Consider the following 53,577-nt stretch of genomic DNA (forward strand, 5'->3'; position numbering starts at 1 on the left):
GTGGTCGACCGGCTCGGGCAGCAGCCCGCGCACGCCGTCGGCGGCGCCGTCCTCCCCGGCGGTGAGCAGGCCGCGGCCACCGGCGGAGAGCACCCCGCCCACGACCACCCCCAGCCGCGCCGCCTCGGCCAGCACGTCGGGCACCGGCGCCAGCCGGTCGGCGCGGCGCGGGGTGCGCCAGCGCAGCAGCGCGGTCAGCTCGTCGACCGCCAGCCCGGACCCGGGCGGCTGCTCGGTGAGCACCGCCAGCGCCGACCGGCGGATCGCCGGTGCGGTGTGCCGCACCAGGTCGGGGGAGAGCGGGTTGGCGGCCTTGCCGGCCACGTCGCGCACGCCCACCAGGGAGGGCAGCCGGACCGCCCCCAGCCACCCGGCCGCCAGGACCGCCCAGCGGTCGGCGAGGTCCTGCTCCCGCCACACGTCGTAGGCGCGGGTGGGCAGCCACTCGTCGCGGTGCGGGCCGCCGACGTCGAGCAGCCCGGCGGCGTGCGCGAGCTCCAGCAGCCAGGCGGCGTCCGGCTCGGCCACCTTGAGGGCCTTCGCCAGCCGCTTCTGGTCGCGGACCCCCACCCCGCCGCTGCGCAGCAGACCGGCCGGCTCCTCCTCCAGCAGCGTCAGCAGCTCGCCGACCCGGCCGACCTGCTCCAGCGCCGCACCGGCGGCCTGCCGGTCCACCACCTGCGGGTCGCGGGTCACGACGGCGGGCTCCGGGCGCCGCCGCGGCGGGCCGTAGGGGCGGTCGCCGCGCAGCAGCAGCCCCAGCTCGCGGGGCAGCTCCACGTTCAGCGCGTCGATGCGGGCCAGCAGGCCCCGCTGCAGCAGCCGCCGCGCCGGCGTGGCGCCCCCGTCGGGCGCCTCGGGGAGGTGGCCGACCGGGCGGTCGCCGGCCAGCCGCTCCAGGACGGCGCGCTCCTCGGGGTCCAGCCCGGCCACGGCGGCGGGGAGGTCCGCGGGCAGCTGCAGCCGCAGGTCGACCGCCCGGCGGCCGAGCCCCGCGGGGTGCCGGACGGCGCGGCGCACCGGGTCGGGGGCGTGCAGCACGTCGTCGCCCCACAGCAGCGCCCGCGTGGTCAGCGCCTCGACCGCGGCCTCGACCACCTCGTCGGGCACCTCCGGCAGCGCGGCCACCAGCGCATCCGGCGGCAGCCCGTCGGTCGGGGCCAGCAGGACGACGTCGAGCACCTGCAGCGTGGCGGCGTCGAGCTCGTCGAGGGCGCGGTCGACCGACACCGGGACGGCCAGCCGGCTGGCCAGCGCGACGACGTCGGAGGGGGCGGGGCGGGCGGCGTCGGGCCGGGCCACCAGCAACGCGCGCAGCTGCTCGTCGCTGCGGGTGCGCAACCAGGCGGCGAGCGTCGCAGGGGCTTCCGTGGACATCCGGTCCACGCTACGTCGCCGCCCCGGCCGACGCTCCTGCCAGCATGTGCGCATGCACCCGGCGAGTGACGACCCCGCTACCCGGACCGCCCTGGCCGCCCTCCAGGTGGGGGCGCTGCGCTGGCTGGGCGGCGGCGCCATCGCCGTCGTCCTCGGGGTCCTGCTCGGCGTCGCCACCGTGTCGATGGCCGGCGAGGAGGGCCGGCGGGTGCCCGGTGCGGGGCTCGTCGTCCTCGTGCTCGTGCTGGGCGGGCTGGCCGCCGTCGTCGTCGGCGCCGGGGCGCTGCTGCGCACCAACCGCTGGCGCCGGGCGCTGGCCACCACTACCTGGCGCCCCGGGCGGCTCTACGTCGCCGGGGCCGCGGTGCTCGCCTTCGAGCCCGACGGTGGGGACGACGTCGTGCACCTGCGGCTGCTGAGCACCGCGATCTGGCGCACCCGCGCCGTGCAGGCCCTCGACGGCGCCGCCGTGATCGCCGCACCGGTCGCACCCGGGCAGTGGGTGTTCACCGCGGAGGGAGCGGGCACCCTGTACGGGGCCCGGGCCGCCACCCGCGGACGCTGACCGCGACACCACCGCCACCACGGGGGGCGGTGGCGCGCGGCCGGCGGGGCGGTCAGGGGAAGATGTCTGCAAAAGTGCACCGCGCGGTGCACCCGCACGGCAACACGGAGGCGTCATGGCGAAGCGCAACGAGAAGCACGCCCACCTGGTGGAACCCACCTGGGGCGAGTCCGACGGCGGCGGCCCGCCGATCACCGAGCTCTCCGCCTCGGTCGCCGGTGGCCTGTCGCCCTTCGGCGAGGACCACGGCTTCCCGCTGCCGGCCGACCGGCTCCGCTACGCCCACCCGACGGACAAGCCCAACCGGGCCGGCGTCCAGACCGCAGAGGGCCGGCGGCGGTGACCGCGCCCGCGCTGCCGTCCTACAGCAGCGGGACCTCGCCGGTCCCCCTGCTGGGCGACACGATCGGGGCGAACCTGGATCGGACGGCAGCGCGGGTGGGCGACCACGAGGCGCTCGTCGAGTGCGCCTCGGGTCGCCGCTGGACCTACCCGCAGCTGGTCGACGACGTCGACGCCTGCGCCCTCGGCCTGGACGCCCTCGGCGTCGGCAAGGGCGACCGGGTCGGCATCTGGGCGCCCAACTGCGCGGAGTGGGTCTTCGTCCAGTACGCGACGGCGAAGCTGGGCGCGATCCTGGTCAACATCAACCCGGCCTACCGCACCCACGAGCTGGCCTACGTCCTCCGGCAGGCCGGCATCTCCGTGCTGGTGAGCGCGCCGGAGTTCAGGACCAGCGACTACCGCGCGATGGTCGCCGAGGTCCGCGGGGACTGCCCGGCGCTGCGCGAGGTCGTCTTCCTGGGCTCCCCGGAGTGGGAGCGGCTGATGGGCGACGGCCGCGCCGGCGACCGGGGCCGGCTGGCCGAGCGGGCCGCCGAGCTCTCGGCCGACGACCCGATCAACATCCAGTACACCTCGGGGACGACGGGCTTCCCCAAGGGCGCCACGCTCACCCACCACAACCTGCTCAACAACGGGTTCTTCGTGGGCGAGGGCTGCGGCTACACCGAGGCCGACCGCATCTGCATCCCGGTGCCCTACTACCACTGCTTCGGCATGGGCATGGGCAACCTGGCGGCCACCAGCCACGGCGCGACGATGGTCATCCCCGCGCCCGGCTTCGACCCCGCGCTGACGCTGCGCGCCGTCCAGGACGAGCGGTGCACCTCCCTGTACGGCGTCCCGACGATGTTCATCGCCGAGCTCGCGCTGCCCGACTTCGCGAGCTACGACCTCTCCTCCCTCCGCACCGGCATCATGGCCGGCTCCCCGTGCCCGGTGGAGGTGATGAAGCGGGTGGTCGCCGAGATGGGCATGACCGAGGTGACCATCTGCTACGGCATGACCGAGACCTCCCCGGTCTCCACCCAGACCGGCGCCGACGACGACCTCGACCGGCGCACCTCCACCGTCGGCCGGGTGCACCCGCACCTGGAGGTGAAGGTCGTGGACCCGGCCACCGGGCTCACCGTGCCGCGCGGCACGCCGGGGGAGTTCTGCACCCGCGGCTACTCGGTGATGCTCGGCTACTGGGAGGAGCCGGAGAAGACCGCCGAGGTGATCGACCGCGCCCGGTGGATGCACACCGGCGACCTCGCGGTCATGGACGAGGCCGGCTACCTGAACATCGTCGGCCGGATCAAGGACATGGTCATCCGGGGCGGGGAGAACGTGTACCCGCGGGAGATCGAGGAGTTCCTCTACACCCACCCCGACGTCGTCGACGCCCAGGTCATCGGGGTCCCCGACGAGCGCTACGGCGAGGAGCTCATGGCCTGGGTGCGGCTGCGCGAGGGCGCCGAGCCGCTCACGGCGGAGGCGCTGCGGGAGTTCTGCGCCGGGCGGCTCGCGCACTTCAAGGTGCCGCGGTACGTGAAGGTCGTCGACGAGTTCCCGATGACGGTCACCGGCAAGGTGCGCAAGGTGGAGATGCGCCAGGTCGCCGTCGCCGAGCTCGGGTTGGAGTCCGCCGCCGCGGTGCGGAACGCCTAGACGCCGGCGGTGCGGCCGGGCGCCAGCCTGACGACCAGCTTGGACAGCAGCGAGCCCGCGACCACCCAGATCAGCGCGGCGAGCGCGGCGTTGACCGCCTCGGCGACCTCCGGGTCCGCCGGGGTGAACAGGTCGCGGGTGAACCAGCCGAAGGTCTCGCGCCAGTCGGCGGCGAACTGCACGAGGACGTTGCCCGGGTTGGCCCCGAACAGCACGAAGACGGCGTGGACGACGATCACCGCGGCGATCACGGCGAACACCGTGCGCACGATCGAGGCGACCAGCGTCAGGACGCGACCGGTTGCGGGCATGCGGTCATGATCCACTGCACGGTGTGCCACCGCGACCCCCCGCTCAGGTGGCCGCCACCCGGACGACGAGCGCCCGGTGGTCGGACAGGGGCAACCGCACCGCCTCGGCCGGGCCGTCCGCCCGCAGGCCGCCGCGCACCAGGACGTGGTCCAGCTGCCGCGTCGGCCGCGGCGCCGGGAAGGTGGGCGCCTCCGCGATCGGCGTGAGGCCGCTGTGCCGGGCGGCGGCCCGCGGCTGCATGTTCAGGTCGCCCATGAGCACCAGCGGCTCCGCGGTGCCCTCGAGGGACCGCACCAGGGTGCGCAGCTGGTGGCCGTTCCACCGGGGGATGAACGACAGGTGGGTGTTGCACACGGTGAACCGCCCGTGCGGACCGTCGACGACGGCGGCGACGGCGACCCGCGGCTCGTCACGCGCCAGGAACGGGCGCCGGGACTGCGGCGACCACAGCGGCACGCTCACCGCCAGCGGCGCCATCCGCACCACCCGCCAGGAGACCACCGGGTGGCGGGAGAGCAGCGAGACGCCGTAGCTGGCCGAGCCGGGCTGCTCGTCGCCGGTGGCCGCCATCCAGGTGCCGCCGGGGGTCCCGGAGAGCGCGGAGACGAACTGCGAGTCGACCGCCCCCATCGCCTCGGCGGCGACGGCGGTGAGGTCGGCACCCAGCGAGCGCGGCTGGTCGCGGTCGACCTCCTGCAGGCCGAGCACGTCGGCGTCCAGGCTCTTCACCGCCGCGGCCAGCCGGTCGACGTCCACCCGGCCGTCGTCGAGCGAGCGTCCGTGCAGGATGTTGAAGGTCGCGATGCGCACCCGGTCCCTGTGCCCCGCAGCACGGGGGGTCTACCCCTCCCGTGTGCCGACGGCGCGGGCGGGTAGCAGGCGCTGGGTGCAGACGTCCCCCCGCGAGCAGGTGCGCGACCTGCTCAAGCGCACCGCCGTCGCGCTGAAGCAGGCCGACGTGCCGTTCGCGCTCTGCGGCGGCTACGCCGCGTGGGTGCGCGGCGCCCCCGAGCCCGACCACGACGCCGACTTCCTGGTGCCGGCGGGCGAGGCGGAACGGGCGGCCAAGGCGCTGGCCGACGCCGGGCTGCAGGTCGTGGACCCCGCGGAGGACTGGCTGCTCAAGGTGGAGCGGGACGACGTCTTCGTCGACGTCATCTGGCGCACCTGCGGGCGGCCCGTGGAGACCGACCTCGTCGACCGGGCCGAGGTGCTGCCGGTCCTGTCGGTGCAGATGCCGGTGATGGCGCCGACCGACATCGTCGTCTCCAAGCTCATGGCGCTGGACGAGCACTACTGCGACTTCGCGCGGCTGCTGCCGGTGGCCCGGGCGCTGCGCGAGCAGGTCGGCTGGGAGCGGGTGGCCGAGGAGGTGGCGGAGAACGACTTCGCCGTCGTCTTCCTGCACCTGCTGGACCGGCTCGGCATCGTGCCGGGCGTCAGCCGGGGATGAGTTCGGCGACCGCCGCGGCGAGCGCGGTCCACGCGGGTCGAGCCCCTCCGCCGACCGTCGAGCCGCGCCGTGGTGCGGCTCATCGGTCGGTGGACCGGCTCGACGTCACCTTCGGGCGCACGAGCCGCCCCCGAGGACGTCCTCAGCCGGGGATGAGGACGGCGACCGCCGCGGCGAGCGCGGTGAGGACGACGGTCGCGGTGGCCGCCCGCGCGGCGGCCCGGCTGGCCACGGCCTCGTCGGCGGCGACCCGGCGCTGCACCCGGCTGTAGCGGGCCGGCGCGAGCCCGCCGAGCACGGCCAGGCCGAGCAGCGCGGCGAGCCCCGCGACGACGAGCATCAGGGGCGCCTCCGTGTGCACGGCGCGGTGCCCGACCAGCCCGGCCACGGCCAGCAGCCCCAGGCCGGTGCGCTGCCAGGCGAGCGCCGTGCGCTCGGGCTGGGTCTCCATGGGAGCGCTCACCCGCGCAGCACCTCCACGCCCACGAGGACGCCGACGACGACCACCACCGCGGCCACGGCCGCGACCGCGGCCGGGACGAGGCGGCTGGCCGGCAGCGCGCGCCCGGCCTCGATCGCCGTCTCGTTGGCCCGCCACCGGCGGTAGCCGGCCAGCGCGATGCCCAGCCCGATGAGGACCAGCGCCAGCGCGACCGCGGCGCTGCCCCAGCGCACCCCGAGGTCGGGGGCGTAGGTGGCGACGGCCACCCCGCCGGCGACCAGCGCCAGGCCGGTCCGCAGCCAGGCGAGCAGGGTGCGCTCGTTGGCGAGGGTGAAGCGGTAGTCGGGGTGGTCGGGCACCGGCCCAGCGTAGGGACCCGCCGGGAATCGGCAGGTCGGCGCGGCGCTGCGGCGGCTAACCTGTGCAGCAGCGGCGTCCCGCCGCGTCGACCGTCCGGCCAGCGCGCCGCGCCACAGCGAGGAACTGGGGATCCACCGTGCCCACCGGCAGAGTGAAGTGGTTCAACGCGGAGAAGGGCTTCGGCTTCCTGTCCCGCGAGGACGGTCCCGACGTCTTCGTGCACAAGGACGCGCTCCCGGCCGGCACCGACCTCAAGCCCGGCCAGCGGGTGGAGTTCGGCATCGTCGCCGGCCGCCGCGGCGACCAGGCGCTGCAGGTGCGGCTCCTCGACCCGCTGCCGTCGGTGGCGGCGACCGTCGCCGCGGCCTCGCGGAAGAAGCCCGACGAGCTCGTCCCGATCGTCGAGGACCTGATCAAGCTGCTCGACGACGTCTCCGAGGGGCTGCGGCACGGCCGCTACCCCGACCGGGGCCACGCCCGGAAGGTGGCCGCCGTGCTGCGCGCCGTCGCCACCGACCTGGAGGGGTGAGCGGGCTCAGCCGCCCAGGTCGCCGCCGGCGCGCAGGAACCCGACCGGCCAGGCCGCGGTGAACTCGCCGCAGTCGCCGCCGGCGTCCTCCACGACCACGAGGTAGAAGGCCGGTGGGACGACGTCGGAGGAGTTGATCTCCTCGTAGGTCTCGGTGCCCGCGGGGACGTCGACCTCGCCGATCAGCTCCTCCAGCGACTCGTCGAACACCTGCACCTGCCACCCGCGCTCGGCGATCGCCTCGGGCACGGTCAGCGCGATCGCGGTGTCCGGGGAGACCTCGACGACCGGGGGGCGGGTGCTGTAGCGCTGCCCCTCGCCGTCCAGGCAGTACTGGGTCGGTGCGGCGGTGACGTCCTGGCTGCCGGCCTGCACCCGGACGTCCTGCGGGGTGGCGGGCTCGCCGGCGCAGGCGGTCAGCGTGCCGGCGGTGCAGAGGGCGAGCAGCAGCGCGGCGCGGGGCGTTCTCACGACCATGACGGTCCCACCGGCGTCGTCGGCGCGTCCGGGGCCCCCGCCGTCCCCGGCGCGGGACGGCTGCGGTAGAGGCTCCACAGGATCAGCGCCACCGCCAGCACGAGCAGCGCCGCGGCGACGGTGAACCCGATCCAGCCGGTCGGCGGGAGCACGATGCCCAGCGCGCCGCCGGCGACCCAGGCCAGCTGCAGCACCGTCTCGGAGCGGGCGAACGCCGAGGCGCGCAGGCTCTCGGGCACCTCACGCTGGATGATCGCGTCGAGCGACACCTTGCCCAGGGCGTTGGCGACGGCCGAGACACCGGCGACCAGCACCGCCATGCCGAAGCCGTAGAACACCGCGGCCAGCACCGTCACCACCGCGGCGGCGGACGCGGCGTGCAGCACCAGGCGGTCGGGGGCCGCGGAGTGCATCCGCGACCCGACCGCCGTCCCCGTGAAGCTGCCCAGCCCCGCCGCGACGGCCAGCGCGCCCAGGGCGAGGGTCGCCGACCAGCCGTCGGCGAACGTCGCCTGCACCAGGAAGGCGGCGAAGATCGTGAGGAAACCGCCCAGGCCGCGCAGCGCCGCGTTGGCCCGCAGCGCCAGCACCACGTGCGGGGAGACCCGCCTGCGGCGGCCGGGCAGCGGGATCTCGGCGGTGGTCAGCACGTCGGCCGGCTCCTCGCCGGTGGGGACGTCGACGTGCCGGGGGAGCCGGACGGCGAGCACCGCCCCGGCCACGAAGACAGCCGCCGTCGCCCACAGCTCCCAGTCGAAACCGAGCACCGCTGCCGCCCCCGCGCCCAGCGCCCCGGCGACGCCGGCCGTGGCCAGGCCGAACACCGACAGCCGGGCGTTCGCCGAGGTCAGCGACATCGGCCCGGGCAGCACCCGGGGGACCACCGCTGCCCGCAGCACGTTGTGCGCCTTGGACAGGACCAGCACGCCCAGCGCCGCCGGGTAGAGCCACAGGTCGTCGAAGTGCCGGGCCATGACGAGGGCCAGCGCCGCCCGCCCGCCGAGCGAGGCCGCCAGCGCCCACCGGCGGCCGCGCTGCAGCCGGTCCAGCGCCGGGCCGATGACCGGGGCCAGCAGCGCGAACGGGGCCATGGTCACCAGCAGGTACAGGGCGACGTTGCCGCGCTGCGCGTCGGTGGTGGCGGCGAAGAACAGCGTCCCGGCGAGGGAGACGGCGATCATCGCGTCGCCGGCCATGTGCAGGGCGTTGACCCACAGCAGCTGGGTCAGCCCGCTCTCCCCGGCGCCGTCGGCCCGGCTGGCGCTGCGCACCCGGCGCGCGGCCGCGACGGTCAGCTCGCGGCTGCGGGCGGCGGCGACCCGGGTGACGGTGACCTTCGGCGGCGGCGGGGACCCGGCTCCCGGCTGCGGCGCGGTGCCGGGCGCCGGCAGCGGCCGGGTCTGCGGCCGGGGGACGCCCAGCGGCGTCGTCTCCACCGCCGGCGCCGGCTCGTGCCCGCCCGTCCGCGGCCAGCGGCGAGCACCGGCGGGGCGGTCGGAGGGGCGCACGCCGCCCATGGTGCCGCACCGGCGCGGTGGTGCGGTCGGAGACGCCGGGCCGGCCGTCCGCCACAATGGGGGGCGTGCCCGACTCCTTCTCACCCGCCCGGACCGCCCCGTCCCCGGCCGAGCCGCTGACCGCCGCGGTCGAGCCGGCCCGGGCGGCCGCCGTCGAGACGGCCGGCGCCGCCGACCTGGTGGGCGAGCACCTGGGCGCCACGGCGGAGGCGGTGGGCCCCGCGGAGCTCGGCGAGGTGCTCACCCACACCTTCGCCAGCCAGCTGCCCGGGTACGTGGGCTGGCACTGGGCGGTCACGATCGCCCGGGTGCCCGGTGACGAGCGGATCACCGTGGACGAGGTCGTCCTGCTCCCCGGCGAGCAGGCGCTGCTCGCCCCGGCGTGGGTGCCGTGGCACGAGCGGCTGCGCCCGGGCGACCTCTCGGTGGGCGACGTCCTCCCGGCCACCGAGGACGACCCCCGCCTGGCGCCGGCCTACACGGTCGACGACGACTCCGCCGACGACCCCGAGGGGCGCGTCGTCGCCCGCGAGATCGGCCTGGGCCGGGAGCGGGTCATGTCCCGGGAGGGCCGGGCCGAGGCCGTGGCCCGCTGGTCGGCGGGGGAGTACGGCCCCACCTCGTCGATGGCCCGCCAGGCCCCGGGTCCCTGCGCGACCTGCGGCTTCTGGCTCCCGCTGGCCGGCTCGCTCCGCGGCATGGTCGGCGCCTGCGGCAACGCCTACGCGCCCGGGGACGGCCGGGTCGTCGCCGCCGACTACGGCTGTGGTGCGCACAGCCAGGCGACGCTCCTCGTCGTCCAGGACACCGAGGTGGTCACCTCGGCGCGCTACGACACCTCGGAGTACGACGTCCTGGCCGACTGACCGCGCTCAGCCGCGGTCGCGGGGGCCCAGCTGCCCCTGCAGCTTCATGACGCCGAGGCCCAGCACCGCCAGCCCGATGGCGGCCAGGCAGGTCCAGGTCCACATCCGGTCCACCCGGTCGCCGAGCAGCAGCAGCACCACCAGGGCCACCGCCCACACCCCGATGCCGGCGATCACCACGCGCGCGGTGTCGACCTGCAACGGCGGCGGGGCCTGCTTCGCGGGACGGGGCACGACGGCACCTTAGATCCTGTCCCGGCCACGGGTCGACGGCGCCGCCCCGCGCGTGTGGCACGCTGGCGCCGCTCGATGGCCGCCCGCACCGCCCGGAGAACCCGCATGTCGCAGAAGTCCCGTCCCTCCGGTGGCGCCGCCGCCTCGGCCGCCGACGGCAGCACCCCCGCGGACGTCTCCGCGGGCCGGCCGCCGACCACGCCGCGCCGCAGCGAGGGGCCGCGGGTCCGCCCGAAGAACGGGCTGGACCGGTACTTCGAGATCAGCGCCCGCCGCTCGACGGTCAGCCGCGAGGTGCGGGGTGGCATCACCACCTTCTTCACGATGGCCTACATCGTGGTGCTCAACCCGATCATCCTGACCAGCATCGCCGGCCCCGACGGCACGCCGGGCGCCGACGTCGAGGGCACCGTCCTGCCCTTCGGCTCGATCGCCGCCGTCACCGCGCTGCTCGCCGGCGCGCTCACGGTGCTGATGGGCGTCGTCGGGCGCTACCCGTTCGCGCTCGCCACCGGCCTGGGCATCAACGCGATCGTCGCCGTCTTCGCGGCCACGCAGCTCACCTGGCCCGAGATCATGGGCCTGGTCGTGCTCGAGGGCCTGCTGATCACCGTGCTGGTGCTCACCGGCTTCCGCAAGGCCGTCTTCGAGGCCATCCCGGCGCAGCTCAAGACCGCGATCGCCGTCGGCATCGGCTTCTTCCTGGCGATCATCGGGCTCGCCGACGCCGGCATCATCCGCCCCGGCAACCCGCTGATCAGCTTCGGCGTGGGCGGTCAGCTCGCCGGCTGGCCGATGCTCGTCTTCGTCGTCGGCCTGTTGCTCATGAGCCTGCTGGTGGTCCGCCGGGTCAAGGGCGCGCTGCTCATCGGCATCGTGACGACGACGGTGCTCGCGATCGTCGTCGAGGCGATCGCCGGCGTCGGCCCGCGCTTCGGCGAGGACGGCGAGAACCCCCGCGGGTGGTGGCTGCAGGTACCGGCGCTGCCGGACGACGTCGTCGGCACCCCCGACTTCTCGCTGCTGGGCAACTTCTCGCTGTTCGGCGGGTTCGAGCGCATCGGCGTCGTCGCCGCCCTGCTGATCGTCTTCTCGATCATGATCGCCGACTTCTTCGACACCGTCGGCACGGTGACCGCCGTCGGCGCCGAGGGCGACCTGCTCGACGAGAACCGCAACCTCCCGAAGTCGCAGCCGGTCCTGCTCGTCGACTCGCTGGCCGCCGCCGCGGGTGGCGCGGGCAGCGTCTCGTCGAACACCACCTACATCGAGAGCACGGCCGGGGTCGCCGACGGCGCCCGCACCGGGCTGGCCAGCGTCGTCACCGGCGTGCTGTTCCTCGGCGCGGTCTTCTTCACGCCGCTGGTGGCGGTCGTGCCCGCCGAGGCCGCGGCCCCCGCGCTGGTGATCGTCGGCGCGCTGATGATCAGCCAGATCAAGAACCTGACCTGGGACGACATGTCCCTGGTCATCCCCGCGTTCCTGACGATCGCGCTGATGCCGTTCACCTACTCGATCACCAACGGCATCGGGGCCGGCGTCGTCAGCTTCGTGCTCCTGCGGGTGGCCGTCGGGAAGCGCCGGGAGATCCACCCGCTCATGTGGGTGGTGGCCCTGATGTTCCTCGTCTACTTCGCCCTCGAGCCGCTGCAGCAGCTGTTCTGAGCAGGCGCTGAGTTAGGCTAACGACCGTGAGCCGGACGACGCTGGACACCGCCGCGCTCGCCCACGAGCTGCGGCTGGCGGTCATGCGCTTCTCCCGGCGGCTGCGCAACCAGCGGGTGGACACGTCGGTGACGCTCACCCACCTCGCGGCGCTGTCGACGCTCAAGCGGCATGGCCCGATGAGCCCCGGGGAGCTGGCCGCCCACGAGCGGGTGCAGCCGCCGTCGATGACCCGCGTCGTCGTCGCCCTGGAGAACGCGGGGCTGGTCACCCGCACCCCGCACCCCACCGACGGCCGGCAGGTGATCATCGAGCTGACCCCGGCCGCCGAGGAGATGCTGTCGGCGGAGGCGCAGGCCCGCGAGGCGTGGCTGGCCTCCCGGCTGCAGGAGCTCACCGCCGAGGAGCGGGCGGTGCTGCGCGAGGCGGCCGAGATCATGGACAAGCTCGCCGGTGGGTGACCTGCACGAGCACTGACCCGCGGACGCCGCCCGAGCAGGGGAGCGGCATGTTCCGGGCCCTCCGGGTGCGCAACTTCCGCCGCTACGCCTCGGCCAACCTGCTCAGCCTGACCGGCACCTGGATGCAGCGCATCGGCCAGGACTGGCTGGTGCTGCAGCTCTCCGACGGCAGCGGCGTGGCGCTCGGGCTGATCACGGCGCTCCAGTTCGGCCCCTCGCTGCTGCTGAGCGCCTACGGCGGCGTCCTCGCCGACCGCTACCCCAAGCGCCGGCTGCTGGTCATCGCCCAGGCGCTCATGGGGCTGCTCGCGCTCGTGCTGGGCATCCTGGTCGCCACCGGGGCGGTGGCGCTGTGGCACGTGTTCGTGCTCGCCGGGCTGCTCGGCTCGGTCGCGGCCGTCGACGTCCCGGTGCGCCAGTCGTTCGTGCCGGAGATGGTCGGCCCCGCGCTGATCACCAACGCGGTCAGCCTCAACTCGACGATCTTCAACGGGGCCCGGCTGATCGGCCCGGCGCTGGCCGGGCTGCTCATCGGGGCCGCGTCGGGGAACACCGCACCGGCGTTCTTCCTCAACGCGGCGAGCTTCGCCTTCACCATCGCCGCCATCGCCGGGATGCGCGCCGACGAGCTCACCCCGAGCCCCCCGGTCGCCCGCGGCCGGGGGCAGCTGCGCGAGGGGCTGGCCTACACCAGGGCCCACCCCGACCTGCTGCTGGCGATGGGGCTGGCGTTCGTCCTGGGCACCTTCGGCTTCAACTACCAGGTGACCATCGCGCTGATGGCCCGCGAGACCTTCGGCCTGGGCGCGGAGGCGTTCGGGCTGCTGTCCACCTTCTTCGCGGTCGGGTCGCTGAGCGGCGCGCTGCTCTCCACGCGGCGAAGCGTCCGGCCGCGGCAGCGGTTCCTCGTCGGCTCGGCGGTGATCTTCGGTGCCTGCACCGTCGTCGCCGGGCTGATGCCCACCTACCTGGCCTTCGCCGCGCTGCTGGTGCCCACGGGGGCGGCGGCGCTGGTGTTCAGCGTGGCCAACAACAGCTTCGTCCAGCTCGGCGTCGACCCGCAGTACCGCGGCCGGGTCATGGCGCTCTACTTCATGTGCTTCATGGGCGGCACGCCGGTCGGTGCGCCGCTGATCGGCTGGGTCGCCGAGCGCTTCGGCGCCCCGTGGGGGCTCGTCCTCGGGGGCGGCGTCTGCGTGCTCGCCGGCGTCGTCGCCGCCGTCTGGCTGGCCCACCGCGGGTCGCTGCGGCTGACGGTGCAGCGCTCGCCGGTGCGGCTGCGCATCCGCCCCGCCGTCCCCTCCCCGCAGGTGCGCACGGTGGAGGAGCAGCTCAGCCAGGAGGTCCCCGGCCAGCAGTCGCGCTGAGCGATCCGCGCGTACCGTTCGCTGCACCGAACCGCCCGCGCCGAGGGGGCCATCGTGGTCGCGCTCCTCCAGCTCGTCGCACTGCTCGCCGCGTTCGCCGGCCTGGTCGCCGGCCTGGGTCCGCTGATCCGGATGATCGAGGCGTGGTCGGCGCGCCGGCACGCGGCCCGGCACTCCGCGCCGCCCGGGCGGTCGCTGCAGGTCGTCGCCGCGGACCTGCGGCGACTCGGCCGCCAGGTGGCGATGGTGCCCGCGGGCATGTCCATGGTCCGCCGCCGAGCGCTGCTGGCGGCCTACGACGACGTCCTCATCGAGGCGGCCGGGATGCTCGGGGTGGCCTCGGGGCTCGAGGAGGTGCCGGAGGGCCGGGCCCGCGAGGTGGAGCGGTTGCGGGTGGCCGCGGAGCTGCGCGCCGCCGGGCTGCAGGTGCCCCTCTGAACGCCGAGGGCACCCGCCGGCTGTTCTTCGCCGTCGATCCGCCCGACCCGGCCCGCCGCGATCTCGACCTCGCCCTGGGCCCGCTGCGCGACCTCCCGGGTGCCCCGCGCTGGGGCCGGCCCGAGCGCTGGCACCTCACCCTGCTGTTCCTCGGCGCCGTGCCCGAGCCGGTGGTGCCCGGGCTGGTCGCCGCGGCCGCGCCGGCGGTGGCCGCGACCCCGCCGATGGCGCTGCGGCTGGCCGGGGGAGGGCGGTTCGGCTCGCTGCGCAGGCCGCAGGTGGCGTGGGCGGGGCTGGAGGGCGACGTCGCCCCGCTGGTCGCGCTGGCCGGGCGGCTGGCCGAGGTCGCCCGCACCCTGGGGCTGCCCGTGGAGGACCGGCCGTTCCGGCCGCACCTGACGCTGGGGCGGTGGCGTCCCGGCCGGCCCGCCGACGGCGCCGTCCCCGACCGGCTGGCCGGCTACCGGGGGCCGGAGTGGCCGGTGCAGGAGATCCGGCTGTGGGAGAGCCGCCTCGGCCCGGCCCCCGCGTACACGGTCATCGCCGCCTGGCCCCTCGTGAGGTGATGGAACGGCCCCGTCGCAGGGGCCCGCGCCGAGCGTGCGAGGCGTGGGGGGCGACGGGGTCCTTCACCAGGCGTACTCCACGGGGGCGGGGCGGTAACCGGGGAAGATCTCGTCGAGGCGGGCCAGCGCGGCCTCGTCCAGGGTGACCTCCAGCGCCCGCAGCCCGCCCTCGAGCTGCTCCATCGTGCGCGGGCCCACGATCGGCGCGGTCACGGCCGGCTGGTGCAGCAGCCAGGCGACGCCGACGTCGGCCGGTGCGTGGCCCAGCTCCCGGCACAGCGCCTCGTACCGCTCCAGCGCCGGGCGGTGCTGCTCGATCCGCTTCTGGTTGCGCTCCTCGCTGCGCCGGGCACCCTCGGCCTTCTCCAGCGCGCCGGCGAGCAGGCCCCCGGCCAGCGGGCTCCACGGGATGACGCCGATGCCGAGGTGCTTTGCCGCGGGCAGCACCTCCAGCTCCACGTGCCGGGTCAGCAGGTTGTAGTGCGACTGCTCGCTGACCAGGCCGAGGAAGTGCCGGCGGTCGGCCGCGGCGTTGGCCGCGACCAGCTGCCACGCGGCGTGGTTGGACGACCCGACGTAGAGCACCTTGCCCTGGGCGACGAGCGTCTCGCAGGCCTGCCAGATCTCCTCCCACGGCGTCGCCAGGTCGACGTGGTGGAACTGGTAGAGGTCGATCCAGTCGGTGCCCATCCGGCGCAGCGAGGCCTCGCAGGCGCGCACGATGTTGCGGGCGGAGAGGAACGTGTCGTTCGGCCAGTCCGACATGCCGCCGTAGACCTTGGTGGCCAGCACGGTCTTCTCCCGCCGGCCGCCGCCCTGGCCGAACCAGCTGCCCAGCACCTCCTCGGTGCGGCCCTTGCCGGCGTCGAACCCGTAGACGTTGGCGGTGTCGAAGAAGTTGACCCCCTCGGCCAGCGCGCGGTCCATGATCGCGTGCGAGTCCGCCTCCTCGGTCTTCCAGCCGAAGTTCATGGTGCCCAGGCACAGCCGGGACACCTGCAGGCCGCTGCGGCCGAGGTGGGTGTAGTCCATGCCGACCACCCTGGCACCCTGTCCGACGTGCCGCAGAACGATGCCCAGGACCTCTCCGAGTTCGACGCCGCCACCACCGTGCGGCGGTCCGAGGGCGGCGGCTTCGTCGCCGACCTGCACCCGGGCTGGGACGTCGGCAGCGGCATCCTCAACGGCGGCTACCTGCTCGCCGTCACGGCGCGGGCCGCGCTCGCGGGCAGCCCCCACCCGCACCCGGTGGCCGTCTCGGCCAGCTACCTGCGCGCGACCCCGCCCGGGCCGGCCTCGCTGGCGGTCACGCCCGGCCCGGCCGGCCGCACCCTGGCGCACACCGGCGTCGTCCTCAGCGGCCCGGCGGGGCCCACGCTCAGCGTGCAGGTGACGACGGCGGCGCTCGGCGACGACGCCCCGCTGCGCTCGGTGCCGATGCCCGACGTCCCGCCGGTGGACGAGTGCATGGACGCCGCACCGGGCGCGGAGATGGGCGGGCACCCCGTCCCGGCGGTCGGGCTGCGCCACCGCGTGGAGACGCGGCTGGACCCCGCCACCGCCGGGTGGGCGCTGGGCAACCCGTCGGGGGAGCCGGTGATGCGGGCCTGGCTGCGGCTCGCCGACGGCCGCGAGCCCGACCCGCTGGCGCTGCTGCTGTTCGCCGACGTGCTGCCGCCGACGAGCTGGTCGATGGGGCTCATGGGCTGGGCGCCCACGGTGCAGCTGCAGGTGCTCGTCCGGGCGCTGCCGGCGCCGGGGTGGTGCCTGGCCGAGGCCCGGGCCAACGAGGTCGCCGGCGGCTGGCTGGACGAGGAGTACCGGATCTGGGACTCCACCGGCCGGCTGGTCGCGCAGAGCCGGCAGCTGGCGCGCGCCCCGCGGTAGTCAGCCCTGCGGCAGCTCCACCTCGCCGGTGAGGTACCGCTGGACGGTGGGGCCGACCGCCGCCACCAGTTCCTCCGGGGTGGCCGTGGCCAGCGGCTCCACCCGCAGCACGTAGCGGGCCATCACCACCCCGATCAGCTGGCTCGCGACGAGCGCCCCGCGCGCTGTGCGCTCCTCCGGGGTCGCGTCCAGCGTGGCCACGACCCGGCGCAGCACCTGCGAGACCAGGAACTCGCGCAGCAGCTTCGCCGTCCACTCGTTGCTCACCGCGGAGCGGACGAGGGCGAGACCCGCGGGCCGGGCCGGGCCGTCCCACACCCGCAGCAGCATGCGGACGACGTTGGCGCCGAGCTCGTCGCGGCCGCCGGCGAGCACCTCGGGGAGGAACTCGGCCGGGTTCGCCGGCGCCTCGATCGCGGCGAGGAACAGCTGGTCCTTGCTGCCGAAGTAGTGGTGCACCAGCGCCGGGTCGACGCCGGCAGCGGTCGCGATGGCGCGGATCGAGGCGCCGTCGAAGCCCCGTTCGGCGAAGGCGGCGCGGGCCGCGGCCAGCACCGCCTCGCGGGTGTCGGGCCGGCCGGGGCGCCGGCCGGGAGGACGACGGGAACGGGGGGTCAGCTGGTCCTCCTCCGCAGGGTGGCCGCCGCCAGCGCGAGGGCGAGCAGCGCGGCGCCGGTGACGACGCCGACGTCGGCCCACATCCTGCCGGTCGCCGCGGGGGAGCTGCCGAGCTCCTGCAGGGCGTCGACGGCGTAGGTCAGCGGCAGGACGTCGCTGACCGCCTGCAGCCACCCCGCCATCTGCTCGCGCGGCACCAGCAGCCCGCACAGGAAGAACTGGGGCAGCACGACCACCGGCATGAACTGCACCGCCTGGAACTCGCTGCGGGCGAAGGCGCTGGCCAGCAGCCCCAGAGCCACGCCGAGGACGGCGTCGGCGACGGCGATGAGCACCACCAGCGGCAGCGGCCCGGCGATGTCGAGGTCGTACAGCGTGACGGCGACGGTCACCGTGATCACCGCCTGCGCGGCGGCCGCGAGCCCGAACGCCGTCCCGTAGCCCAGCAGCAGGTCCAGCCGCGACTGCGGCGTGGTGAGCAGCCGCTCGAGCGTGCCGGAGGTGCGCTCGCGGAGCATCGCGATGCTGGTGACCAGGAACATCACGACGAACGGGAAGATGCCGAGCATCGTCAGCCCGACCCGGTCGAAGGTGCTCGGCTGCCCGGGCGGCGCGGGCACGTCGGCCCACAGCAGAGCCAGCAGGCCCAGCAGCAGGCTGGGCAGCACCAGCATCATGGCGATCGTCCGGTGGTCGTGCCGCAGCTGGCGCAGCACCCGGCCGGTCGTGGCGGCGGTGAGCCGGGGGCTGAGCCGGGCAGGGGCCGCGGTGGTCATGCCGCCACCTCCTCGCGGGCGCGGATGAGCCGGAGGAAGGCGTCCTCCAGGTCGTCGGTGCCCGCCTCGGCGCGGACCTCCGCCGGGGTGGCGTCGGCCAGCAGGGCGCCGTCGCGCAGCAGGAGCAGCCGGTCGCAGCGCGCCGCCTCGTCCATGACGTGGCTGGAGACCAGCAGGGTGGCGCCGGCGGCGGCCAGGGCGTGGAACCTCTCCCAGAGCTCCACCCGGAGCACCGGGTCCAGCCCCACGGTGGGCTCGTCGAGCACCAGCACCTCGGGCTCACCGACCAGCGCGCAGGCCAGCGAGGCGCGGCCGCGCTGCCCGCCGGAGAGGTCCTCGACCAGCTGCCCGGCGGCAGCGGCCAGGCCGACGGCGGCGACGGCGGCGTCGGCCTCCTTCGCGCCGCGGCCGTGCAGGGCGGCGAAGTAGCGGGCGTTCTCGCGCACGGTGAGGTCGGCGTAGACGCTGGGCGCCTGCGTCACGTACCCGACCCGGCTGCGCAGGGCGGGGGAGCCGGCCGGCTCCCCGAGCACGGTGACCGTGCCGGAACGGACCACCTGCACGCCGACGACGGCCCGCATCAGCGTGGTCTTCCCGCTTCCGCTCGGGCCGAGCAGGCCGGTCACCTGCCCCGGCGGCACAGTGGTGGACAGGCCGTCGAGCACCCGGCGGTGGCCGCGGTCGACGACGAGATCGGTGACGGTGACGGCGGCGTCCATGCCGGGCCTCCCGCGATTCAACAGATGATGAATTCAACGGTAGGTGAGTTCTGCGCGCGGCGTCAACGGGTGAGCGCGCGGCCCAGCGCCGTGCCCGAGGACCAGGCGCTCTCCACCTTCGCCGGGGCGTGCCAGCCGTCGCCGCAGAGCCCGATCCCGCCGGCCAGGCCGAACGGCTCCTCCCGCGGGGCGGCCGGCCGGGCGAACGTCCAGCGGTGGACCTCCGTCCAGGCGGGCTCCGCGTCGATGCCCAGGGCCGACCGCACGGCGGCGACCACGGCCGGCACGGCGGCGGCGGGGTCCTCGAGGTGCGCGGCGGCCAGCGCGGCGGTGGTGTGCGCGACCAGCACCGGTGCGCCGTCCCCGCGGCGGTCGCCGTCGTCCGCGATCCACTCCACGGCCGGGTCGTCGTGCACGAAGGCGCCGTGCAGGTCGGCCGGCCAGCGGCGGGCGTCCCAGCCGAGCACCACCGCCAGGGCCGGCTGCCAGCTCTCCGCGGCGGCCAGGCGCCCCGCCGGGCTCGACGGGTCCAGCAGCCGCGCGGCCTGGGGCCCCGGCATGGCGAGGACGGCGGCCGCCACCGCCCGCCCGTCGACGGCCGGGCCGGTCGTCACCTCCCGCACGGTCGTGCCGGGCCGGACGGGCAGGCCGGCGGCGAGATCGGCGGCCAGGCTGCGGGACCCGCCCGGCGTCCCGTACCGCAGCGGCCCGGACTTCCGGTCCCGCAGGCCGTCCGGTCCGGCGACCGCGAAGGTGTCCGTCCAGGGGCGGGCCAGCCCGCGATCCACCCAGCCCGCGACCACGGCGGCGAAGGGGGAGCCCTCGCCCGCGGTGAGGTAGGAGGCGCCGAGGTCGACCGGGCGGCCGCGCACCGTGCGCGAGGCCAGCCGCCCGCCCGGGGCGCGCCCCCGGTCGAGCACCTCGACGGCGCGGCCGGCGTCCCGGAGGACGCCGGCGCAGGCCAGGCCGGCGATGCCGGCGCCGATCACGGTCACGGGGGAGCTGTCGGGAGCCACGGCTCGATCCTGGGGGCCGGGACCCGCCGCCGCCCGCCCGGCAGAATCACCGGGGTGCCCGAGACCATCACCGACCCGGCCGACGAGCGGGTGGCCGACTTCCGCGACCTGAAGGCGGGGGACCGCCCAGCGGGCACCCCGCGGGGCACGGGGGCGGTGATCGTCGAGGGCGTGCCCGCGGTGCAGCGGCTGCTGGCCTCCCCGTACCGGGTGCGGGCGGTGCTCGGGGTGCCCGGGCGGGTGGCCGCGCTGGGGCTGCCCGACGACGTCCCGGCCTACGAGGCGGACAAGTGGGTGCTGTCGGAGGTCATCGGGTTCCGGCTGACCCGTGGCGTCGTCGCCTCGGCCGACCGCCGTCCGCCCGCCGACCTGGACGCCCTGCTCGCCGGGCCCGACCCCGCGGCGCCCCGGCGGCTGGCCGTCCTCGAGGCGCTCAACGACGCCGAGAACCTCGGCTCGATCGCCCGCTCGGCGGTGGCCCTGGGCGTGGACGGCCTGCTGCTGGACCCGCGCTGCGCCGACCCGCTGTACCGCCGGTCGGTGCGGGTCTCGATGGGGCACGTGCTGGCCCTGCCGTTCGCCGTGCTGCCCGACTGGCCGGCCGGGCTGGAGCGGCTGCACGACGCCGGCTACCTCACCGTCGCGCTCACCCCCGCCGCCGACGCGGTGGACCTCGGTGACGTCGACGCCCGGGCGCACCCGCGCACCGCGGTGCTGCTGGGGGCCGAGGGGCCCGGGCTCACCCCGGAGGCGCAGGCCGCCGCGCGGGTGCGGGCGCGGATCCCGATGCGGAGCGGGGTGGACTCCCTCGGCGTCGCCGCCGCGGCGGCCGTGGCGTTCGCGACGCTGCGCTAACGGCCGGGCGTCAGCCGCGCAGCGAGAAGCGGGCCAGCAGCGCGCGGGCCTGCTCGGCGTGCGCCGGGTGGCACATGACGTCGTACCGGCTGGCGACGATCTTGTTGGTGCTGGTGAAGTCGCGCTTCCCGCGGGTGGCCGCGTAGCCCATCCCGCCGAATGCGGCGCCGAAGGCCAGACCGATCAGCAGGCCGGTCAGCACCGAGCCGATCCAGCCGGAGCCGTCGGGGGCGAAGATGCCCAGCAGGAGACCGACGAACAGACCCCACCAGGCACCGGCCGCGGCGCCGGCGGCGATGGCGCGGCCCATCGTCATGCGGCCGGTCACCGTCTCGACCATGCGGAGGTCGGTCCCGATGATGGTCACGTTCTCGACCGGGAACTTCTCGTCGGAGAGGTGGTCGACGGCGGCCTGGGCCTGCTCGTAGCTGTCGTAGGACCCGACCTGCACGCCGCCGAGCGGCATCGACACCGAAGCACTCATGCCGGGTCAACTACCCAGCCGGGCGGGGTGTTCCACGCGGGGCCGCTCAGCGGTTGCGGCGGACCCCGAAGACGATGTCCTCCCACGCCGGGATGCGGGCGCGCGGGTCCTCGTCGTCGTCGCCGCCGGCGCTGCCCCGGCTCAGCACCACGGTGTCGTGCTCGGCGACCTCGTCCAGCAGCGCGGCCATCGACTCCTCGTCCGCGGGGGTGCCGTCGGGGGCGTGCACGTCGCGCACGTGCGCGTCCTCGGCCGGCGGCGGCTCCGGGCTGCGCACCACCTGCACGGGGCGGTTGCGCGGCGCCGGCGCGGGCTGGCCGGCCGGCACCTCGGGGACGACGCGCACCAGGCGGGTGCCCTCGGCGAAGTCGGTCGTCGCGGCGTCGTGCGGGGAGACGGTGCGGGAGGGGAGGTCGAAGGTCCACCGGGCGGTGCCGGACTTCGCCCCCGCGCGCCACTCGCCGGTGACCACCCAGGCGCCGTCCTCGTCGCGGTAGGCGTCCCACCGGACGGCGTCGATGTCGGTGTCGATGAGCCGCAGCCGCTCGACCATGAACTGCTGGAGCGCCGCACCCGGCGCGCCCTCGGTGAGCCGGACGCGCGCCTCGCGGGCCTGCGTGGCCACCCGCTCGCGCTCCTGCAGCACCGGGTGGGCGAAGCGCATGATGCGCTCGACCCGGGCACCGGTCGCGGCGGCGACCTGCTCGGGCGTCTCGCCGGCGCGGATGCGGGACTGGATCACCCGCGGCGGCAGCTCGGTGCCGAGGTCGACGTCGATCTGGGTGAGGCGGCGGGCGTCGCCGCGGGCGGCCGCGCGCACGCGCTCGTCGATCGGCAGCTCGAAGCGCTCGCCCTCGGGGTGGTCGGGGCTGTCGGCGACGAGGACGAGGCTCTTCCCGTCGTCGGAGAGTGCCACGAGGCGCAGCGTGCGCATGGGCGACCTCCTGCAGCCGGCGCGGCGGGCCCGGACGAGACCCCGGTGGCCGAGGTTATCCGCACCGGTCGCGCGCGGCACGCAGGCGCCCCGGCGTGGCGCGGGCCGCCGCGTCGCCCGGGAGAGGGTGCGGCCGGGCCCGGCGCACGCCGATGACAGCGCTGACACGTGCCCGGAACGCGCCCCCGCCACCGTGGGGCTCGCCGGAGGCACCGCACCGAGCCGAGGAGGAGCGATGGCCGGTCCCGAGACCCAGCAGTGGACGGCCGCGCCCGCCGGCGGCCCCGCGCTGCCGGCGCTCGCCCCGCCGGAGGCGCTGCCGGCCGCGGTGCGCCGCGCCGTCGCCGGGATCGCCGGCGCCACCGCCGCCTGGTGCCCCGCGCCGTCCCCCGACGGGCGCCGCGTCGCCTACGTCACCGACCGCTCCGGCCTGCCCCGGCTGGAGGTGGCCGCGCTGGACGGCAGCACCCCGCCGGTCCAGGTGTCGGGCGCCGACCAGGAGGTCATCTCGGTCTCCTGGTCGCCCGACGGAGAGCGGCTGGCCTACCTGGTCAGCCCCGGCGGCTCCATCTGCGCGGAGCTGCACGTCGTCCACCCCGACGGCTCGGGGCGGGCGCTGGTGGCCGGCGCGGACCCGCGCGCGGCGGTCTTCGCCGGGTGCTGGGTGGGGTCGCGGCACTACGCGTGCTCGATCGCCCCCGGCTCCGGCCCGGACGCCGACGTGGTGGTGGTCGACGTGGTCACCGGGGAGCGGCGGACCCTGGCCTCCGGCGGTTTCCTCGCCGTCACCGCGGTCTCCGCCGACCGGCGCACCGTCCTGGCCCGGCGCGGCCCGCGCGCCTACCGGCACGTCGTCGTCATCGACGTCGCCACCGGCATCCAGCGGAGGGTGCTGCCGCTGGACGCCCCCGGCGGGATCGCCTCCGAGGACGGCCGGTTCGCCGACGGCGGGACCACCGTGCACGTGCGCGCCGCGCTGCCCGGCCCGCCGGGGGCCGACCGCGCCGGCCTGGTCGCCGTCCCGCTCGACGGGGACGGCGTGCCGGGCCGCGGCCGGGTCGTGCTGCAGCGCCCCGACGCCGACCTCGACGGCTACGTGGTGCGCGCCGACGGCACGGTGCTCGCGGTGTGGAACGCCGACGGGGTCAGCGAGCTGTGGCTGCACGCCCGCACCGACGGCTCCGTGGTGCGGCGGATCGCGCTCCCGGAGCCCGTCCTCTCGGGCTGGGCGCCGGCGCCCGGCGGCGACGCGCTCGTCGCCGAGCTCTCCGGCCCCCGCTCGCCTCGGGGCCTGTGGCGGGTGCCGCTGGACGGCGCCCCCGCCCGGCCGCTGCCCTGCTCGCTCCCGCGTCCGCAGGTGCCCGGCCTGGTCGAGCCGGTGCGCCACGAGTACCTCACCCCCGACGGCCTCCGGCTCTCCGGCTGGCTGTACGTCCCCGAGGGCAGCCTCGGCCCCAACCGCACGGTGGTCAGCTTCCACGGCGGGCCCGAGGGGCAGGCCCGGCCGAACTGGTCGCCGATCACGCAGAGCATGGTGGCCGCCGGGCTCACCGTCTTCGCCCCGAACGTGCGGGGGTCGGGCGGGTTCGGCCGCGCCTTCCTGACCGCCGACGACGGGCCGGCGCGGGAGTCCTCGTTCGCCGACGTCCGGACGACGGTCGACGAGCTGGTGACCGCTGGCATCGCCGCCCCCGGCCGGGTCGGCGCGCACGGGTGGTCCTACGGCGGCTACCTGACCCTGGTCGCGCTCACCCGCTGGCCCGAGCTGTTCGCCGCGGGCACCACGCTGGCCGGGATGAGCGACCTGCGGACCTTCTTCGCCGGCACCGAGCCGTGGATGGCGGCGGCCTCGGTGACCGAGTACGGCGACCCGGTCGCCGACCGCGAGCTGCTGGCCGGGCTCTCGCCGATGACGGCGCTGGACCGGCTCACCGCGCCGGTGCTGCTGGCCCACGGGGACCGCGACACCAACGTGCCGGTCGCCGAGTCGGTGCAGGCGCACCAGGCGCTGCAGGCGCGCGGCGCCCCCGCCGACCTGCTGCTGTTCCCCGGCGAGGGCCACGCGATCGTGGGACGCGAGCACCTGGTGGAGCTGGGCGAGCGGCTCGCGGCCTGGTTCGATCGGTGGTTGTGAGCGGGGAACTCTTCGCCGGCTACCCCACCGACCGGACCGACGAGGCCGTCGGTGCCGACGGCCGGCTGCGCGACGGGTGGGCCGGGCCGGTCGCCGCCCTGGAGCGGCTGGGCGCGGCCGGGCTGGCGGTCGCGGAGGAGGAGCTGGCGCGGCTGCGGCAGGAGCGGGGCGTCGTCGTCGGCACCTGGGTGGACGGGCGGCAGCAGCTGCGGCCGGTGCCGCTGGACCCGGTGCCGCGGCTGCTCGACGCCGCGACCTGGCGGGCGCTGTCGGCCGGCGTGGCCCAGCGGCACCGGGCGCTGAACGCCTTCCTCGCCGACGCCTACCGGCCGGCCGGCCGCCGGCGGAGCGACCCCGACCGGGCGGCCGAGATCGTGCGGGCCGGCGCCGTGCCCGAGTGGGCGGTGGCCCACGGCCCCGGGCGCGACCCCGAGGCGGTCTCCCGCGCCTGGCCCGGGCAGCCGCGCGCGACCGTCGCCGCGGCCGACCTCGTCCGGACGGAGGGTGGTCGCTGGGCGGTGGTCCGCGACCACCTGCGCGCGCCCTCGGGCATCGGGTACGCGCTGGCCGACCGGGAGTGCGCCCGGGCGGTGCTGCCGCAGCTCGTGGCCGGCGCCGGCGACCGCCTCCGCGACCCCGCCGACGCCGTCCCGCTGCTGGCCGCCGCGCTGGCCGACGCGGCACCCCCCGGCGTCCCCGGGCCCCGCACCGCCGTGCTCACCCAGGGCGAGAGCGACGCCGCCTGGTTCGAGCACCGGGTCCTCGCCGAGGCGCTGGACGCCCCGCTGGTGCGCGCCGGCGACCTGTGGCCGCGCAGCGACGGGGGGGTGGAGGCGGTCGTCGACGGCGGACGCGTGCCGGTCGACGTCCTCTACCGGCGCTTCGACGACGCGCTGCTCGGCGCCTACCCGACCGGCGCGGGCGTGCCGCTGGACCTCGCGCTGACCGAGGCGGTGCGGGCCCGGCGGCTCGGCCTGGCCAACGTGCCCGGCAACGCGGTGGCCGACGACGCGGCCGGCTACGCCTGGGTTCCGGCCATGATCCGCTTCTACCTCGGCGAGGAACCGCTGCTGGGCTCCGCGCGGACCTGGGTGCTCGCCGACCCGGCCGCGTGGGCGGAGGTCGCCGACCGGTTGCACGAGCTCGAGGTGGAGTCCGTCGCCGGGTACGGCGGCCGGCGCGTGGTGCACGGCCCGTCCTGCCCGCCGGCCGGGCTGGCCGCGCTGCGGGACGAGATCGCCGCCGCCCCGCACCGGTTCGTCGCCCGGGAGCCGCTGGCGCCGTCCACCGCTCCGGCGCTGGCCGGTGCATCCCTGCGGCCCCGGCCGGTGGGGCTGCGGCTGTTCTCCGTCGCCGGGAGCACCACGACCACGCTGCCGCTGGGGCTGACCCGGGTGGGCGGGGCCGACCTGCTCGGCAAGGACACCTGGCTGCTGCGCTGACGGCGCCCCGGCTCAGCCGGGCGCGCGCACCGCCGACCGGATGCGGACCGTCGTCCCCTCCGGGCTGGGGACGGCGGTGACCTCGGCGAAGGCGCTCATCAGCGTGGAGCCGCGGCCGCGGTCCATGCTCGGCACCCGCTCCCGCCACTGCCCGTGGTCGCGCACCGTGATCTCGACGACGCCGCCCTCGACGAGGGCGGCCACCTCGACGACCGGCTCGGTCGGGTCCTGGGCGTGCTCGATCGCGTTGCTGGCCGCCTCGCAGGCGGCCAGGAGCAGGTCGTAGGCCTGCTCCTCACCGACCCCGGCGTCGGCCAGCAGCGCGCGCAGCCGCCGGCGGACCACGGGGATCGACGACAGCGCCGAGGGCAGCCGCCAGTGCGCGCGGGGGCCGCCGCCGGGCGCATCCCCGGTCCGCGGGGCCGGCACCGGGTCCGCGCCGGGCCGCTCCACGTGCGTGCCGGCCAGGGGCGCCGGCAGCGGGGAGGTCGCCGGCCGGGGCGGGGTGGCGACGTCGCGGGGGCCTGCCGGAGCCACCGCGCGGCCGGCCGCCCGCTCCACCGCCACCCGCACGCGGGCGAGCAGCTCGGCGGCGCGGAAGGGCTTGGCCAGGTAGTCGTCGGCCCCGGCCTCCAGCCCCTCGACCGAGGCCTCCTGCCCGGCGCGGGCGGTCAGCACGATCACCGGGAGATCGCGGGTGGCGGGGTCCGACCGCAGCTCCCGGAGCAGCTCGAACCCGTCGACCCGCGGCATCATCACGTCGGTGAGCACGAGCGCCGGGCGCCGGGCGGCCACCGCGGCCAGCGCCTCCGCGCCGTCGGCCGCCGTGCGCACCGCCCAGAACGGCTGCAGCAGGCGGGTGAGGTAGCCGCGCATGTCGGCGTTGTCGTCGACGACCAGCACGTCGGCCGCGTCGGGGGGACCGGCCGGCCGCGCCGCGGGGCGGGTCCCCTCCAGCTCCCAGCCCTCGGCCTCGCCGCGGGCGGCGTCGGAGGGGACGACCGCGCGGCCCTCGGCGGCGTCGGGCTCGCCGAAGGGCAGCGCCACGGCGAAGGTGCTGCCCCGTCCCGGCTCGCTGGTCACCGTGACCGTGCCGCCGTGCAGTGCGGCCAGCTCGTGCACCAGGGCCAGGCCGATGCCGGTGCCCTCGCGGGTGCGGGCGGCGGCGCCGGCGACGCGGTGGAAGCGCTGGAACAGCCGGGGGAGCTCCTCGGCGACGATGCCCACGCCGGTGTCGGCGACGGTGAGCTCGAAGCGGTCGCCCGCACCGCGGAGGGCGACGTCGATCCCGCCCACGAAGGTGTACTTCACCGCGTTGGCGAGGAGGTTGACGACGATCTTCTCCCACATGCGGGGGTCCACGTGGGCGGGGCGGTCCAGCGGCGGGCAGTCGACGGTCAGGCGCAGCCCGGCCCGCTCGGCGGCCGACCGGAAGATGCCGGCCAGCTCGGCGGTGAAGGCGGCCACGTCGGTCGGCACCCGCACCGGAGCGGCCCGCCCGGCCTCGATGCCGGCGAAGTCCAGCAGGTCGTCCACGAGGCGGCGCAGCCGGCGGCCGTTGCGCACGGCGAGGGTGACCTGCTCCCGCACGTCCCCGGTCAGCCCGGCGTCCGGGTCGTCGAGCACGTCCTGGAGCGGGCCGAGCAGCAGGGTCAGCGGGGTGCGCAGCTCGTGGCTGACGTCGGCGAAGAACGTCGTCTTGGCGCGGTCGAGCTCCGCGAGCGACTCGGCCCGCTGCCGCTCGCCCTCGAACGCGCGGACGGTGCCGAGCGCGCCGGCGAACTGGCCGGCCACCAGCTCGTGGAAGGTGCGGTGCTCGGCGTCCAGGGCCCGGTTGGGCGACCTGCCGAGCACGAGCAGGCCCGCGGGCTCGGCGTCCCGGCCGGCGTGCAGCGGCAGCACGACGGCGTCGGTCACCGGGTCGCCCCACGGGCCACCGGCCACACCCAGCGAGGGGACGGGCGGCAGCACGGTGGCCGCAACGCCCTCCTCGGGTAGCAGCCCCTCGTCGATCCCGGTCACCGCCACGCGGGCGAAGGCGCCCTCGCCGGTGGCCAGGTAGACCGCGGCGAAGGGGACGTCCAGCGGGTCCTCGCCGAGGGCGGCGCACATGCTCGCGACCGTCTGCCGCGCATCGCCCAGCTGCCCGCCCGCGACCGACAGCGAGTGCAGCAGCCGCTGGCGGCGCGCGGCCAGCAGCTCGCCGGTCACCTCGGTGCAGACGGCGTGCATGCCGGCGACCCGGCCGTCGTCGTCGAAGGCCGGTGCGTGGGAGACGGTGAAGTAGGTCTCCTCCCGGTAGCCGGCGCGCTCGAGCAGCAGCAGCAGACCGGGCAGCCAGGAGGCCTCGCAGGTGGCCATGGCGTGCTCGACCGGGGGGCCCAGGGCGTCCCAGCCCTCGGCCAGCGTCTGCCGGATGTCCTGGCCGATCGCCGGGTGCTTCGCGCCGATGAGGGGCGCGTACGCGTCGTTGTAGAACTGCAGGAAGTCCGGGCCCCAGGTCAGGACCATGGGGAACTTCGACACCAGCACCGTGCGCACGGCGAACCGCAGGCTCGCCGGCCAGCTCGCGACCGGGCCGAGCGGGGTGCTCGACCAGTCGAGGGCGGCCATGATCCGGCCGGTCTCGCCGCCGGCGGCGAAGAGCTCCCCGCCGTCCGCGCCCGCAGGCACACCGGGACCCACACCCACCTCCACCGAGGAACCACGTCCGACGCCCGGTCGGGCCTCCCGACCGGCTCCACCCCGCAGCGGCCGCCCTAGAGCCGCTCCACCACGTGGTCGATGCAGGCCGTCAGCGCCTGCACGTCGTCCGGGTCGACGGCGGGGAACATCCCCACCCGCAGCTGGTTGCGGCCGAGCCGGTGGTAGGGCTCGACGTCGACGACGCCGTTGGCGCGCAGCGTCGCCGCCACGGCCGCGGCGTCGACGGACGGGGCGAGGTCGACGGTGCCGACGACGTAGCTGCGGTGCTCCCGCTCGGCGACGAACGGGGTGGCGTACGCCGACCGCTCGGCCCAGCCGTAGAGCCGCGAGGAGGACTCGCGGGTGCGCTCGACGGCGGCGGACAGCCCCCCGAGAGAGAGCAGCCAGTCGATCTGGTCGGCCAGCAGGAAGAGCGTCGCGACCGCCGGGGTGTTGTAGGTCTGGTCCTTCGCGGAGTTGTCGACGGCGATCGACAGGTCCAGGAAGGCGGGCACCCAGCGGCCCGAGCCCTTGATCTCGGCGATCCGCTGCAGCGCGTCGGCCGACATCAGCGCGATCCAGAGGCCGCCGTCGGAGCCGAAGGACTTCTGCGGCGCGAAGTAGTAGACGTCGGTCTGCGAGACGTCGACCGGGAGGCCGCCGGCGCCGGAGGTGGCGTCGACCAGCACCAGGGCGTCCTCGGTCCCGCTGGGGCGCGAGATCGGGGCCATGACGCCGGTGGAGGTCTCGTTGTGCACCCAGGCGTAGGCGTCGACGCCGGGCGTGGCGACCGGCAGGGCGAGCGAGCCGGGTTCGGCGGTGACGACCACGGGCTCGCCGAGGAACGGTGCCTCGGCAGCCGCCGCGGCGAACCGGGCGGAGAACTCCCCGAAGGAGCCGAAGGCGGCGCGGTCGCGGATCAGCCCGAACAGCGCGGCGTCCCAGAACGCGTTGGTCCCGCCGTTGCCGAGCACCACCTCGTAGCCGTCGGGGAGGTCGAACAGCTGGGTCAGCCCCTCCCGGACCCGGCGGACCAGGGCCTTCACCGGCGCCTGGCGGTGGGAGGTGCCCATGACCGCGGCCCCCTCGCCGGCCAGGGCGCGCAACGCCGCCGGTCGCACCTTGGACGGCCCGCTCCCGAACCGGCCGTCGGCCGGCAGCAGCGCGGCGGGGATCGTGACGGTCACTGCAGCGCTGCCTCCGAGTTCAGCCGACCTGGCCCTGCTGCAGGGACCCGCCGCGAGCGTGCGAGCGGTGGGGGGGCAGCAGCGTCCTTCTGCCTCCAGGGCCCCACGCCGAGCTTGCGAGGCGTGGGGTGGAGGGTGGTCCTTCATCAGGACGGCTGGGCGGCCTTGGTGTTGATGGTGTCCCAGCCGTCGACGGCATCGGGCTTGCGCGGCGCCGGGCCGATGTAGCGGGCCGACGGGCGCACCAGGCGGCCGGTGTTCTTCTGCTCGAGGATGTGCGCGCACCAGCCGGCGGTGCGGGCGCAGGTGAACATCGAGGTGAACATGTGGCTCGGGACCTCGGCGAAGTCGAGGACGATGGCCGCCCAGAACTCCACGTTCGTCTCCACCGGCCGGTCGGGGCGCCGCTCGCGCAGCTCCTTGAGGGCGGCGTTCTCCAGGGCCAGGGCGGCCTCGAAGCGCGGCGCGCCGAGCTCCTGGGCCGAGCGGCGCAGCACGCGGGCGCGCGGGTCCTCGGCGCGGTAGACCCGGTGGCCGAAGCCCATCAACCGCTCCTTGCGGTCGAGCAGGTCCTTCACGTACTTCTCGGCGTCGCCGGTCTTCTCGACGTCGTCGAGCATGTGCAGCACCCGGGAGGGGGCGCCGCCGTGCAGCGGGCCGGACATGGCGCCGATGGCCCCGGACATCGCGGCGGCGACGTCGGCGCCGGTGGAGGCGATGACGCGGGCGGTGAACGTCGAGGCGTTCATGCCGTGCTCGGCGGCGGAGGTCCAGTAGGCGTCCACCGCGGCCACGTGGCGGGGGTCGGGCTCGCCGCGCCAGCGGACCATGAACCGCTCGACGATCGTCTCGGCCTCGTCGATCCGGCTCTGCGGGACGGCGGGGACGCCGATGCCGCGGGCGGACTGGGCGACGTAGGACAGCGCCATCACCGCGGCGCGGGCCAGCTGGTCGCGCGCCTCCTCGGCGCTGATGTCCAGCAGCGGGCGGTAGCCCCAGAACGGGGCGAGCATCGCCAGGGCGGCCTGGACGTCGACGCGGACGTCGCCGCTGTGCACCGGGATCGGGAACGGCTCGGCCGGGGGCAGGCCGGGGCCGAACTTGCCGTCGACCAGCAGTGCCCAGACGTTGCCGAAGGTGACCTTGCCGACCAGGTCCTCGATGTCGACGCCGCGGTAGCGAAGCGCACCGCCGTCCTTGTCCGGTTCGGCGATCTCGGTCTCGAAGGCGATGACGCCTTCCAGGCCGGGTACGAAGTCGTCGGCCATCTCGCCAGCTCCTCTGCGCGCGGGACCCACGTGCGCGCGGGGACCGGCGCACGGTTGCCTGCCGACCCTAGGCCGTCCGGCCCCGCCCGGCACAAGCGGGGCGGGGCGGACGCCCTCCCGCGCCGTCCGGCGGGCCCGGTGCCAGCATGTCGGCGTGCCCGATCTGACCCGCATGCGCAACGACTACACCCTCGGTCGGCTGCGCGAGGACGAGCTCGCCCCGACCTGGGTCGAGCAGTTCGACCGCTGGTTCGCCGACGCCGTCGCGGCGGAGCTCCCCGAGCCGAACGCCGTCGTGGTGGCGACCGCCGACGCCGACGGGGCCCCGGACGCCCGGGTGGTGCTCATGAAGGGGTACGACACCGACGGCATCGTCTTCGGCACCAGCTACGCCTCGGCCAAGGGGGCGCAGCTGGCGGTGAACCCCCGCGCCGCGCTGGTCTTCCCGTGGCACGCGCTGCAGCGCCAGGTGCGGGTGGCCGGCCGGGTGGAGCGGATCGGCGACGCCGCGTCCGACGGGCTGTGGGACCCGCGCCCGCGCGGGTCGCAGCTGGCCGCCGTCGCCTCGGTGCAGTCGACCGTCGTCGACTCCCGGCAGGAGCTCGAGGAGCGCGTGCGGCTGCTCGACGAGCAGACGCCCGACGGCCCGCTGCCGCGCCCGGAGGAGTGGGGCGGCTACCGGGTGGTGCCCGAGCGGGTGGAGTTCTGGCAGGGCGGGGCGGACCGGTTGCACGACCGGCTGCGGTTCGTCCGGGACACCGCCGAGGGCGGGGGCTGGATCATCCAGCGGCTCGCCCCGTGAAGGACCCCGCTGCCCCCCTGCAGCGGGGCCGCACCAGAGGACCGGTGCCGCGGTGAGCCAGCCCGTCGACCCGGTCGAGGGCGGGGCGCCGGTCGAGGAGCCGGTGCCGGAGCGGGTGCGCCGGCGCGGCTGGGCGATCGACACGACGCCGCTGCGCGACCCCCGCTACCGGCGGCTGTTCTGGGGCATCGCCACCACCACGATCGGCCAGCAGATGACGCTGGTGGCCGTCCCCTTCCAGGTCTACCTGCTGACCGGCTCCTCGTTCATGGTGGGCGTGACCTCGGTGGTGGCGCTGGTCCCGCTGATCGTCTTCGGGCTCCTGGGCGGGGCGATCGCGGACGCCATGGACCGCCGGCGGCTGCTGGTGGTCACCTCGGTCGGGGCGGCGGTGACCAGCGCGCTGCTCGCCGCGCAGGCGCTGCTCCCGGGCGGCGGGAACCTGGTCCTGCTGTGGGTGCTGACGGCGGCGGTCTCCGCCTTCACCGCGGTCAACTCGCCGACCCGCTACGCCGTCATCCCGGCGCTGGTCGGCACCGACCGCGTGCCCGCCGCCAACGCGCTGGCCATGACCGTCCGGCAGATCGGCGTGATCGTGGGCCCGCTGCTCGCCGGGCTGCTGATCGGCCTCGGCTCGCTGTTCACCGCCTACGCCATCGACGCCGTCGGCTTCGTGGTCGCCGCCGCGCTGCTGCGCGGGCTGCCGCCGCTGCCGCCGGGGCGCGACGCCGGGAAGCTGCGGCTGGGTGCGGCGGTGCGCGGGGTGGGGGAGGGGTTCGCCTTCCTGCGCACCCAGCCGGTGCTGCTGATGACCTTCGTCGTCGACGTCATCGCCATGCTCTTCGCCTGGCCGCAGGCGGTGTTCCCCGAGCTCTCCGAGACCCGGTACGCCGAGTCGCCGAACAGCCTGGGCTGGCTGTTCGCAGGCATCTCGATCGGCGCGCTGGTGATGGGGCTGACGTCGGGCTGGGTGTCGAAGGTCGACCGGCAGGGTGCGGTGGTGATCGTCTCCATCGCCGTGTGGGCGGTGGCGATCATCGGCTTCGGCTTCGCTCCGACGCTGTGGCTGGCCGTCCTCTGCCTGGCCGTCGCGGGCGCGGGGGACATGGTGAGCGCGGTGCTGCGCAGCTCGATGCTGCAGACGGCGGCCCCGGAGGAGATGCGCGGCCGGATGCAGGGCGTCTTCATCGTCGTCGTCACCGGCGGCCCCCGGCTGGGCGACCTGCGCGCCGGCGGCCTGGCCAGCGCGGCGGGGGTCACCTTCGCGATGGCGTCCGGGGGCGTGGTGGTGCTGGTCGCGATGGTCGCCGTCGCGCTGCTGGTGCCCTCGTTCTGGCTGTTCCGCGCCTCGCGGTCGGCCGTCGACCGGACCGGCTGAGGCGCCGGGACCCGGCCGGGCTCGCCCGCCCCCGAGAGTGGCGAGGCCGGCCGGGCGCACCGACGCCGTAACCGGTACCCGGCGTTCCTACTCACCGGTAGTCCACATGGTGGGATCAGGCGAGCGCGCCGGCCACCGTCCGGAGGTCCGCGACCAGGGCGTCGTAGGCGGCGTCGCGCGCCTCGTCGGGGGTGCGCAGGATCGCCGACGGGTGGGTGGTGGCGAGGATCCACGTCTGGTGCGGGGCGTCCTCGTCGTCGTCCTCGGTCGGTGCGGGGGCGCCCGGTGGCGTCCAGGGCAGCAGCCGGCCGTGGTCGCGGGTGATCCGGAACGACGGCGAGATCAGCCCCTTGGCCGCGGTCGCCCCCAGGGCCACGACCACCTCGGGCTGCAGGACGGCGAACTCCGCCTCCAGCCACGGCCGGCAGGCCCGCAGGTGCTCGGCCCGCGGTGTCTGGTGGATCCGCCGCTTGCCCTTGACCGTGTGCGAGAAGTGCTTCACCGAGTTGGTGACGTAGCTGTCCCGCCGGTCGATGCCCGCGTCGGCGAGGGCCTTGTCGAGCAGCCGGCCGGCGGGGCCGACGAACGGCTCGCCCTTCCGGTCCTCCTGGTCGCCCGGCTGCTCGCCCACGAAGACCACGCGGGCGGTCTCCGGCCCCTCACCGAACACCGTCTGGGTGGTGTCCTGCCACAGCTCGCAGGCCCGGCACCCGGCCGCGGCCGACCGCAGCCCCGCCAGCCCCACCCCGGCCGGCGGCCGGGCCACGCCGTCGCTCTCGCTCATGCGCCGATGACACCCCAGAGGGCGCCCGCGCGCGACCGGTCGCCCGCTGTTCCCGGACACGTCGCCGGGACTCCGTCGTCCCGCACGCCACCGACCGATACGGTCGGTCGACAGGTGAGGACGAGACCAGGAGGACAGGTGCTCGAGTTCGACGGGCTCCACAAGAGCTTCGGCGACGTGCGGGTGCTGGAAGGGGTCGGCTTCACGGTCGCCCCCGGCACCATGTTCGGGTTCTGCGGGGCCAACGGCGCCGGCAAGACGACGACGATGCGGATCGCGATGGGGCTGCTGCGGCCCGACGCGGGGGAGGTGCGCTGGCAGGGGGCCCCGCTCGACGCGGCGGCCCGCACCCGGATCGGCTACATGCCGGAGGAGCGTGGCCTCTACCCGAAGATGAAGGTCGGCGAGCAGGTCACCTACTTCGCGCGGCTGCACGGCATGGACGCCGGCGCGGCCGCGAAGGCCTCGGCCGAGTGGGTGGACCGGCTCGGGCTCGGTGCGCGCCGCGGGGACCAGGTCGAGAAGCTCTCGCTGGGCAACCAGCAGCGGGTGCAGCTCGCCGCCGCGCTGGTGAGCCGGCCGGAGGTGCTGATCCTCGACGAGCCGTTCTCCGGCCTGGACCCGGTCGGCGTCGACTCGCTGGCCGAGGCGCTCCTGGAGCAGGTGCGCACCGGTGTCCCCGTCGTGTTCTCCAGCCACCAGCTCGACCTGGTCGAGCGGTTGTGCGACTCCGTCGGCATCCTTGCCCGCGGCCGGATGGTGGCCAGTGGCACCGTGCCGGAGCTCAAGCGCCGCGAGGCGGGCCGGCTGCTCCGCGTCGTCGTCCCGGACGCCCCGGCCGGCTGGGCGGCGGCGCTGCCCGGCGTGCGGGTCGTCTCGGAGTCCGCCGGTGACACGCTGCTCGACCTGACCGGCGGCGCCGACGACCAGGCGGTGCTCGCGACCGCGATCCGCACCGGGCGGGTCACCCGCTTCGCGTGGCAGGAACCCACCCTCGTCGAGCTCTTCCGCGAGGCCGTGGCGGCGCCCGAGGCGCAGGAGGTGGCGGCGTGAGCGGCCGGGAGCTCGGCAGCGCGGCGCTGGTCCGGCTGGTCGCGGGCCGGGAGATCTCGGCCCGGCTGCGGGACAAGAACTTCATCGTCAGCTCGGTCGTGATCCTCGTGGTGCTGATCGGCCTGCTCGGGTTCCAGGTGGCGGTCAGCTCCGGTGGCGAGTCGACCCGCATCGGCGTCGTCGGGTCGTCCGCCGGGCTGGAGCGGGCGCTCGAGGCCCAGGGCGACGCCCTCGACGTGGACGTCAGCATCGTCGACCTCGCCGACGAGGCCGCCGCCCGCACCGCGGTCGAGGCCGACGAGGTCGACGGCGCCCTCCTCGCCGGTGGCGCGGAGCCCGAGCTGCTGGTCCGCCAGAGCGCGGGCGGGTCGCTCTCCGCGGTCGTCCAGGGGGCGGTGGGCCAGCTCGCCGTCAGCGAGCAGCTGGCCGAGGCCGGCGTCCCGGCGCTGGAGGTGCCCGAGGTCGCCGTCACGGCGCTGGAGCCCGACGCCGACGCCGACGGTCAGCGGGTGGTCGCGGCCATCATCGGGGTCGGCATCCTGTACGGCCTGCTCATCATGTTCGGCCAGTTCGTCGCCCAGGGCGTGGTCGAGGAGAAGGCCAGCCGGGTGGTGGAGCTGCTGCTGGCGACCATGCGGCCCTGGCACCTGCTCGCCGGCAAGATCCTGGGCCTGGGGCTGCTGGGCCTCGCCCAGATCGTGCTCGTGGCGGTCGTCGGCGTGGCCGGCGCGCTCACCTTCGACATCGTCGACGTGCCCGGTGAGCTCATCGGCACCGCGGTCTCCGTCGTCGCCTGGTTCGTGCTCGGCTACGCCTTCTACGCGGCGGTGTTCGCCGTCGCCGCCTCGCTGGTCAGCCGGCAGGAGGACCTCGGCTCGGTGCTGACCCCGACGACGCTGGTGCTGGTGGCGGCGTTCGTCGTGGGCCTGCAGGCGGCGAGCGACCCGACCAGCGCCCTCGCCGTCGTCACCTCCTACGTCCCGGGTCTCTCGCCGCTGGTCATGCCGGTGCGGCAGGCGGCGGGGGAGGTCGCCGCCTGGGAGGTCGCGCTGTCGGTCGCGCTCATGGTCGTCGCGATCGTCGCCGTGGTGCGCCTGGGCGGCCGCATCTACGCCGGTGCGCTGCTGCGCACCAGCGGGAAGACCAAGCTGCGGGAGGCGCTGGCCGCGGAGCGCGCGTAGCCGGTTCGGGCCCGGCCGGCCCGGGTAGCCGCGCGGCATGTCTTTGCAGCTGGGCTACACGATGATGACCGAGCAGGCCGGGCCCAGGGACCTGGTCCGCCACGTGGTGGGCGCCGAGGAGGTCGGCTTCGACTTCGCCGTCAGCAGCGACCACTACTCCCCGTGGCTGGACGAGATGGGGCATTCGCCGAACGCGTGGGTGACCCTCGGGGCGGCGGCGCAGGCCACCAGCCGGATCCCGCTGATGACGTACGTGACCTGCCCGACCTTCCGGTACCACCCGGCGGTCGTGGCGCAGCAGGCCGCGACGCTGCAGATCCTCTCCGAGGGCCGCTTCACCCTGGGCATCGGTGCGGGGGAGAACCTCAACGAGCACGTCGTCGGCGGCGGCTGGCCCGCGGCCGACGTGCGGCACGAGCGGATCGAGGAGGCGCTGCACATCATCCGCGATCTGTTCGACGGCGGCGGCTACACGAACTTCCGCGGCGAGCACTTCGACGTCGAGTCGGCCAAGCTGTGGGACCTGCCGGAGAAGCGGGTGCCCATCGGCTTCGCGGCGGGCGGCAAGCAGGCGGCGACGATCGCCGGTGAGCTGGCCGACGTCCTCATCGCGACCGACCCGATGAGCGAGCTCGTGCAGCAGTTCGAGGCCGCCGGCGGTGCGGGGAAGCCGAAGGTCGCGCAGATGCCGATCAGCTTCGACACCGACCGGGACGCCGCCGTGCAGCGGGCGCACAGCCTGTTCCGCTGGTTCGGGCTGGGCTGGAAGGTCAACGCCGAGCTGCCCGGCACCAGCGCCTTCGACGCCGCGAGCCAGTTCGTCACCCCCGACGACGTCGCCGGGTCCATCCCGTGCGGTGCCGACGTCGAGGCGGTGATCGAGGGCGCCAAGGAGTACGCCGAGGCGGGCTTCACCCACCTGGCCCTCGTGCAGATCGGCGGCGACCAGCAGGAGCCCTACCTGGAGTGGGTCCGCGGGGCCCTGCTGCCGGCCTGGCGGGAGGCCTTCGGCAGCTGATCGGGTGACGAGCCGCTCCCTTGGGGTGAGGTCCGGGGGCGAGGGGGCGCGCCGCGCGCCCCCTCGCCCTGATCATCGGCGGCATGACCGAGGACCTGGACGTGCGGCTGCGGCGGCTGCTCGCCACCGACGACGCCGACGCCCTGATCGACCTCGGCTGCGACCTGGCCGACGCCGGCCGGCAGGCCGATGCCGAGGCCTGCTTCCGTCGCGCGTTCGACCTGGGCGACTCGGTCGCCGCGTTCAACCTCGGCAACTCGCTCGCTGCGCAGCAGCGCTGGGAGGAGGCGGTCGAGGCCTACGAGGTCGCCCTGCTCGGCGGCGAGGCGGACGCCTGGCGCAACCTCGGGCTGGTCCTGGAGGACCTCGGCGACCTGGCCGGCGCCATGCGCGCCTACCGCGGCGCGGCCGCCGCCGGTGACCTGGAGGGCGGGCTGCAGCTGGCCTTCCTGCTGCGGGAGCAGGGTGAGCGCGAGCAGGCCATGGCGGTCGCCGAGGAGTTCGCCGCCGCCGGTGACGCCGAGGCGGCGGCCGTCGTCGCCTGCTGGCGTTGGTGCTCGACGCTGGACCCGGCGCTGGAGGACGACCTGCGCGCCGGGCAGCACCACTTCCCGGCCGCCCGCGCGGACCTCGCGCACCTGCTGCGCGAGACCGGCCGCTCGGCCGAGGCCCGCTCGGTGCTGGAGCGGGGCGCCAAGCTCGGCGAGCAGGTGGCCTGGCTGCCGCTGGGCAACCTCTACCGCGAGGAGCTCGGCGACGAGGAGGCCGCCGAGGAGGCCTACCGCAGCGGCATCACCGCCGGTGACGCCTACTGCCACCAGAACCTGGGCGTGCTGCTGGCCGACCGCGGTGACCTGGAGGGGGCCGTGGAGCAGTTCCGCCTGGGGGCCGCGGCCGGCGACCAGCTCGCGGCGCAGTGCCTCCGGGAGCTCGAGCACTAACGTCATCCCCGCCGCAGCCGCGAGATCGGCGTTCTCGGGCGCTGCGGCTCCTGGAGGGCCCGAGTTCGCCGATCTCGTCGCCGTCAGCGGGCCTCGGGGCGGGGCCGGTCACAGGGGGGACACCGGCGCGTCATCTGCGTCCCCGATACTGCTGGTGTGAGCGAAGCCACTGTCGACGTCGCCGATCTCCGCCGCCACGGTGCCCCCGGCACCGCCGACCGGGCCGACGACGAACCGCTGCGGGAGGACATCCGGCTGCTGGGCCGGGTCCTCGGCGAGGTCATCGGCGAGCAGGCCGGGCCAGAGGTGCTGGAGCTGGTCGAGTCCACCCGGGTGGAGTCCTTCCGCATCCGCCGCTCCGAGGTGGACCGCGCCGAGCTCGCTGCGCGCCTGGCCGGGCTGGACGTCCGCTCGGCCAACCACCTGATCCGGGCGTTCAGCCACTTCTCGCTGCTGGCCAACCTGGCCGAGGACATCCACCACGAGCGCCGCCGCCGGCACCACCGGCGGGCGGGGTCCCCGCCGCAGCAGGGCAGCCTGGCCGCGGCGTTCGCCCTGCTCGACGAGGCCGGCGTCGCGGAGGACACCGTGGCCCGCGAGCTCGCCGGCGCGCTGGTCTGCCCCGTCGTCACGGCCCACCCCACCGAGGTGCGCCGCAAGACCGTCTTCCAGGTCCAGCGGCAGGTCACCGAGCTGATCCGGCAGCGCGACCGTGCCGCCGACGGCGACGTCGACCCGGAGTGGTCGGCCCGGCTCTGGCGCTCGGTGCTCACGCTCTGGCAGACGGCGCTGCTGCGGCTCTCCCGGCTGCGGCTGACCGACGAGATCGACGAGGCGCTGCGCTACTACGAGCTCTCCCTGTTCGGGGTGGTGCCGGCGATCAACGCCGAGGTGCGCCGCGCGGTCGAACAGCGCTGGCCCGGGGCCGGGGTGCTGCGCCGGCCGCTCCTGCTGCCCGGCTCCTGGATCGGCGGTGACCGCGACGGCAACCCGTTCGTCACCGCGGAGGCGCTCCGCCGGGCCACCTCGCGGCAGGCCGGCACGGCGCTGGCCCACCACCTGGCCGAGCTCGCTGCGCTGCGCAGCGAGCTGTCGATGTCCGACCGGCTGGTCACGCCGACGCCCGCGCTGTACCACCTCGCGGAGCTCTCGCGGGACGACTCCCCGTTCCGCGCCGACGAGCCCTACCGGCGGGCGCTCACCGGCATCTCCGCGCGGCTGGCCGCCACCGCCGCGCGGGTGCCGGGCGCCGAGCCCCCCGACCCCGGACCGCTGCCCGCGCTGCCCCCGTACGAGGGCCCCGACGAGCTCCGGGCCGACCTCGACGTGGTCGACGCCTCGCTGCGCAGCCACGGCGCCGGCGCGCTCGCCGACGACCGCCTGCTGCGGCTGCGCGAGTCGGTCGAGGCGTTCGGCTTCCACCTGTGCGGGCTGGACCTGCGGCAGAACTCGTCGGTGCACGAGCAGGTCGTGGCCGAGCTGCTCGCCTGGGCCGGGGTGTGCGACGACTACGCCGGGCTCGACGAGGCGGCGCGGGTGGAGCTGCTCGCCGGGGAGCTGACGCTGCGCCGTCCGCTGGTGCGCCCCGACGCGCAGCTGTCCGAGGAGACGCGCAAGGAGCTCGACGTGCTCATCGCCGCCGCCGAGCGGGTGGCGCTGCTGGGCCCGCGGACGATCCCCAACTACGTGATCAGCATGTGCGAGTCGGTCAGCGACGTCCTCGAGGTCGCCGTCCTGCTCAAGGAGGTCGGCCTGCTCGACCCGGCCGGCGCCGACGGGCCCACCTGCCCGGTGGGCATCTCGCCGCTGTTCGAGACCATCGGCGACCTCCAGGCCGCGGCGACGACGCTCGGCGCGGTGCTCGACCAGCCCCTGTACCGGTCGCTGCTGGCCAACCGGGGCAACGTCCAGGAGGTCATGCTCGGCTACTCCGACAGCAACAAGGACGGCGGCTACCTCGCCGCGAACTGGGCGCTCTACCGAGCCGAGCTCGACCTGGTGGAGCTCGCCCGCCGCGAGGGCATCCGGCTGCGGCTCTTCCACGGCCGTGGCGGCACCGTCGGCCGGGGCGGTGGCCCCAGCTACGAGGCGATCCGCGCGCAGCCGCCGGGCGCCGTGGCCGGCGCGCTGCGGATCACCGAGCAGGGCGAGGTCATCGCCGCGAAGTACGCCGACCCCGACCTCGCGCGGCGCAACCTCGAGGCGCTGGTCGCCGCCACGCTGGAGTCGACGCTGCTCGACGTCGAGGGCCTCGGCACCGACGCCGACGAGGCCTACGCCCTGCTCGACGACCTCGCCGTCCGCGCGCAGCAGGCCTACCGCGAGCTGGTGCACGAGACCCCGGGGTTCGTGCAGTGGTTCCGGGCGGCCACGCCCATCGGCGAGCTGGCCGAGCTGAACATCGGCAGCCGCCCGCCGTCGCGCAAGGCCGGGGACTCCATCGCCGACCTGCGGGCGATCCCGTGGGTGTTCAGCTGGTCGCAGACCCGGATCATGCTGCCCGGCTGGTACGGCACCGGATCGGCGCTGGAGAGCTGGGTCGGCGACTCCGCCGAGCGCCTCGAGCGGCTGCGCGAGCTGCACCGGCGCTGGCCGTTCTTCCGCACCGTGCTGTCCAACATGGGGATGGTGCTGGCCAAGACCGATCTCGAGCTCGCGGCCCGGTACGCCGAGCTGGTGCCGGACGAGGAGCTGCGGGCGCGGGTGTTCGACCGGATCACCGCCGAGCACGAGCGCACCTGCCGGATGGCGCTGGCGGTCACCGGCGACGACGACCTGCTGGCCGACAACCCGTCGCTGGCCCGGTCGATCCGCAACCGCTTCCCGTACCTGGAGCCGCTGCACCACCTCCAGGTGGAGATGCTGCGGCGACGGCGGGGCGGGGAGGACGACGAGCTGACCAGCCGCAACATCCAGCTGACCATCAACGGCATCGCCACCGCGCTGCGCAACAGTGGCTGAGGGCGGGCTGCGCACGGCGACCAGCGCGGACCTGCCGGCCGCGGCCGAGGCGCTGGGGCTGGCGCCGGCCGCGCTGGCCCCGGCGGTGCTGGACCCGTGGGCGCGGGTGCTGGTCGGCGCCGAGGGCCAGGTGGTGCTGGTCCGCCGGCAGTGGACCCACGAGGCCACCGCCGCGGCCGTGGTCATCCGCCGGGCCGGCGTGCCGCTGGACCACCCGGCGGTGCTGGCCGCCGCGGCGGCGTGGGGCTGCGACCGCGTGCGGCACCTGGCGACCGGCCGGTGCACCGACGTCCCGCCGCCCCCGGTGGACGCGCCGTTACCGGTGCGCTTCGCCCACCTCGCGGCCCTGGCTGCCACCCGGGTGGAGACGGCGGTGGCGCTCGCGCACGGCACCGGGGAGGCGCGGACCAAGGGCGACGGCAGCCCCGCGCTGGCCGCCGACGCCGCGGCGCACGACGCCGCCGTCGGGGTGCTCGGGGCGCTGGGCGTGCCGGTGCTCAGCGAGGAGAGCCGCGACACCGCGGTGCCCGCCGGGCGGCCGTGGGTGGTGCTCGACCCGCTCGACGGCACCGGCAACTTCGCCGCCGGGCTGCCGCCGTGGGCGTTCTCGGCCGCGCTGGTGCACGAGGGGCGGCCGGTCGCCGGGCTGGTCGCCGACCTCTCCTCGGGCCGGCGGTGGGCGGCGGTCGAGGGACAGGGCGCCGTCCGTGACGGGGTGCCGGTGCGCACCCGGCCCGGAGGCACCGTCGTCGTCCCCAGCGGGCCGCGGGGTGCGGCGGTGGCGGTGCCGGCGACGGCCCGCCGGGTGCGGATCACCGGCTGCACGGCGGTCGACCTCTGCCTCGTCGCCGACGGCGCGGCGGCGGCGTGGCACGACGTGGACCGCGGCGGCACCCACGTGCACGACGTCGCCGGTGGGCTGGCGGTGCTGCTCGCGGCCGGCGGCTCCGTCCTGACCGACCGGGGGGAGCCGCTGCGCCTGGCGCCCGACACCGGGGCGCTCATCCGGTTCGTGGCCGCGGCCGACGAGGCGTCGGCGCGGGAGCTGCTGGCCGCGCTGCGCTGACTCAGCGCCCCCGGGCCGCGGCCGCCCGGACCGCGGCGAGCAGCGCCTCGCGTTCGTGCAGGGTGGTGCGGGCCCGGCCGCGGCTCGCGCCCAGCGCCTGCTCGGCGGCGTCGATGGCCCGCCAGTCGTCCAGCAGCACCGGCTCCGAGCCGCGGGCCCGCAGGGTGCGCACCAGGTCGTCGACCGGGCCGCGCACCCGCAGCGTGCCGTCGGCGGCGTCGGCCAGCAGCGCGGCGATCGTCTCCCGGGCGTCGTGCTTGTTGTGCCCGACCACCCCCGTGGGGCCGCGCTTGATCCAGCCGGCGGCGTACTCGCCGGGTGAGGGGCGCCCGTCGCGCAGCACCCGCCCGACGCCGTCGTGGGCGACCGTGCCGGTGCGCCCGTCGACCGGCAGCCCGGGCAGCGGGGTGCCCAGGTAGCCGACCGAGCGGACGACGAGGTCGGCCGGGAGCACCTCGAACTCGCCGGTGCCGACCGCCCGGCCGTCGCCGTCGACCGCGGTGCGCTCCACCTCGACGCCGGTGACCCGCTCGGTGCCGAGCAGCCGCACCGGGCGGGAGAAGAAGCGCAGCCGCACCCGTGCGCGGCCGGGTTCCGGCGCGTGGGCCGACCACTCGCGCAGGACGGCGAGGTTGCGGGTGGCGTTGCGGTCGGCGGCGGCCCGGGCCTCGGTCTCGGCGTCCAGCTCGAGGTCGGCGGGGTCGACCAGCACGGTCGCGGCCGCCAGCTCGCCGAGCTCGCGCAGCTCCTGGGTGGTGAAGGTGGCCTGCGCCGGTCCGCGGCGGCCCAGCACCGTCACCTCCTCGACCGGGGCGGCCGCCAGCGCGTCGATGACGTGCTGGGGCATGTCGGTCGGCTCGAGCTCCTCGGCGGTGCGGGCGAGGATGCGGCCGACGTCGAGGGCCACGTTGCCCACGCCGATGACCACGGCGCGCCGGACGCCGACCAGGGCGGCCTCGACGGTGGCGCGGTCGGCGTCGGGGTGGCCGGTGTACCAGGCCACGAGGTCGGTGGCGGCCAGGCTGCCGGGCAGCTCCTCGCCCTCGATGCCCAGGTGCCGGTCGAGGGCGGCGCCGTAGGTGTAGACGACGGCGTCGACGTGCGCCCGCAGCTCCTCCAGCGGGAGCTCGGTGCCCACCTCGACGTTGCCGACGAACCGCACCAGGGGGTGGTCGAGGCTGCGGTGCAGCGTGTCGCGGATCGCGCGCATCTTCGGGTGGTCGGGGGCGATGCCGTGGCGGACCAGGCCGAACGGGGTGGGCAGCCGGTCGACCAGGTCGACGGCGACCGGGACGTCGCTCTGCCGGGTCAGCGCGTCGGCGGCGTAGATGCCGGCCGGTCCGGCGCCGACGACCGCGACGCGCAGCGGGTGGTCAGCAGCCGGGGGAGGGGGAGCGCCGTCGTCGACCACCCTGGCATCCTGGCGCGGCCGGGGCCGCGCCACCAGGGCAACCGCCCGGGCCGTTCGATCACCGTCGTCCCCAGGAGGCCCCGTGTCCGTCGTCGTCGTCGCCACCATCACCCCGAAGCCGGAGGCGGTGGACGCCGTCCGCGAGGCCATCCTCGCCGCCGTGCCGCAGGTGCACGCCGAGCCCGGCTGCGAGCTCTACGCGCTGCACGAGGGCGACGGCGTCTTCGTGATGGTGGAGCGGTGGGAGAGCCCCGAGGCGCTGCGCACCCACGGCAAGGCCGAGGCGCTGACCACCCTGGGGGCGGCGCTGGCCGGCAAGCTGGCCGCCCCGCTGGACGTCCGCCGGCTGACCCCCGTCCCGGCGGGGGAGCAGGGCAAGGGCGCCCTCTAGCGGCTCGCGGCCCCGCGGCAGGCGTGGTTGTGGTCGAGGTCGTCCTCGACCCACTGCACCATCACCACGCTGCCGCCGGGGACCAGCGGGTCGGCGTCGCAGCGGTCCCGGGCGTCGGCCCGGTCGTCCGCGCCGGCGAGCCAGCTGTCGAGGTCGGCGAGGTTGCTCGCGGCGGGCACGTCGCCGACGATGCGGCCCCACTGGTAGCCCGTCGAGTACACGCCCACCCGGCCGTCCCGCTCGGTCAGGTACTCGGTCATGCCCTCCAGCGTCGCCCGGTTGCGCGCCCGGGCGTCCGCGGAGCCCTGCTGCCAGGTGTTCATGGTCTCGACGTCGAGCCACCAGGTGTAGTGCTCGGGCCGGCTGTCCAGCGCCACCGACCGCGCGGCCGGCCGGAAGAACCACTGCACGCTGGTGCGCGCCCGCTCCCAGCCGTACTGCCAGCTGCAGGCCATCGAGTTGGTGCCCGCGCACTCGCCGTACGGCGTCTCGCCCGCGGCGGGCCAGGTGACCACCTGGTCGCGCACCTGGCCGGGGTTGGCGGTGTTGAGGTACAGCTGCAGCGGCGGCTGGCCGGGTACCCCGCCCGACGAGCCGGCGCCCCACTCCAGCTGCTCGGCGAGGCAGGGGTTGGTGCGGGTGGCCAGACCGCCGTTCACGCCGACGACGGCGAATGCCGCGTCGTCGGGGAGGTCGGTACCGCACTGCGGGTGGGAGACGTCGTAGCCGGTGCTGCTCCGCGGGGCCTCCCGCTCCACCGGCGCCGCCGACGCCGCGGTGGGGAGCCCGACCAGCCCGGCCACCGCGGTCACCGTGATCGCCCAGCGTGACCGACGTCTCATCCTCCTCGACGGTACACGCGCCGCCGGGGACGGCCGGCGGCGTTCAGGCGGCCTGGCAGACCGGGCACCAGTAGAGGTTGCGCCCGACCATGACCTCGGTGCGGATCGGGGTGCCGCAGATCCGGCACGGCAGCCCGGTGCGCCGGTAGACGTAGTGCGCGTCCTCCCGGGTCACCGCCCCGCTGCGGCGGGCCCGGTCCTCCGGGCGGGTGGTCACGATGCGGCCCATGCGGACCCCGGCGCGCATGAGGGTCACCAGGTCCCGCCACATGGCGGCCCACTGCTCGGCACCCACGCCCTTGCCGGGGCGGAACGGCGAGACGCGGTGCCGGAACAGCAGTTCGGCGCGGTAGACGTTGCCGACGCCGGCGAGCACCGACTGGTCCATGAGCAGCGCACCCACCGCCGTGCGGCTGCCCGCGATCCGCCGGTGGGCGAGCGCGCCGTCGGCCCGCGGCCGCAGCGGGTCGGGCCCCAGCCGGCCGAGGATGCGTTCCACCTCGGGGGTGGGGAGCACCTCGCACGCCGTGGGGCCGCGAAGGTCGCCCCACACCCCGCCGCCGTCGGGCCCGTCGCCCACCCAGCGCATGCGCAGCGCCCCCTTGGCCACCGGCGGTGTGCCGGTGCCGGTGAGGAACGTGCCGTACAGACCCAGGTGCACGTGCAGGTGGTCACCGCCGAAGCGGGCGAACAGGTGCTTGCCGTAGGAGAACACCTCGTCGAGCACCCGGCCGTCGAGCAGCGCGGCGCCGGCCGCGAAGCGACCCTGCGGGCTGGTCACGTGCACCGGGCGGCCGGCGAACGGCAGCTGGAGGTGCCGCGCAAGGCGGAACAGCGTGTGGCCTTCGGGCACCCGGGCAGCCTAGGTGCCGCCCGGTACCACCGCTCAGCGGTCGGCGGGCTCCAGGCCGAAGTGCGGCCGGTCCTCGGCCGCGACCAGGTCGACCAGCTCGGGGTGCTGCTGGATGTAGTGGCGGACGAAGGAGCAGTAGGGGAGCACGGTCAGCCCGCGCTCGCGCGCCGCGTCGAGGACGCCGGCGACCAGGGCCGAGCCGATGCCCTGCCCGCCCATGGCGGGGTCCACCTCGGTGTGCGGGAGGGTCATCTGACCGTTGTCGACGTGGTAGCTGGCCAGTCCGACGACGCGCTCGCCCTGCCGGACCTCGAAGCGCCCCCGCTCGGGGACGTCGACCACCGTGGTCTCCATCGTTGCGACCCACCTCTCCTGACCCCCGGCGACGCTGCCGGGGTCGGTTCGTTCCCCAGCACCGTAACCCGCTGGAGGCGTCCGCTCTCTCTCCCGTACCGACGAGTCGGGTGCTGCCGGGGTTCCGGAGGGCCACCGGCTAGCCTCTGGGCGTCGGTCCGGCGCGGTGGTGCAGCGCGCCGTGGCCCCCGTAGCTCAGGGGATAGAGCATCGGTTTCCTAAACCGTGTGTCGCAGGTTCGAATCCTGCCGGGGGCACCTCGCCGCCCCGCCGCGCCCCGCGCCGGGGGCGGAACCCGAGAAGGCCGCTCAAGCACCGCGTTCACCCGACCGATGGAGTGCAGGTCAGGTCGTCACCGAACGTGAGCGGAGCAACCAGCGTGTCCATCTCCACCGGCGTCACCCGGGTCCTCGTCCTCGCCGACGCGCCCGTCCTGCGTCGCGGCCTGGTCGGCATGATCGACGAGACCGCCGGGCTGCAGGTCGTCGGTGCCCCGGGCGAGCCGCGCCGCGCCCTGGTGCTGGCCGAGTCCGCCCGCCCCGACGCGGTGGTCGTGGAGCTCGGCTCCGGCCGCAGCGCCACGCTCACCGCCGTCCGCGACCTGCGCCGCCGCTTCCCGCGCACCGCCGTCGTCGCCGTCGCGACCTCGGAGGACCCGGCCGTGGTCAACGAGGCGCTCGCCGCCGGCATCCGCGGCTACCTGCTCATGAACACCTCCGCCACGCTGCTCGGGTGGGCCGTGCTGGCCGCGCGCGCCGGACGGACCGTCGTCGACCCGCAGATCCGCCGAGTGGAGCCCGGGACGGCCGCGCCGGTCGCCCGCGAGCTCACCCCCGCGGTGCCGCTGACCCGCCGCGAGTCCGACGTGCTCGACGAGCTGGTCCAGGGGCAGTCCAACCGGCGGATCGGCGAGAACCTGTTCATCTCCGAGGACACGGTGAAGTCGCACGTCAAGGCGATCCTGCGCAAGCTCGGCGCCCGCGACCGCGCGCACGCCGTCTCGATGGTGCTGTCGGCCCGCAACGGCTGCACCTGCGGCTCGCACGACCTGACCGCCGCCTCCGTCGAGGTCTGACGCAGGCCGCCGCCGGCCCGGCGCGGGGTTACCGTGCTGGGCATGGTCGGCGTCCTGACCGCGCTGCTGCTGGTCGTGCTGCTGGCCGGGATCGTCGTCTGGTGGGTCTCGGTGCCGCAGCCGGCCGGCCGGGCGCTGCCCGCGCGGGAGCGGGCACTGCGGGAGCGGGCGGTCGCCGCGGCCCGCTGGCACGCCGCGCACGACGAGGTCGACGGCCTGACCCGGGTGCTGCTGCGGCGCAGCTGCCCCGGGCTGGACGGGCACCCGGAGGTGCTCGAGGAGCGGGTCTTCGAGACCTTCCCGGCGGACGACCCGATGTGGGAGGCCCGCTTCACCGAGGCGATGGCCGGCGCCCGGTTCCGCTGCACCTACCTCAACAACGAGGAGGGGCACGCGTAGCGGTCCGGCCGGAGGGCAGGATGGAGCGCATGGGTCAGGTCGTCGCCACCACCGAACGTGTCCTGCGCGCCCCGGCGGACGTCGTCCGCGCCGCGCTCGCCGACTACTCCGTCACGCGGCCGAAGGTGCTCCCCGAGCAGTACAGCGAGTACCGCGTCGACGCCGGTGGCCAGGGCGCCGGCACGAAGGTGCACTGGCGCCTGCAGGCCACCTCCAAGCGGGTGCGCGAGCAGGACGTCGTCGTCACCGAGACCCCCGACGGGGCGCTCGTGGAGACCGACACGAACTCCAGCATGGTCACCACCTGGACCGTCAGCCCCGCCGACGCCGGGGTGAGCACGGTGCGGGCGCGGACCACCTGGACCGGCGCCAGCGGCATCGGCGGCTTCTTCGAGCGGACCTTCGCCCCCAAGGGGCTGTCCCGCATCCAGGACGCGATGCTGACCCGGCTCGAGCAGCAGGTCACCACCGGCTGAGCTCGACCCGTCCGGCAGCAGGTGCTGCCTGACCCCCCGCCGGCTGACCCGAGGCCGGGTCAGGACGCCGAGCGCGCCTGATCCGGCCACCCGTACCCGGCCGCCTCGATCCGCCGGGCCAGCTCGTCCCGCAGGTCGGCGCACTCCGCGGTGCGTGCGGCGAGCTCCCCGGCGTCGAGCCGCAACCCGGCCCGGTCGAGCGCCGCGGGGTCCAGTGCCGGCGCGGGCCCGGCGTGCTCACCCCCGGTCGCGGGGGCGTGCTCGACGTACTGCTGCGCGGCCGACTCGACGGACCGGCGCAGGCCGGCCGGGAGCCGGTCGTCCGGGTCGGCGGCGGCCGAGAGGAGCAGCGTCGCGTCGAGCAGCACCGCGACCGACGGTGCGGTGCCCAGCTCCGCCGACCGCGGGCGGTAGTCGTGCAGCAGCGGGTAGGCGCGGTGCTGCTGCCCTAGCGTCGTCAGCGTCGACGACAGCGACGACAGGGGCACCACCGCCGGCACCACCGAACCGGGCGTGGCGAGGCCGGCCGCCACCTCCGCGCCGGTGCGGCCCAACCCGGTGATCTGCGACGCGAAGCTCCGCTTGACGACCACCGCGGAGATCACCGACGTGAGGTAGGAGACCCCGAGGGTGATCAGCAGCATCCCGCTCAGCGCGGCCGCCATCGTGGCCAGCTGGAAGCCGGCGCCGGCGGGCTGGAAGCCGCCGTTGCCCAGGGTGGCGACGCTGTAGCCGGCGAAGTAGAAGCGTTCCCAGATCGACGCCGCGGCCCCGCTCGAGGAGCCGACGACCGCCTGCTCGTCGCCGAGGAAGACCAGGGACCAGCCCAGCCAGAGCAGGGCGAACCAGGCGCCGACGGTCAGCCCGATGACGATGACGCCCGGGCCGCCCACCGTGCGCACCGGAGCGGAGTCGGCGACGGCGGGCCGCCGGGCCAGCCGCCACACAACCCCGGTGATCAGCCGGGTCAGCGGCCCGGGGCCGCTGGCGACCGCGAGCGTCGTGCGCACCTCGTCGACGACGGCGAAGGCCACGATCGCGAGGCCGAGGACGTCCCACCACCATCCGCCGGTCACGCGGGGCCCCGGCGTCGTGCGTGCGTGCGGCGGTCGATGGCCGGCCTCCTCGGGTGCGGCGGGTGGTCCGGTTCGGGGTGACCGGGGAGGCCGCGGGCTACACACGGGCGGCCGGCGGCGCGTTCGCCGCCGGGCAGGGACGATGGTCGGGTGACCGCAGCGCCACCCGCCGTCGACGGGCTCACCGAGCTGGCCGGCCTGCTCGCCGGGGGTGGGGCGCTCGTCCTCTCCGGCGCGGGGCTCTCCACCGACTCCGGCATCCCCGACTACCGCGGCGCCACCGGCTCGCTGCGCCGGCACACGCCGATGACGTACCAGACCTTCACCCGCGACCCGCGCGGCCGGCACCGCTACTGGGCGCGCAGCTTCATCGGGTGGCGGCAGATCGCCGAGGCGCGGCCCAACGCCGGCCACCGGGCGGTCGCGGCCCTGCAGCGGGCCGGGGCGGTGGCCGACGTCATCACCCAGAACGTCGACGGGCTGCACCAGGCCGGCGGCGCGCGGGGCGTCCTGGAGCTGCACGGCGGCCTGGACCGCACCGTCTGCCTGGCCTGCGGCGACGTCGCCTCCCGCGCGGCGCTGGACCTCCGGCTGCGGGCGGCCAACCCGGGCTTCCGCCCCGAGCCGACCGACGAGGTGAACCCCGACGGCGACGTCGAGCTGCCCGAGGAGGCGCTCGACGGCTTCGTGATGGTCGACTGCCTGGCCTGCGGGCGCGGGCCGCTCAAGCCCGACGTCGTCTTCTTCGGGGAGACCGTGCCGCGGGACCGGGTCGACGCCTGCTTCGCGCTGGTCGACGACGCCCGGGCGCTGCTGGTGCTCGGCTCGTCGTTGACCGTGATGAGCGGCTACCGGTTCGTGATCCACGCCGCCAAGCGGGGGATCCCGGTCGCGATCGTCAACTCGGGGCCGACCCGCGGGGACGGGAAGGCGTCCCTCAAGGTCGACGCCCCGCTGGGCGTCGTGCTGCCCGAGCTCGCCCGCCGGCTGGCGTGACGCGCGAGGTCGGGCGCACCGACGACGGCCGGTGGATCGTCGTCGACGGTCGCCGCTGGCGCACCGCGGACCCGGCGCTGCCCGACGACGTCCGCGCCCGGCTGCTGCACCACCTCGGCGTGGCCCGTTCCGCCGTCCGGACCGGCCGGGGCGACGACGAGGCGGTGGCCGCGGCCCGGGCCCGCGTGCAGCTGGCGAAGACCGGGCTGGGGGAGCGCGGCACCCCGTGGTGGGAGCAGGACGACGACGCGCGGCGCGAGCGGTGGGAGGCGGCGCTGCGGGCGCTCGGAGGTTGATCCCGCCCGAGAAGGGGCAGGAAGCCCGGCGATGCAGACCTTCCTGCCGGTGGCCGACTTCGTGGAGAGCGCGCGGCTGCTGGACAACCCGCGCCTGGGCAAGCAGCGGGTGGAGACGCTCCAGATCCTGCGGGCCCTCGAGCTGCCCGACTACGGCTGGGCCAGCCACCCCGCCGTCCTGATGTGGAAGGGCCGGACGCCGGCGCTCGTGGCCTACGGCCTGGCGATGGCCCGGGTGTGGCGGGAACGCGGCTTCGCCGACACGACCGAGGCCCAGATCGGGGAGTTCGCCCCCGAGGTGGTCGGCCGGTCGCAGGCGGAGCTGGCCGCGGCCGGCCTGCTGCCCTCCTGGGTGGGGAACGAGGAGCTGCACCGCTCGCACCGGTCCAACCTGGTCGCCAAGGACCCGGAGTTCTACCGCGGCCGGTTCGCCGAGATCTTCGGCCCCGAGCCCGACGACCTGCCCTACCTGTGGCCCGGCCCGGACGACGTCGCGCCCGCGCCCGGGCCCGAGGGGGTGCGGGTGTGGGTGGTGCGGCCGCGGTCGCACAACGAGCTCGGCGCCTGCCTAGCGGCCGGGGTCGTGGGGCTGGGCACCCAGTCGGGCATCGACGTCGACGCGGGCGGGATGGCGCCGGCCGAGCTGCGGGCGCTGTCCAAGGAGATCTCCGGCCGCCGCCCCGCCAAGGACCTGCGCCAGCTCTCGACCTTCCTCGACGAGGTGCGCCCCGGTGACCCGGTCGCCCTGCCGGTCGAGCACGGCGCCGGGCTGCTGCTGGGCGAGGTGGTGGGGGCGTACCTGTTCCAGGGGCGGGAGCTGCTGCCACACCGGCGGCCGGCCCGCTGGGACCGGGTGGTGCCGCGGGCGGCCGCCCGGCCGCCCGCGACCCTGCAGGACCCGCGCGCCCTGTTCCAGGTGACGCTGGACCCGGCCGTCCTGCGCTAACCCGGCAGCGGCACGTTCTGCAGCCGCACCTGCCCGCGGGCCACGAGCTTGCCGTCCTCCCGGGTGAGGGCGACCTGCCACAGCTGCTGCGTGCGGCCCTGCTGCACCGGCTCGGCGACGACGTCGACCCGCCCCTCGGTCACGCTGCGCAGGAAGTCGGTGCTGTTGTTGACCCCGACGGCGAACTGGCCGTGCTCGCGCACCGCCAGGCTCGCCCCGATGCTCGCCGCGGACTCGACCACCGTGCAGTAGAGCCCGCCGTGCACCACGCCCCAGGGGGTGTGCTGGTCGGGGCCGAGCTGCACGTGCCCGGCCACGCGGGTGCCGGTGGCCTCGGTGACCTCGAAGCCGGCGGCGGCGACGAACGCGCTGGCCGGGCGGTCGGGCGCGGTCACGCGTCCCACACCAGGCAGAAGGGGTGGCCCACCGGGTCGGCGTAGACGCGGAAGTCGCCCCCGCCGCCGGGCAGCTTCCGGGCGCCCAGGGCCAGCACCTTCGGCTCGGCCTCCTCGATGTCGGCGACCCGGACGTCGAGGTGGAACTGCTGCGGTCGGTCGGGGTCCGGCCAGTCCGGCGGCCGGAGGTCCGGCGCCTGCTGGAAGGCCAGCCGGTACCCGGCGCCGGTGACGACGACCCAGTCGTCCCCGGGTCCGCCGCGGCTGATCTCCATGCCGAGCAGGTCGGCGTAGAAGCCGGCGAGGGCGTGTGCGTCCGGTGCGTCGATGACGACGGAGTGGAGTTGACCGATCATGGCGACATCCTGGCGCGGTCCCCGGCCGGCCGACAGCCGGACGACGGCCGCCGGTCGCGGGGATCCCGCCACGACGCCGACCAGGCGCGTACCGGAGGATCGGGGGCATGCCCGACCCCGCCGCGCCCGTCCTCGGTTCGCTGACCTGGTCGCCGGCCGCCGACCGGCCCGAGCTGCTGGCCCCGCCGGTGGCCACCGCGCTGCCGGTGCTGGCCGGTCCGGCGTGGGTGGCGGAGATCGCCGACGACCTCGCCGACACCGCCGCCTTCTCCGACGCCTACGGGGTGCCGCTGGCCGCGTCGGCCAACTGCGTCGTCGTCGCCGCCCGGCGGGGAGGGGAGACGACGCTGGCCGCCTGCCTGGTGCTCGCGACCACCCGGGCCGACGTCAACGGGCTGGTGCGGCGGCACCTGGGCGCCCGCAAGGCGTCGTTCGCGCCGCAGGACGTCGCCGTCGCCGAGAGCGGCATGGCCTACGGCGGCATCACCCCGGTCGGGCTGCCCGCCGCCTGGCCGGTGCTGGTCGACGCCGCCGTCGCCGCCGCCGAGCTGGTCGTCATCGGCTCGGGCACCCGCGGCAGCAAGCTCGCCGTGCCCGGCTCGGCGCTGGCAGGGCTGCCCGCCGCGCAGGTGCTGGAGGGGCTGGGGCAGTCGCTGCCCGCCGAGGCGCCGGTGCCGCCGCCCGCGCAGCCGCTGCGGTTGGACCGGGCGCCGGACGACTCCGACGTCGGATGGGGGGAGCGGCCGGCCGAGGGCTCCGACGACGACCGGCGCTACTACGAGGACCGGCCGCCGCACTGGGGCACCGACTAGGGCGCGCTCACAGCTGCCCAGGCAGCGAGGTGGTGCCCGGACCGGTCGGGTCGGCCCCCGGTCCGCGCCCTTGCTGCGCGCGGAGCAGGTCGCGGATCTCGACCAGCAGCTCGACCTGCGTCGGCGCCACCGGCCCGGGCTCCTCCCCCTTCGCCCGCCGCTCCACGAGCTTCTTCATCGGGGTGACGACCACGAAGTAGACGACGGCCGCGGTCAGCACGAAGGTGATCACCTGGTTGACGAAGCTCCCCCAGGTGAACACCTGCCCGTCGACGGTGACGGAGCCGCCCGCCTCCCCGCCGCCGCCGACCAGGCCGATCAGCGGCTCCAGGAACGACTCGGTGAACGAGGTCACCACCGCGGTGAACGCGGCGCCGATGACGACGGCCACGGCGAGGTCGACGACGTTGCCGCGGAGCAGGAAGTCCTTGAATCCCTTCAGCATGCGGTCATCTAACCCGCTCCTCGAGGTCCGGGGCGTCGGCCTCGCCGGGGCGGGGTGGCGGCAGGCTGACCGTCAGCGTCGCGGTGGCCGCGGCGGCGGCCAGGCGGGCCGCGGTGTCCCCGTCGACGGCGAGCACCAGCAGCCCGGCGCCCGCGTCGCCGTCGTCCCCGGCCGGGGCGGCCAGCACCAGGGCGCCGGCCGCCACCCGCTCGGCCGGCCCCGCGTCCGGGCCGGCGGCCAGCACGTCGACCCGGTCGCCGGCGCGCAGCAGCGCCGCCACGGCGAGGTCGGCCAGCCGCACCGGCGCGGCGACCTGGCCGGCGGGCAGCAGGGCGGTCAGCCCCGCGCCCACCAGCCGAGCGTCGGTGAGCGGCTCGCCGCGGCGGACGTGCCCGGCGAGCACCCGCGCCACCAGGTCGTCCGGGTCGGAGACCACGCCGTCGGGCACCGCGCCGGGCGGCAGCCGGGCAAGGGCGAGGTGGTCCCTGCCCAGCGGCGTGCCGGCGGGCAGGTCGCCGGCGGCCACCACGACGTCGACACCGGCCGGCTCGGCGCTGCCGGTGGGGGGCGGGGCGGGGCGCAGCGCCAGCCCGAGGGCGAGCGCGGCCAGCAGTGCGGCGCCCAGCCGGCGGGCGGTCAGC

57 protein-coding genes, 1 tRNA gene and 2 pseudogenes are annotated in these 53,577 nt (G+C 76.2%); 32 read left to right on the forward strand and 28 right to left on the reverse strand.

All coding sequences use genetic code 11. From position 1 onward, the window contains the following. Positions 1-1,377 (reverse strand): annotated as a pseudogene (locus tag E9529_RS07600) (hypothetical protein); the annotation flags it as partial. Between the two features lie 52 nt (positions 1,378-1,429). Between E9529_RS07600 and E9529_RS07605 the strand changes: the two are divergent. From E9529_RS07605 to E9529_RS07615, 3 genes are all read left to right on the forward strand, one after another. Beyond that, on the forward strand, positions 1,430-1,942 hold the full coding sequence (locus E9529_RS07605; RefSeq protein WP_236830541.1) for a hypothetical protein: 513 nt from the start codon (positions 1,430-1,432) through the stop codon (positions 1,940-1,942). Positions 1,943-2,057: 115 nt separating this feature from the next. Then, the gene (locus tag E9529_RS07610) at positions 2,058-2,285 is read left to right on the forward strand and encodes a hypothetical protein (RefSeq protein ID WP_091929393.1); all 228 of its coding nucleotides are present in this window, start codon (positions 2,058-2,060) and stop codon (positions 2,283-2,285) included. After that, the gene (locus E9529_RS07615; RefSeq protein ID WP_236830542.1) at positions 2,282-3,937 is read left to right on the forward strand and encodes an AMP-binding protein; all 1,656 of its coding nucleotides are present in this window, start codon (positions 2,282-2,284) and stop codon (positions 3,935-3,937) included. The genes E9529_RS07610 and E9529_RS07615 overlap by 4 nt, the downstream gene beginning before the upstream one ends. On the opposite strand, the gene E9529_RS07620 is transcribed toward E9529_RS07615, so the two are convergent. After that, positions 3,934-4,248, reverse strand: coding sequence for a hypothetical protein (locus E9529_RS07620; RefSeq protein ID WP_236830543.1), 315 nt, complete (start codon positions 4,246-4,248; stop codon positions 3,934-3,936). The genes E9529_RS07615 and E9529_RS07620 overlap by 4 nt on opposite strands. A 43-nt stretch (positions 4,249-4,291) precedes the next feature. Continuing rightward, positions 4,292-5,059, reverse strand: a complete 768-nt coding sequence (locus E9529_RS07625) for an endonuclease/exonuclease/phosphatase family protein (protein ID WP_236830544.1) — start codon at positions 5,057-5,059, stop codon at positions 4,292-4,294. A 76-nt stretch (positions 5,060-5,135) separates the two neighbouring features. On the opposite strand from E9529_RS07625, the gene E9529_RS07630 reads away from it, so the two are divergent. After that, positions 5,136-5,702 carry a nucleotidyltransferase family protein gene (locus tag E9529_RS07630; protein ID WP_236830545.1) on the forward strand — a complete coding sequence of 189 codons (567 nt, stop codon included), beginning with the start codon at positions 5,136-5,138 and terminating at the stop codon, positions 5,700-5,702. A 142-nt stretch (positions 5,703-5,844) separates the two neighbouring features. On the opposite strand, the gene E9529_RS07635 is transcribed toward E9529_RS07630, so the two are convergent. Together E9529_RS07635 and E9529_RS07640 are read right to left on the reverse strand one after the other, a co-directional pair. Beyond that, on the reverse strand, positions 5,845-6,165 hold the full coding sequence (locus E9529_RS07635) for a DUF202 domain-containing protein (protein ID WP_236830546.1): 321 nt from the start codon (positions 6,163-6,165) through the stop codon (positions 5,845-5,847). Beyond that, entirely contained in the window at positions 6,162-6,503 is a 342-nt protein-coding gene (locus tag E9529_RS07640; protein ID WP_236830547.1) for a DUF202 domain-containing protein, read from the reverse strand. The genes E9529_RS07635 and E9529_RS07640 overlap by 4 nt, the downstream gene beginning before the upstream one ends. Positions 6,504-6,640: 137 nt before the next feature. On the opposite strand from E9529_RS07640, the pseudogene E9529_RS07645 reads away from it, so the two are divergent. Beyond that, positions 6,641-6,823: pseudogene (locus E9529_RS07645) on the forward strand (cold-shock protein); the annotation flags it as partial. 216 nt (positions 6,824-7,039) lie between these two features. Here E9529_RS07645 and E9529_RS07650 read toward each other — a convergent pair. Beyond that, entirely contained in the window at positions 7,040-7,510 is a 471-nt protein-coding gene (locus E9529_RS07650; protein WP_236830548.1) for a DUF2771 family protein, read from the reverse strand. Then, positions 7,501-9,027, reverse strand: a complete 1,527-nt coding sequence (locus E9529_RS07655) for an MFS transporter (protein WP_374201324.1) — start codon at positions 9,025-9,027, stop codon at positions 7,501-7,503. The genes E9529_RS07650 and E9529_RS07655 overlap by 10 nt, the downstream gene beginning before the upstream one ends. Positions 9,028-9,092: 65 nt before the next feature. Here E9529_RS07655 and E9529_RS07660 point away from each other — a divergent pair, with 65 nt between their 5' ends. Further along, positions 9,093-9,893 carry a DUF3027 domain-containing protein gene (locus E9529_RS07660; RefSeq protein WP_236830550.1) on the forward strand — a complete coding sequence of 267 codons (801 nt, stop codon included), beginning with the start codon at positions 9,093-9,095 and terminating at the stop codon, positions 9,891-9,893. Between the two features lie 6 nt (positions 9,894-9,899). Here the strand turns inward: E9529_RS07660 and E9529_RS07665 are convergent, their stop codons facing one another. Continuing rightward, complete coding sequence (locus E9529_RS07665) at positions 9,900-10,127, reverse strand: DUF2530 domain-containing protein (protein WP_236830551.1); 228 nt, start codon at positions 10,125-10,127, stop codon at positions 9,900-9,902. Positions 10,128-10,232: 105 nt separating this feature from the next. Between E9529_RS07665 and E9529_RS07670 the strand changes: the two genes are divergently transcribed. From E9529_RS07670 to thpR, 5 genes are read left to right on the forward strand one after another with little or no spacing between them, the layout of a single operon-like run. Then, positions 10,233-11,792, forward strand: coding sequence for an NCS2 family permease (locus E9529_RS07670; RefSeq protein WP_236830552.1), 1,560 nt, complete (start codon positions 10,233-10,235; stop codon positions 11,790-11,792). Between the two features lie 26 nt (positions 11,793-11,818). Further along, positions 11,819-12,253, forward strand: a complete 435-nt coding sequence (locus E9529_RS07675; protein WP_236830553.1) for a MarR family winged helix-turn-helix transcriptional regulator — start codon at positions 11,819-11,821, stop codon at positions 12,251-12,253. A 47-nt stretch (positions 12,254-12,300) separates the two neighbouring features. Further along, entirely contained in the window at positions 12,301-13,620 is a 1,320-nt protein-coding gene (locus E9529_RS07680) for an MFS transporter (RefSeq protein WP_236830554.1), read from the forward strand. 54 nt (positions 13,621-13,674) lie between these two features. Further along, the gene (locus E9529_RS07685; RefSeq protein ID WP_236830597.1) at positions 13,675-14,058 is read left to right on the forward strand and encodes a hypothetical protein; all 384 of its coding nucleotides are present in this window, start codon (positions 13,675-13,677) and stop codon (positions 14,056-14,058) included. A gap of 20 nt (positions 14,059-14,078) precedes the next feature. Continuing rightward, a complete protein-coding gene (gene thpR / locus E9529_RS07690) occupies positions 14,079-14,624 on the forward strand; it encodes an RNA 2',3'-cyclic phosphodiesterase (protein WP_304505595.1) in 546 nt (181 codons plus the stop codon). 63 nt (positions 14,625-14,687) lie between these two features. Here the strand turns inward: thpR and E9529_RS07695 are convergent, their stop codons facing one another. Continuing rightward, the gene (locus E9529_RS07695; protein ID WP_236830555.1) at positions 14,688-15,656 is read right to left on the reverse strand and encodes an aldo/keto reductase; all 969 of its coding nucleotides are present in this window, start codon (positions 15,654-15,656) and stop codon (positions 14,688-14,690) included. 27 nt (positions 15,657-15,683) lie between these two features. Here E9529_RS07695 and E9529_RS07700 point away from each other — a divergent pair, with 27 nt between their 5' ends. Beyond that, on the forward strand, positions 15,684-16,511 hold the full coding sequence (locus E9529_RS07700) for a thioesterase family protein (protein ID WP_236830556.1): 828 nt from the start codon (positions 15,684-15,686) through the stop codon (positions 16,509-16,511). On the opposite strand, the gene E9529_RS07705 is transcribed toward E9529_RS07700, so the two are convergent. The 4 genes from E9529_RS07705 to E9529_RS07720 all read right to left on the reverse strand — a co-directional run bounded on the left by E9529_RS07705 (position 16,512) and on the right by E9529_RS07720 (position 19,640). Next, positions 16,512-17,066 carry a TetR family transcriptional regulator gene (locus E9529_RS07705; RefSeq protein ID WP_236830557.1) on the reverse strand — a complete coding sequence of 185 codons (555 nt, stop codon included), beginning with the start codon at positions 17,064-17,066 and terminating at the stop codon, positions 16,512-16,514. It lies immediately after the preceding gene. Positions 17,067-17,125: 59 nt separating this feature from the next. Beyond that, entirely contained in the window at positions 17,126-17,905 is a 780-nt protein-coding gene (locus tag E9529_RS07710) for an ABC transporter permease (RefSeq protein ID WP_236830558.1), read from the reverse strand. Further along, on the reverse strand, positions 17,902-18,624 hold the full coding sequence (locus E9529_RS07715; RefSeq protein ID WP_236830559.1) for an ABC transporter ATP-binding protein: 723 nt from the start codon (positions 18,622-18,624) through the stop codon (positions 17,902-17,904). The genes E9529_RS07710 and E9529_RS07715 overlap by 4 nt, the downstream gene beginning before the upstream one ends. Positions 18,625-18,686: 62 nt before the next feature. Then, positions 18,687-19,640, reverse strand: a complete 954-nt coding sequence (locus E9529_RS07720) for an NAD(P)/FAD-dependent oxidoreductase (protein ID WP_236830560.1) — start codon at positions 19,638-19,640, stop codon at positions 18,687-18,689. 54 nt (positions 19,641-19,694) lie between these two features. On the opposite strand from E9529_RS07720, the gene E9529_RS07725 reads away from it, so the two are divergent. Further along, positions 19,695-20,495 carry an RNA methyltransferase gene (locus E9529_RS07725; RefSeq protein WP_236830561.1) on the forward strand — a complete coding sequence of 267 codons (801 nt, stop codon included), beginning with the start codon at positions 19,695-19,697 and terminating at the stop codon, positions 20,493-20,495. A gap of 10 nt (positions 20,496-20,505) precedes the next feature. On the opposite strand, the gene E9529_RS07730 is transcribed toward E9529_RS07725, so the two are convergent. Both E9529_RS07730 and sepH read right to left on the reverse strand, forming a co-directional pair. Further along, on the reverse strand, positions 20,506-20,979 hold the full coding sequence (locus E9529_RS07730; protein ID WP_236830562.1) for a general stress protein: 474 nt from the start codon (positions 20,977-20,979) through the stop codon (positions 20,506-20,508). A 46-nt stretch (positions 20,980-21,025) separates the two neighbouring features. Beyond that, complete coding sequence (gene sepH, locus E9529_RS07735) at positions 21,026-21,913, reverse strand: septation protein SepH (RefSeq protein WP_236830563.1); 888 nt, start codon at positions 21,911-21,913, stop codon at positions 21,026-21,028. A gap of 235 nt (positions 21,914-22,148) precedes the next feature. Here sepH and E9529_RS07740 point away from each other — a divergent pair, with 235 nt between their 5' ends. Then, the gene (locus E9529_RS07740; protein ID WP_236830564.1) at positions 22,149-24,047 is read left to right on the forward strand and encodes a prolyl oligopeptidase family serine peptidase; all 1,899 of its coding nucleotides are present in this window, start codon (positions 22,149-22,151) and stop codon (positions 24,045-24,047) included. Next, the gene (locus E9529_RS07745) at positions 24,044-25,489 is read left to right on the forward strand and encodes a circularly permuted type 2 ATP-grasp protein (protein ID WP_236830565.1); all 1,446 of its coding nucleotides are present in this window, start codon (positions 24,044-24,046) and stop codon (positions 25,487-25,489) included. Before E9529_RS07740 ends, E9529_RS07745 begins: the two co-directional genes overlap by 4 nt. Positions 25,490-25,501: 12 nt before the next feature. Here the strand turns inward: E9529_RS07745 and E9529_RS07750 are convergent, their stop codons facing one another. The 3 genes from E9529_RS07750 to E9529_RS07760 form a co-directional block, all read right to left on the reverse strand. Next, a complete protein-coding gene (locus E9529_RS07750) occupies positions 25,502-28,162 on the reverse strand; it encodes an ATP-binding protein (RefSeq protein WP_236830566.1) in 2,661 nt (886 codons plus the stop codon). Positions 28,163-28,248: 86 nt separating this feature from the next. Further along, positions 28,249-29,361 (reverse strand): phosphoserine transaminase, encoded by a 1,113-nt coding sequence (gene serC / locus E9529_RS07755; RefSeq protein WP_236830567.1) that lies wholly within the window; start codon positions 29,359-29,361, stop codon positions 28,249-28,251. A gap of 146 nt (positions 29,362-29,507) precedes the next feature. Then, entirely contained in the window at positions 29,508-30,629 is a 1,122-nt protein-coding gene (locus E9529_RS07760) for a citrate synthase 2 (protein WP_236830568.1), read from the reverse strand. Positions 30,630-30,783: 154 nt separating this feature from the next. Between E9529_RS07760 and pdxH the strand changes: the two genes are divergently transcribed. Further along, positions 30,784-31,431 (forward strand): pyridoxamine 5'-phosphate oxidase, encoded by a 648-nt coding sequence (pdxH, locus tag E9529_RS07765; protein WP_236830569.1) that lies wholly within the window; start codon positions 30,784-30,786, stop codon positions 31,429-31,431. Between the two features lie 52 nt (positions 31,432-31,483). Further along, positions 31,484-32,809, forward strand: coding sequence for an MFS transporter (locus tag E9529_RS07770; protein WP_236830570.1), 1,326 nt, complete (start codon positions 31,484-31,486; stop codon positions 32,807-32,809). A gap of 115 nt (positions 32,810-32,924) precedes the next feature. Here E9529_RS07770 and E9529_RS07775 read toward each other — a convergent pair whose 3' ends face one another. Beyond that, on the reverse strand, positions 32,925-33,593 hold the full coding sequence (locus tag E9529_RS07775) for a UdgX family uracil-DNA binding protein (protein WP_236830571.1): 669 nt from the start codon (positions 33,591-33,593) through the stop codon (positions 32,925-32,927). Between the two features lie 138 nt (positions 33,594-33,731). Here E9529_RS07775 and E9529_RS07780 point away from each other — a divergent pair, with 138 nt between their 5' ends. From E9529_RS07780 to E9529_RS07805, 6 genes are all read left to right on the forward strand, one after another. After that, complete coding sequence (locus tag E9529_RS07780) at positions 33,732-34,646, forward strand: ABC transporter ATP-binding protein (protein WP_236830572.1); 915 nt, start codon at positions 33,732-33,734, stop codon at positions 34,644-34,646. After that, the gene (locus E9529_RS07785) at positions 34,643-35,827 is read left to right on the forward strand and encodes an ABC transporter permease (RefSeq protein ID WP_236830573.1); all 1,185 of its coding nucleotides are present in this window, start codon (positions 34,643-34,645) and stop codon (positions 35,825-35,827) included. The genes E9529_RS07780 and E9529_RS07785 overlap by 4 nt, the downstream gene beginning before the upstream one ends. Positions 35,828-35,864: 37 nt before the next feature. Further along, positions 35,865-36,845: a TIGR03557 family F420-dependent LLM class oxidoreductase gene (locus tag E9529_RS07790; protein ID WP_236830574.1), complete on the forward strand. Its 981-nt coding sequence runs from the start codon at positions 35,865-35,867 to the stop codon at positions 36,843-36,845. Between the two features lie 83 nt (positions 36,846-36,928). Next, positions 36,929-37,786 carry a lipopolysaccharide assembly protein LapB gene (locus E9529_RS07795; protein ID WP_236830576.1) on the forward strand — a complete coding sequence of 286 codons (858 nt, stop codon included), beginning with the start codon at positions 36,929-36,931 and terminating at the stop codon, positions 37,784-37,786. 156 nt (positions 37,787-37,942) lie between these two features. Further along, the gene (gene ppc / locus E9529_RS07800) at positions 37,943-40,747 is read left to right on the forward strand and encodes a phosphoenolpyruvate carboxylase (protein ID WP_236830577.1); all 2,805 of its coding nucleotides are present in this window, start codon (positions 37,943-37,945) and stop codon (positions 40,745-40,747) included. Then, entirely contained in the window at positions 40,740-41,813 is a 1,074-nt protein-coding gene (locus tag E9529_RS07805) for an inositol monophosphatase family protein (RefSeq protein ID WP_236830578.1), read from the forward strand. The genes ppc and E9529_RS07805 overlap by 8 nt, the downstream gene beginning before the upstream one ends. 1 nt (position 41,814) lies before the next feature. Here the strand turns inward: E9529_RS07805 and E9529_RS07810 are convergent, their stop codons facing one another. Next, positions 41,815-43,224, reverse strand: coding sequence for an NADP oxidoreductase (locus E9529_RS07810; RefSeq protein ID WP_236830579.1), 1,410 nt, complete (start codon positions 43,222-43,224; stop codon positions 41,815-41,817). 82 nt (positions 43,225-43,306) lie between these two features. Between E9529_RS07810 and E9529_RS07815 the strand changes: the two genes are divergently transcribed. Next, positions 43,307-43,615 (forward strand): antibiotic biosynthesis monooxygenase family protein, encoded by a 309-nt coding sequence (locus E9529_RS07815; protein WP_236830580.1) that lies wholly within the window; start codon positions 43,307-43,309, stop codon positions 43,613-43,615. On the opposite strand, the gene E9529_RS07820 is transcribed toward E9529_RS07815, so the two are convergent. Genes E9529_RS07820 through E9529_RS07830 form a run of 3 tightly spaced genes read right to left on the reverse strand, consistent with a single transcriptional unit; the run spans position 43,612 to position 45,664 of the window. Further along, complete coding sequence (locus E9529_RS07820; protein ID WP_236830581.1) at positions 43,612-44,457, reverse strand: hypothetical protein; 846 nt, start codon at positions 44,455-44,457, stop codon at positions 43,612-43,614. The genes E9529_RS07815 and E9529_RS07820 overlap by 4 nt on opposite strands. A 43-nt stretch (positions 44,458-44,500) precedes the next feature. After that, complete coding sequence (locus E9529_RS07825; RefSeq protein ID WP_236830582.1) at positions 44,501-45,310, reverse strand: zinc finger domain-containing protein; 810 nt, start codon at positions 45,308-45,310, stop codon at positions 44,501-44,503. 33 nt (positions 45,311-45,343) lie between these two features. After that, positions 45,344-45,664, reverse strand: a complete 321-nt coding sequence (locus E9529_RS07830) for a GNAT family N-acetyltransferase (RefSeq protein WP_236830583.1) — start codon at positions 45,662-45,664, stop codon at positions 45,344-45,346. A 184-nt stretch (positions 45,665-45,848) separates the two neighbouring features. Here E9529_RS07830 and E9529_RS07835 point away from each other — a divergent pair. From E9529_RS07835 to E9529_RS07850, 4 genes are all read left to right on the forward strand, one after another. Further along, positions 45,849-45,921: transfer RNA gene (locus tag E9529_RS07835), tRNA-Arg, on the forward strand. 122 nt (positions 45,922-46,043) lie between these two features. Further along, a complete protein-coding gene (locus E9529_RS22645) occupies positions 46,044-46,739 on the forward strand; it encodes a response regulator transcription factor (RefSeq protein ID WP_236830584.1) in 696 nt (231 codons plus the stop codon). A 42-nt stretch (positions 46,740-46,781) separates the two neighbouring features. Beyond that, a complete protein-coding gene (locus E9529_RS07845; RefSeq protein ID WP_236830585.1) occupies positions 46,782-47,138 on the forward strand; it encodes a hypothetical protein in 357 nt (118 codons plus the stop codon). 29 nt (positions 47,139-47,167) lie between these two features. Beyond that, positions 47,168-47,614 (forward strand): SRPBCC family protein, encoded by a 447-nt coding sequence (locus tag E9529_RS07850; RefSeq protein ID WP_236830586.1) that lies wholly within the window; start codon positions 47,168-47,170, stop codon positions 47,612-47,614. A gap of 59 nt (positions 47,615-47,673) precedes the next feature. Here E9529_RS07850 and E9529_RS07855 read toward each other — a convergent pair whose 3' ends face one another. Beyond that, positions 47,674-48,690, reverse strand: coding sequence for a potassium channel family protein (locus E9529_RS07855; protein WP_236830587.1), 1,017 nt, complete (start codon positions 48,688-48,690; stop codon positions 47,674-47,676). A gap of 150 nt (positions 48,691-48,840) precedes the next feature. Here E9529_RS07855 and E9529_RS07860 point away from each other — a divergent pair, with 150 nt between their 5' ends. The 3 genes from E9529_RS07860 to E9529_RS07870 are packed head-to-tail and all read left to right on the forward strand — an operon-like array spanning position 48,841 to position 50,928. Continuing rightward, positions 48,841-49,686, forward strand: a complete 846-nt coding sequence (locus E9529_RS07860) for an NAD-dependent protein deacetylase (protein ID WP_236830588.1) — start codon at positions 48,841-48,843, stop codon at positions 49,684-49,686. Further along, complete coding sequence (locus E9529_RS07865) at positions 49,683-49,982, forward strand: biopolymer transporter Tol (protein ID WP_236830589.1); 300 nt, start codon at positions 49,683-49,685, stop codon at positions 49,980-49,982. The genes E9529_RS07860 and E9529_RS07865 overlap by 4 nt, the downstream gene beginning before the upstream one ends. A 31-nt stretch (positions 49,983-50,013) precedes the next feature. Next, positions 50,014-50,928, forward strand: a complete 915-nt coding sequence (locus tag E9529_RS07870; protein ID WP_236830590.1) for an MSMEG_6728 family protein — start codon at positions 50,014-50,016, stop codon at positions 50,926-50,928. Here the strand turns inward: E9529_RS07870 and E9529_RS07875 are convergent. Continuing rightward, the gene (locus E9529_RS07875; protein WP_236830591.1) at positions 50,925-51,323 is read right to left on the reverse strand and encodes a PaaI family thioesterase; all 399 of its coding nucleotides are present in this window, start codon (positions 51,321-51,323) and stop codon (positions 50,925-50,927) included. The two genes, E9529_RS07870 and E9529_RS07875, sit on opposite strands and share 4 nt — an antisense overlap. Further along, positions 51,320-51,679, reverse strand: coding sequence for a VOC family protein (locus E9529_RS07880; RefSeq protein ID WP_236830592.1), 360 nt, complete (start codon positions 51,677-51,679; stop codon positions 51,320-51,322). The genes E9529_RS07875 and E9529_RS07880 overlap by 4 nt, the downstream gene beginning before the upstream one ends. Positions 51,680-51,786: 107 nt before the next feature. Between E9529_RS07880 and E9529_RS07885 the strand changes: the two genes are divergently transcribed. Then, positions 51,787-52,491 (forward strand): YbaK/EbsC family protein, encoded by a 705-nt coding sequence (locus E9529_RS07885; protein WP_236830593.1) that lies wholly within the window; start codon positions 51,787-51,789, stop codon positions 52,489-52,491. A 7-nt stretch (positions 52,492-52,498) separates the two neighbouring features. Here the strand turns inward: E9529_RS07885 and mscL are convergent, their stop codons facing one another. Continuing rightward, complete coding sequence (gene mscL / locus E9529_RS07890) at positions 52,499-52,936, reverse strand: large conductance mechanosensitive channel protein MscL (protein ID WP_236830594.1); 438 nt, start codon at positions 52,934-52,936, stop codon at positions 52,499-52,501. A gap of 4 nt (positions 52,937-52,940) precedes the next feature. Further along, positions 52,941-53,577, reverse strand: a 637-nt coding sequence (gene cpaB / locus E9529_RS07895) for a Flp pilus assembly protein CpaB (RefSeq protein ID WP_308195261.1), incomplete at its 5' end; no start/stop codon positions are given.

Source organism: Blastococcus sp. KM273128, from assembly GCF_021698975.1.
In the GTDB taxonomy this organism is placed as follows: domain Bacteria; phylum Actinomycetota; class Actinomycetes; order Mycobacteriales; family Geodermatophilaceae; genus Blastococcus.

Bases quoted from the DNA above. Each gene is read 5' to 3' on its own strand.
- E9529_RS07605 (WP_236830541.1), top strand. From the start codon at position 1,430: ATGCACCCGGCGAGTGACGACCCCGCTACCCGGACCGCCCTGGCCGCC.
- E9529_RS07715 (WP_236830559.1), bottom strand. From the start codon at position 18,624: ATGGACGCCGCCGTCACCGTCACCGATCTCGTCGTCGACCGCGGCCAC.
- E9529_RS07620 (WP_236830543.1), bottom strand. From the start codon at position 4,248: ATGCCCGCAACCGGTCGCGTCCTGACGCTGGTCGCCTCGATCGTGCGC.
- sepH (WP_236830563.1), bottom strand. From the start codon at position 21,913: ATGCGCACGCTGCGCCTCGTGGCACTCTCCGACGACGGGAAGAGCCTC.
- mscL (WP_236830594.1), bottom strand. From the start codon at position 52,936: ATGCTGAAGGGATTCAAGGACTTCCTGCTCCGCGGCAACGTCGTCGAC.
- E9529_RS07680 (WP_236830554.1), top strand. From the start codon at position 12,301: ATGTTCCGGGCCCTCCGGGTGCGCAACTTCCGCCGCTACGCCTCGGCC.
- E9529_RS07885 (WP_236830593.1), top strand. From the start codon at position 51,787: ATGCCCGACCCCGCCGCGCCCGTCCTCGGTTCGCTGACCTGGTCGCCG.
- E9529_RS07710 (WP_236830558.1), bottom strand. From the start codon at position 17,905: ATGACCACCGCGGCCCCTGCCCGGCTCAGCCCCCGGCTCACCGCCGCC.
- E9529_RS07740 (WP_236830564.1), top strand. From the start codon at position 22,149: ATGGCCGGTCCCGAGACCCAGCAGTGGACGGCCGCGCCCGCCGGCGGC.
- E9529_RS07795 (WP_236830576.1), top strand. From the start codon at position 36,929: ATGACCGAGGACCTGGACGTGCGGCTGCGGCGGCTGCTCGCCACCGAC.
- E9529_RS07880 (WP_236830592.1), bottom strand. From the start codon at position 51,679: ATGATCGGTCAACTCCACTCCGTCGTCATCGACGCACCGGACGCACAC.
- E9529_RS07790 (WP_236830574.1), top strand. From the start codon at position 35,865: ATGTCTTTGCAGCTGGGCTACACGATGATGACCGAGCAGGCCGGGCCC.
- E9529_RS07850 (WP_236830586.1), top strand. From the start codon at position 47,168: ATGGGTCAGGTCGTCGCCACCACCGAACGTGTCCTGCGCGCCCCGGCG.
- E9529_RS07830 (WP_236830583.1), bottom strand. From the start codon at position 45,664: ATGGAGACCACGGTGGTCGACGTCCCCGAGCGGGGGCGCTTCGAGGTC.
- E9529_RS07775 (WP_236830571.1), bottom strand. From the start codon at position 33,593: ATGAGCGAGAGCGACGGCGTGGCCCGGCCGCCGGCCGGGGTGGGGCTG.
- E9529_RS07650 (WP_236830548.1), bottom strand. From the start codon at position 7,510: ATGGTCGTGAGAACGCCCCGCGCCGCGCTGCTGCTCGCCCTCTGCACC.
- E9529_RS07760 (WP_236830568.1), bottom strand. From the start codon at position 30,629: ATGGCCGACGACTTCGTACCCGGCCTGGAAGGCGTCATCGCCTTCGAG.
- E9529_RS07870 (WP_236830590.1), top strand. From the start codon at position 50,014: ATGCAGACCTTCCTGCCGGTGGCCGACTTCGTGGAGAGCGCGCGGCTG.
- E9529_RS07845 (WP_236830585.1), top strand. From the start codon at position 46,782: ATGGTCGGCGTCCTGACCGCGCTGCTGCTGGTCGTGCTGCTGGCCGGG.
- E9529_RS07730 (WP_236830562.1), bottom strand. From the start codon at position 20,979: ATGAGTGCTTCGGTGTCGATGCCGCTCGGCGGCGTGCAGGTCGGGTCC.
- E9529_RS07695 (WP_236830555.1), bottom strand. From the start codon at position 15,656: ATGGACTACACCCACCTCGGCCGCAGCGGCCTGCAGGTGTCCCGGCTG.
- E9529_RS07670 (WP_236830552.1), top strand. From the start codon at position 10,233: ATGTCGCAGAAGTCCCGTCCCTCCGGTGGCGCCGCCGCCTCGGCCGCC.
- E9529_RS07655 (WP_374201324.1), bottom strand. From the start codon at position 9,027: ATGGGCGGCGTGCGCCCCTCCGACCGCCCCGCCGGTGCTCGCCGCTGG.
- E9529_RS07820 (WP_236830581.1), bottom strand. From the start codon at position 44,457: ATGAGACGTCGGTCACGCTGGGCGATCACGGTGACCGCGGTGGCCGGG.
- E9529_RS07610 (WP_091929393.1), top strand. From the start codon at position 2,058: ATGGCGAAGCGCAACGAGAAGCACGCCCACCTGGTGGAACCCACCTGG.